The organism is Metabacillus litoralis (assembly GCF_007994985.1).
GTDB classification, from domain to species: Bacteria; Bacillota; Bacilli; order Bacillales; family Bacillaceae; genus Metabacillus; species Metabacillus litoralis.
Genome location: NZ_VOQF01000022.1, coordinates 1 through 53,649 on the forward strand (window position 1 = coordinate 1; position 53,649 = coordinate 53,649).

Below are 53,649 nucleotides of genomic sequence, written 5' to 3' on the forward strand. Positions count from 1 at the left end.
CGTTTTTGTTAATCGAAATTAACGTTGGCACGCTTGGTTTTGTTTAGTTTTCAAAGATCATTTTCAGTTACTCGTTTAGAAGCAACTTAACTAATATAACACATTGAAAATAACAGGTCAACATGTTTTTAATTTTTTTCTTAATCATTTAAAAGTAAACAGCTCCTCTTAAATGACTTTTATTACTATAACAACAATTATATCTTAAGTCAAATAAATTTATAAACTTTTTAAATCGTCCTAAAAGAATTATTTCCACTTCCTTATAGAAGCATACTTAAAACATTCTAATAAAAAAAGAGATGCACATTTAAGTACACCTCTTCCTTCAACCTTTTAAGCTAAGAAGATAAAATATAGAACAAACACTACAAACAACCCATACATAATCGGGTGAATTTCTTTCGCTTTGCCCTTCATAGCCATTGTAATTGGATAGAAGATAAATCCGATCGCGATTCCTGTAGCAATACTATATGATAATGGCATTGCAATGATTGTTAAGAATGCTGGAACAGCAATTTCAAAACGATTCCAGTCGATTTTACCTAATGAAGAAACCATTAAGATTCCAACAATAATTAACGCAGGTGCCGTAACTGCTGGTGTAACAACTCCTAGTAACGGTGAGAAGAATAGTGCTAATAGGAATAATGCTGCTGTAACAACTGAAGCAAATCCAGATCTTGCACCTGCAGCAACTCCTGCAGATGATTCTATATAAGATGTTGTTGTTGATGTTCCTAGAATTGAACCAACAACAGTTGCTGCTGAGTCTGCAAATAATGCTTTTCCTGCTCTAGGTAATTTATTGTCCTTCATTAACCCTGCTTGGTTAGCAACTGCTACTAATGTACCAGCAGTATCAAAGAAATCAACAAACAAGAAAGTTAAAATGACAACTAAAATTTGAATTGTGAAGATTTGATCTAAATTGAATAATGCCTGTCCGAAAGTAGGCTCTAAGCTTGGTACAGCACCTACGATTGCGGTTGGTGCAGAAATTTGTCCGAAGATCATTCCTACTATTGCAGTAATAAGCATACCGAAGAAAATTCCACCTTTAACACCACGAACCATTAAGATAACTGTTACAAATACTCCAAAGATTGCAAGCAGTGTCTGTGGGTTTGATAAATCTCCTAAACTAACAAGTGTTGATTCATTACCAACGATGATTCCAGCATTTTGAAACCCTACAAAAGTGATAAATAAACCGATACCCGCTCCTACAGCAAACTTAAGCTCTGCCGGAATAGAATTTATAATTTTTTCACGTAAACCAGATAATGTTAGAGCAATAAAGATTAATCCTGAAACAAAAACTCCTGATAAAGCTGTTTGCCAAGGTACACCCATAGTTAGTATTACTGTAAATGAGAAAAATGCGTTTAAACCCATACCAGGGGCAAGTGCTATTGGGTATTTAGCGATAAGACCCATTAATAATGACCCGACTGCAGCAGCAATTGCTGTAGCTGTGAAGATTGCACCTGAATCCATTCTCATTTCAGCAGGTAAATCAGGTATTGCCTCCATAGATAATATGCTTGGGTTAACAAATAAAATGTAGGCCATTGATAAAAATGTTGTTAATCCCCCAATAAACTCACGACGATAGTTAGTACCTAATTCATCGAATTGAAAAAACTTCTTCATAATAGGTGTTCCTCCTAGGTTAGTTAAACGTCGCATAATGAAGGGAACCTAAATAATAGATTATAAGTTCGATAATAATAAAAGCGCTCATAGCAGACCATGAGCGCTTGACACTTAGAAAATATTAATACTAGGTTAATGAAATAAAACCTATATACTAATACTTCGTAGTCAAGCAATTTACGGTAGCTTGGTAGAAACTTTTGGGCCATATCCCCAACATTATACGACGTATTTCGACTTATTTTGTTATAAATTTATTTTATCAGTTCATTGTTATTCCGTCAATAAAAAAACGAACATTATTTTAAATAATGTTCGTTTCGTTCGTGTTTCACTCCCACTCAATTGTTGCAGGTGGTTTACTTGTAATATCATATACAACACGATTTATGTGGTTTACTTCATTAACGATTCTAGTTGAAATAACTTCTAGTACATCCCATGGAATTCTTGCCCAATCTGATGTCATTCCGTCAATAGAGGTTACTGCACGAATACCAATTGTGTAATCATATGTTCTTGCATCACCCATAACTCCTACACTTCTTATATCAGGAAGAACTGTGAAGTATTGCCAAATATCACGATCAAGACCAGCCTTTTTAATTTCATCACGTAAGATATGGTCAGATTCACGAACAATTTCAAGCTTTTCTTCACTAATTTCACCAAGTACTCGGATACCAAGTCCTGGTCCTGGGAATGGCTGTCTCCAAACGATTTCATCCGGAATTCCTAACTCTGAACCTAAAGCACGAACTTCATCTTTAAATAATGTGTTTAGTGGCTCAATCAGTTGGAATTGCATATCTTCTGGAAGACCACCAACATTATGATGAGATTTGATCGTTTGAGCTGTAGCAGTACCACTCTCAATAATATCCGTATACAACGTACCTTGTGCTAAGAATTCAATTCCTTCAAGCTTAGCTGATTCATCGTCAAATACATAAATAAATTCATTACCGATGATTTTACGCTTTTTCTCAGGATCTGATACACCTTTTAATTTATTTAAGAAACGATCCTTCGCATCCACTTTGATAACATTCATATTGAAGCCTTCTGTGAATGTCTTCATAACACTTTCCGCTTCATTTTTACGTAATAATCCATGATCAACAAAAATACATGTTAACTGATCACCGATTGCTTTATGAATTAATACAGCAACAACTGATGAATCAACTCCACCACTTAATGCACATAGAACTTTTTTATTTCCTACTTTTGCTTTAAGCTTATCAGTTTCCATCTCAATGAAATTTTCCATTGACCAGTTACCAGCACATTCACAAATACCGAAAACAAAGTTTTTCAATAAATCATTTCCATATTCAGAGTGTCGTACCTCTGGATGAAATTGAACACCGTAGAATTTGCGATCTTCGTTACTCATTGCAGCATATGGACATGATGTGCTTGTAGCATCTACAGTAAAGCCTTTAGGAATTTCTCTAACAAGATCTCCATGACTCATCCATACTACTTGTTGCTCTGGTAAATCAGCAAATAAACTTGGTTTGCCATTAATATCAATTGTTGCTTTACCATATTCACGATGACTTGCTGATTCAACTTTTCCACCAAGCTTATGTGTCATAAGCTGCATACCGTAGCAAATCCCTAAAACAGGAATGCCTAAATCAAAAATCGCTTCATCACAGTCAAATGCATTTTCTCCGTAAACACTGTTAGGTCCACCAGATAAAATAACACCTTTAGGATTTAATTTCTTAATTTCTTCTGCTGTTAGTGTGTGAGGATGTAGCTCACTATACACACCAAACTCACGGATACGTCTTGTAATTAATTGATTGTACTGGCTACCAAAGTCTAGTACTACTACCATTTCATGAATGTTTGCCAAAATCGTCACCTCATTGTTTTTTAACTACTATTCTCTATTATACTAAAACAAACTTTGCATACTCATAAAAAAGTGAAGATTAAACTAGCAAAAATTCTGGAGAGACCTATTCGCTTCCCTATGTTTGGTTTATCTTCCTTACAAAGTCTTCATAACCCAGGAAATATCATATAATGCAAAAAAACTAGACTTCTGTCCTTCTATATAAAAAAGAAGGCAGAATTCTAGTTACAGTAACGAACTTTATTCTGCCTTCATAGTCAGGTTATTTACGGTTACCCGGTAGAGACTCTCGATCCATATCATCGAGGATATATGAAGGTACAATATAATTTTTTCTATTCTATCAGTCTATCGTATAAAAGGTCAAGATGATGTTCTTTTAATTAAATTTTCCCACAATTCATTTGACTTCTGCCACTCTTCATTAGAGCTATCACGACGATATAATGCTCTTTCATAACTTTTTGTTAATGCGGTCATCTCCACGATTTGAAAATACCGGTCAATATAATGAGCAAAATCGCGCAATGTTTGATCAGGCTTCTTCTTTAAGCCTATTCTTTCAAACTGCTTTAGCAATGATTCATAAGCTTGAAAAAACACATCGTCATCTTTTCTATCCCTATATTTCAACAGCAACAATCTTCCTAACCATTTTGTTCTTGTTTTGAACATAATGAAGCCTGTAATGACAATCACTAACAATGTTCCATATAATCCATAGCTACCTAAGCGTATATCGAATAGTGTGAATGTATCATTAGAAGTTGATGAGCTTGTATCTTGCTCCTCTTTTTCAGGCTTTTCAGGCGTTTCTTCAGGTTCTTCTTCTTTTTCAACTGGCGTTTCTTGTTGATCTGCCTCTTCATTTTCTTCAGCATTTTTATAATCAGCTGTTAATTCATAAGGATTTACAAAGCCCTGTGTTGGTTCAAATGGTACCCAACCAACACCATCAAAGTAAATTTCCACCCATGAGTGGGCATTGTTATTCGTGATTCTGTACTCCTTTTCTACGTTTGAAAGAGCCCGAACAAAATCACCTTCTGTATAGCCTTTTACCCATCTAGCTGGAATATCAATTGACCGTAGCAATACAATCATTGATGTTGAAAAGTTATCGCAATATCCCGTGAAGGTTTCGAATAAAAATTGATCAACATAATCTTGATTTCCTTCTGGAATCGCAATATCTTCTCTATCATAAGAAAAGGATACCGATCCCAAATATTCTTCAATCGCTTTAGCTCGATCGTATTGATTTCCTTCTTCTTCGGTAATATTCACCGCTAAGTCTCTAACCCGCTGTGGAAGTGTGTCAGGCAATTGAGTATATCTTTCTATAAAGCCTTCTGGCATATTTTCAAACGTTTGTTCCTTTTTCATTTCATTTATAGGATATAACGGGATGTTATAACTAATATCATAATCTAAGAACTCTTCTCTTTCTCCTTCATCATCAGGAAATGGAGAAAGCTGCTCTATATTTTTGTTCACATACAGAGGAAGATTACTTTCTGTCTCAAAAGATGTTAAGCCTAAAGGATAAATCACATGCAAAAATTTATAGTCTTCATTGATTGCAATAGACGAGGTGAGTTGTTTTGTTTCTACTCTCTCATCTACCCAGTTAAACTCATTTTGGATATTTGTTACCTCTTCTTTTACAGCATCAGGATCAGATGCCTGCCATCCTTTACCTGTATAAAAATCCTTTGTTTCAACACGCCAATAATGTCTATCAGAAGAGACATGAGTCAAGACCTCCGTATCATCCTCAACAAACCCTCCACCTAGCTGATCATCATTTTGACTATAACCAATTTTCTTTGTGCTGCTTCCTTCATCGTCTTCACGACCAACAGCTGTGATGTATGGAACAGGATCTGGCCACTGAGGTGAAGCCTTTGGTGCTAAAATAGCTAAAATCATTGAAACCACAATAAACGCAAAAAGTGGTAAAATCCAGCGAAGAGAAGCAATTTTCTTCACCTGTAAGTTCTCGAGCTTTTTCAGTCGATCAAAATAAAGCAAACCAAGCATAAAAAAGCCTATTAACACTGTTCGAACAATAGCAAATGTTGCATCATATGCTGTAAAAGTATCCAATATCGTAATATACAGAAGTGTTAAAACAAAGAAAAACAAAATTCTTCGTTGAAACAAGATCCAATAATGAATCAAATAAACTAGCAGCCATAAAAGGGTGAAGAATAAAAGTGACCTAAAGGAAGACGTCATATTTAACCAATCTGCATTAGGAATTAGTCCAAAATTGTAGGCAATATCTCTCCCTAAATCCTTTAGCCATAAAAAGCTAAAAAACACTCCTTCAAAGTACAAGCCATGTAACATAAAAGCAATAATAAAAAGCTTTATTGGATATGTGAAATACCAGCGCACCTTGAAAAAAATGAGTATAAAACTAACACCAATAAAAAAACTAAAGATAAATGTGTTTGCTGTATCTGTATAATCTTCAAGTGGCCTTAGCCATTCCCATAATAAAATAAACGCAAAGATATAGTAGATAAAAGCAATTGTTTTACTGTCATTTTCCCTTTGAAGTTTCACGAATTGCCCACCTCTTTGAATCCATTTTCAACATCACGATTCTGCAAAATCCTCACACTAATATGACGCTTTTTTAGCCTCTCGATTAGGACACTATCTTCTTTTGATAGCTTGTCATAGTAGCTCTTAACCATATACACCATATATGTTTGCTGATGCCCTACAAGTCCTTCGAGCTTGCGAACTAAATCAAGATTCAAGTTACTTGTAAAGATAATATTTGTCACTTGCTTCATATCTGCTTTTAATCTCGGATTCTCTAAAGATGCTGAAAATGGTTTATGACTATCACAATCTACTTTTGCAAGATGATAAAAAATACTTCGTACATGTTGTTCATCTGATTGTAGTCCAAACACATGCTGATCAGACCCCATTGATATAAGACTTACTCTTGCACCACTTTTCACAATTGCTTTTATATATGATGCTGTATGTGTAATAAGCGATTCAAATAAAGCAGATTTTGTCCGATCTAAAAAGACGACAACATCACGACTCTGTAGTTGTTCAAATTCCTTTGTCATAATTGAATCTCTTCTTGCTGTTGCTTTCCAATCAATCCAAGCAAATTTATCACCAGGCTGATATTCTCTAACTCCAACTGCTATCGTTGAATCCTGCCAATATTTCGTTTGTGTTGAAGCAGATCCTTGTTCAAATTGTTTTTCATTAGGACGATAATCAACATCGATTAATGTTGGATAAACCAAAAAGTAATTTTCAACTACAAACGTTATTTCCTTCTCAATTAATCCAAATAAGTCTCCAGTGCGAACTCGAACAGAGCCAAATTGATGTTCACCTCTTGGCATATTTAACAACGCATAACTATACGTAACTGATCTTTTGAACCAAGGAAAAAACAACTTCTTAGGTTCTTCCAGCTTTTTGATTCCTTTTATTCGATCAGTGAGTTCATCCTCAACTAAAAGGTAAAATAACGGAAAGGGAAATTTCCGCCTCACAGTAACTGTAGCAATTAACCTCTGACCAGCAGTAAACTGTTCTTGATTAACTTTTCTTGTTACCTGAAATGACCGAATGGGATATAACATTAACAGTATAGAATAAATCGCAAAAGGTAAAAAACTATAAAACAAAAACCAACTTACAAATCCACCTTGAAACATCGCATAGCTAAATGCCGCAGTAGTAAGAAATAGGAGAGAAAACAGCTTCCAACCAACGGAAAACCTTTTAAAAAGCGCAATCATTTACTACTTAACGACCTTTGAACTGGCACAGAAGTTCGGCTAATAATCTCTCCAATAATATCCTCTGATGATTTCCCCTCAAATTTCGCCTCAGATCTTAATATAATTCGATGTGCCAAAGTGTAAACAGCTAAATATTGAATATCATCAGGAATAATATAATCTCTTCCTAAAATAAATGCATAAGCTTGAGCAGCTTTCATTAATGCAATAGAAGCACGTGGACTTGCTCCTAAATAAACAGAAGGATGCTTTCTCGTTTTACTAGTGATATCGATAATATAGTTTTTTATCGTTTCATCAACATAAACAGTTTGGATCTCATCTTGTAGCTCAGCTAATTCTTCTTTTGATATTACACTTTCAATCTTATGGATCGGTCTTTCCTTTTCCGCTAAAGTTAACACTTCAAATTCTTCAGACTTTGTTGGATACCCCATTCTTAGCTTAAATAAAAATCGATCAAGCTGTGCTTCAGGTAAAGGGTACGTTCCTTCATAATCAACAGGATTTTGTGTGGCCATTACAAAGAAGGGCTTCGCAAGGATTCTTGTGTTCCCATCAACGGTCACACTTCCTTCCTCCATCCCCTCTAATAAGGCAGATTGGGTCTTAGGAGAAGTTCGGTTAATTTCATCAGCTAAAACAATATTTCCAAAAAGCGGACCTTCACGAAATTCAAATCTTAATTCTTTAGGATTATATATGGAAACACCTGTCACATCAGACGGAAGTAAATCAGGCGTGAACTGAATTCGCTTAAACTCTGCACCAACAGATTTAGCAAGCGCCTTAACCATCATCGTCTTCCCAACACCTGGAACATCCTCAAGTAAAACATGCCCATTTGCAAGAATCGCAACAAGACTTAATAAACTAACATCTCTTTTTCCAACCATAACACTTTCAATATTTTTAATAACTCGACCGAGTTTTGGATGCATTGCTTCGTATTGAGACATGATATTCCTCCTGAGATGAATTCTATCTTTCTTCTTCATTATAGTATTCTGATTAACTTAACAAAATCCTTTTGATTTTAGTAATATATTGAAATTTTAACAATATAAAAAGAAAGGGATACATCAAGTTTTCCCGAATAGGTATATTAGAGGAATGAAAGGAGAGAAAAGTATGGGCTTTCTAGATGGACTTTTAGGCAATGCTTCAACAATCTCAAACGAAGAAGTAACAAAAGAATTAGAACAACTTTTAGCTCACGGTGAGGAAATTGATGTGGCATTCAAGTTAATTAGAGATTTAATTGTATTCACAAACAAACGTCTCTTAGTGGTAGACAAACAAGGACTAACAGGCAAAAAGGTTGAATACCACTCCATTCCCTATAAAAGCATTTCCCACTTCAGTATCGAAACAGCTGGTCACTTTGATCTTGATGCCGAACTAAAAATATGGATTTCTGGCGCACAAACACCCGCTATCGCAAAACAATTCAAAAAAGATAGTAGCATTTATGATATTCAAAAGGTTTTAGCGACAATTTGTGGGTAAACATGATATATTCTTGAAAAATGAGGCTAGCTTTTGCTAGTCTTTTTGTAGTTTTGATATGAGATTAGATGATGAAAGCGTTGTTATGTGGAGGAGTATCCTCACAACGCAGCTATGCGCGAAAGGTACTTGATTTTATCTTCGATTTTGGTGATTTATCTTCGATTTCTCCGATTTATCTTCGATTATTGAAATTTATCTTCGATTTTCCAGATTTATCTTCGATTAGACAATTTCCGACAAAAACCTATCTCCCTCTAGAATAATCTCAGCATAACAAAAGGGCCTCCAGAGGTTCAAAGAAATGAACTCCGGTAGGCCCTACTATGAGGCTAGCTTTTGCTAGTCTTTTTCTAGTTTTGATATGAGATTAGATGTTGAAAACGTTGTCATGTGGAGGAGTGCCCTCACAACGCAGCTATGCGCGAAGGGTACTTGATTTTATCTTCGATTTCTCCGATTTATCTTCGATTCGGCTAGGCCCCCTTATATCGGACACGTACTTTTGTTTTCTTTTATTTCCATAGTTTTTCATTTTGGTGTAAGTAGTTAGAGGAAATTGTTCCCACTTTTCTCATTTTCTCGCATGAGGGGACATGTTCCTCTTGCACATTGTGTGCCTTACTTACCTTGTTTATAAACTTATTTCTTGAATCGGGATTTCACCTGCCAATGAAAGTTGACTGAATGTCTCTGGTGAACGATTCTTTATGCTTCCATGTGGTCGAACGGTATTATAAAAATCTATATATCTATCAATATAGTGATACGCTTCTTCATAGAAATGGAAATGATGTCGATCAAAACACTCACGCTGAATTTGACTGTGGAATGATTCAATATATGCGTTCATATTTGGCGTTTTATTCGGTATTCTCTCATGATGTATTTTTTGATACTGACAGAAGTCACCGAATAAATGACTCACAAATTGTGGTCCATTATCCGTTCTTACAATTAACTTTTCTTCAAATTCTCCTGGCTTAAAATGAATCTTGCGCCTAATTAATGCTTTGGTAAGCATGGTTGTGATATCTTTTGCACGACAGGTAGATCCTCTATAAATACCTACAATTTGCCGATCATACACGTCAATGGCACAACACATAAACACAAAATAGGAGGTGCCTGTGATACTACCGTATTTAATATCTAGCTGCCATAATTGGTTTGGAGCTGTAATGATACGATTTCTAGCTATACTTCTAGGATGCTTTGTCTGTTTCTTTCTACATTCTTTTAAGATGTCTAGTTTTTTACATAAACGATACACTTTCTTTTTGCTAATAATTAAGCCATGATCATCATTCAATAATGATCTCCACTTTTTGTATCCTAATCCTCCCATTTCATCATCCAGGTCATATTCCATAAGGTATTCTTCGATTTGTTCATCGGAAATCATATGACCATTTTTATGCAAGGAGTAACCTGGAGCTGGTCTACCTCTTTTAGGATGGACCTTTATTTTTTTCTCAGACTTTCGATCATAGTATGTGGAGCGATTTAGTTCCAAAATGCCTATAATCCGTTTAACAAAGAATCCTTTTGAAATCCACCAGTCCGCTATTGATAATAACTCATCTAGAGATGGTCGTTTTTTTTTAATGCATCTTTTAGTACAGCTACTTCAAGCTCTTTTTCTCCTAGTAATTTCATAGCTAGCTCATATTTCTTTCTATATTCTTTTTCAGTTGTCACAGTAGGCATAATGCTTTTTCCTTCTGCCTCGATCTGATCTAATATCTCGATCTCATACTCTTTTATCCATTTTCTTAATGTGTCAGGATGAATCCCAGCTGACCTTGCCGTTGTAGCTATTTTATTTGTTTCTAACGCCATTCTTACATGGTGTTTCTTTACATCCTCAAAAAGTTCGATCTTCTTCTTTGCCATTCCCTCACCACCTTTATCGATCATCTTCGGTTAAAAAGATTGTACTCTTTATCAATTTTCGTGTCCAAGTGATTAAGGGGGCTTAAAAGGATTATTGAAATTTATCTTCGATTTTTCGGATTTATCTTCGATTAGACAATTTCCGACAAAAACCGATCTCCCTCCAGAATAATTTCAGCATAACAAAAGGGCCTCCAGAGGTTCAAAGAAATGAACTCCGGTAGGCCCAACTATATATTAAGTATCATCTTATGGAAATTTCCGCAAATATCTATTACAAAAAATGCTTCTCAAGATAATCCGAAACACCGTCTTCATCACAAGTAAAATCTGTTACATCATCAACTAATTCTTTTATATGATCCGGGGCATTTTTCATCGCAACCGAATGTCCAACAAACTTAAGCATTGGTATGTCATTATCACTATCACCGATCCCAACAATATCGTTTGCTGTTAAGTTATGCTTATTTAATATGTACTCAATACCTGTTGCCTTGTTTACGTTCGCGACCATAATCTCAACATTATGCTCTGATGAAATAGACATGGTAAAATCTATTTCCTTCTTCAATTCCTCAAGCTCCTTTTTCCACGTATTGATATGTTCTTTAGAGCGGCTAAAACAGTAGAATTTAGAAAACTTATCTCCCTCAATAACATCTTTCCATTCGATCTCACTCTTGATCGCTTCTTTACGTGACATCCATTCATTTATGCCGACAGTTTCAGTTCTTGGATCACGTATTTCATTTTCAAGAAAGTGACGATCTTCTTTTAGAGTAAATCTAGATCCCTTATTTGGGAAAAGCTCATAGTAAACCTTATGCTTTCTTGCTTTTTCGATTACTTTTTCAACTAAATCAAGTGGTAACGAATGCTCCATAACTGCAACTCCGTCAACATGTGCAGCCATTCCGTTGGAGCTAATAAAGCCATCAACCTGAAAACCTTCAGGTACTAAAGCCTCAATTTCATCAAATGATCTTCCAGTTGCAATAAACACGAGAATTCCTTTACTGCGTAACTGATCAATAACTTCCTTTGTTTTTACAGTTACTTGATTTTGGTGAGTTAAAATCGTACCATCCATATCTAAAAAAATTGCCTTAGGTTTTATCATGTTAGTCCTCCTAAAAAATCGGTGAATATAGAATGTATCTCTTAATTGAAGAAATTACCACTCTACATAACTCAAATCATTTATAAACAATATAGTCTACTGTTTCGTTGTTGCTTTTTAAAAGTACCATTCCAAGTTTTTTCACTATCTTATTGGTGGCTGTAATTCCTTTAACACCTTCCTGCTGAAATGCCCACTCCATTAATTTCTGAGCCATTTCACTTGCATAGCCCATTCCTTGAAATTGTGAGGTAATGCCGTATCCAATTTCGATTAATCCTTTTTCATTTGGTGGGTTTTTATAACCCATCATTCCAACAACTGTTTCACTGTTTTTTTCAACAACAAAACCGTACCACTTAGATAGCTCAGGATCTTTTCTAAGCTTATCCAATCTAATAGGAAAAACACGTTCATTATGTACCGGTTCAATAAACCCTTTTATTATTTTCAAGCCAAGAAAGTGCTGCAGTTTCTCTTCTCCATATATAGCAGCCTCTAGAGCTTCAAATGTCATAGGAAGAAATCCTAGTCTTGGAGTTTCTATAGAATACATCAGTAGTTTCTCAACTTATCATTGAGATTATCGAACTTGTGCATGATTTTTCATCAAAATAATAAGTACCACACACCACATATTTCCTGCAAGTAATGTATAGTACTTAATTATTTATTTTATCGAAACTCACTCCCGCCACCCCAAATCGCTCTTCCACCAGTATGAGCTGTATTGGCGTGTGCTTCTTCATCAACTAACTGTATGTGTCCAGGCTCCTCATTATGATGCCATGTGTAACCTTCTGGTGTTTGACCGTTAGCTAATGCCCCTACATCAGATTGTGTGAAGCGTAATTCATTAGCAAGATTTGAATTTTCTACGATCGCTTGATATAACGTATCATTTGCTACTCCAAAATGAATATCATCACTTTCTAAATACAATTCTTCAGCAATCATCACATTAAAGGTTTCATCAAATACTGGAAATGTTCCTTCAACTACTTGTCCATTCGGCAAATCTACTGTTTTTTCTACAAAAGGTACTCCTGTTTCCGGATGTTCGAATCCGTTTAAATGATCATTTCTAGTTTCGAGTTCCTCTGCCGTTACAGTATCCGCACCATCTACTAAATCTACTACACCAATAGCAAGACCTGATACAGCTACTACTTTTCCGATATTCTTCAACCCTTTTATCGCCAGTTCTTTATCTCCACTTGAAAATCCTTTATAAGAAGTACCAGCGTTATGGACTGTATATTTTAGGGCAGAACCAATTCCTTTAACTGTTCTTCCTGTAGAATCCTTTAAATCATCTAAGCCTTTTTGTTTATAATAATCATCTTTTTTTATCGCACCATAAGTCCCTTGTACAGCTCCATCAACAAACTGCCCTGCATTATCTAAAGCTATTTTTGATGCAGAATGAACTTGATCCCCGACATCTTCAATCCATTCTCCAGTACCCTTCCACTTACTACCTACAGCTTTCCCCGTTACTTTTACAGCACCACCGATAAGCCCTCCACCAACAGTACCAACACCTTTACCAATCGTGCGAAAAACACCCATTCAATTGTTCCCCCTTCGATATACAACTATCTATTTTTCCGTTCAACATATATATTTGAAGCCGTAACCTTCTAACATAATAGTATTTTACTAGTTTTCCATTTAGAAACATATCACTTTATGTCGAAAACCCTGTTCTTATAAAAGCCAATACTATGAAGTGACATCCATTCTCTCTCAATCAGAATAGCCTTTTTTAGACAAAGCTATTTCTTCACTACTCCTCATTTTATGTTTTACAAAATAAATCTTAAGACTATTCGTGAATTTGATTTTTTTACATAACATTTTATTTCTCACTTTGACAATTCCCACTTCTAAAGCAAAAACTAAAAGGAGGTTTTATCTCGAGTATTGCCTCCTTCTTGAGACTATGAGTTTTTTATAAATTCGTTACTTTAATGACAAAATACAAATTGTGTTAAAATAAAAGGATCCGTTAAATGGAGATTCATTAAAGAAGAATGTTACCTTAAACTTTGTAATATCTTCCATCAGCATTTATTATCTAGTGAATTCAAATCATCGTGGTTTAGGAGAGGTTTTACGTGAACAAAAAAGATATAGCCCAAATTCGAAAGCAATTTAAAATAGATAATGATTTACTCAAAATCTCCAACATATTTAATGTATATATCATGAAAGAAACAAGTGAAATTTATCATCACCAAAGTCAGCCTTTTGAAATGCTTGATCAAGATCAACAAGAGCTTTTTATGAATAACTTTAAGAAACTACTTGCAGGCCATTTAGATGAAAAACTATTCGAGCTTAAATTTCAACGTGATGCTGAAAATAGCAGTCAGCTTATTTTGCATCAAGGATTACTTAGTCATGATGTGGATGGTTGGAAGGAGCAAATGCTCCAAATAGTAGAGAAAATGCTAAAAAACAGGCAATATGAGATGGATATTGTGATCACCTTTATTCGTGGAGAGTACTTAAAACCAACAAAGCGTCGAAGTGAAGAATCTGAGGAAAGTGACAGAGATACTGTATATTCTCATCCCTTTATTTTATGTAGTATAAATAATACACAAGAGCCCAAAAAGGAATTGCTTTTTGATTATGTTGAGAGGGAATTTAAGTATAGCTTTGTGGTTGATCCAATTATTAATCTTAATACTCCAATTGCAGGGTTCCTTTTCCCTTGTTTTACTGATCATGCAGCAGATGTGAATCACATTCTCTATTCAGCAGGAAAAGTGCATGAACCTGATCATCAATTCATTGAGGAAGTACTTAATGGCGAAGAAACAATGACGGCAAAGGATGATAAAATCGTCTTTGAGGAAATTATTAAAGATGTTACAGGAGATCAATTAAATACATCCACTCTCTCCAATGTTTATGAAGAAATCAATTTGATGATTCAAGAAAATGAAGAGGAAGAGCAACCAAAATTAGATTCCACTGACGTTCAACGTGTTTTAAAAATGAGTGGCTTAGAAGATATAAGCACAGAAAAGGTAGAATCTGCATTCAAAAAAATAATTGATGATGATAAATACGAACTAAAAGCAAGCAGCATACTGCCAAAGTTCACATCAAAATCCATTAAAATCAACACAAAAATCGCGAACATTTCAATCAGTCCACAAGATTTAAGATATGTAAAACAAGTCAACTTAAACAACAAACGTTACCTGATGATTGAAGTGGAAGAAGATACTGTGATTGAAGGATTTACGATGATTCCAGAGGCATTTGGTGTGGAGTCAGGAGAGTAACTTGTAGCGTACCAAAATCAATATCCTTTGGAGTTAAAAATAATAATTGACAGAATACCAATTGTAACTTAGTATTATCCTAACAGTTGAATATTACCTCCTAAGGGGAGTAGCTTTTACAATAAAGTCGTCATTTCGGAGCAATTGCTCTCGGCTTTATCGGCAACTTACGTTGTTAGCAAGACCTTACCTATTTACGGTACAGGTCTATTTTTATGTTTATTAGCCTTTACCATCTTTGGTAGAGGTTTTTTTATGCAATAAGCAGTCTATAAAAGTTATTACTAATTTTTATTTGGAGGTGAGAAGGTTGATACTACGATAATAACTACTTTATTCAACAGAAGTAAATTCATTAAAATTTCCGATTGGTATCCTAGTTCTTATAATGAGATATCACATCGTTTTCATACATGGATTTCAGTTTAATAGAGAATTGAGAGTAAGGGAAAAAATTCAGAAATAATAGATTAACAATTAATATTAAGGGGGCTGTTACAGAGTGGAATTCTCGATCTTATTAGAATACGGATGGGTATTATTATTATTAATAGCAATTGAAGGACTATTGGCAGCAGACAACGCACTTGTTTTAGCAATTATGGTTAAACATCTTCCAGAAGAGCAAAGAAAAAGAGCATTATTCTACGGGCTTGCGGGTGCCTTTATTTTCCGCTTCGCTTCACTGTTTGCAATATCATTCCTTGTTGATGTATGGCAGGTTCAAGCAATAGGTGCACTTTATCTCTTATTCATAGCATTAAATCACATCTTTAGAAAGTTATTGATTAAAAAAGAAGAGAAAAAAGCTGGGCTTGATAAAGAAAAGAAAAAGTCTGGCTTTTGGATGACTGTATTTAAAGTCGAGTTAGCTGATATTGCTTTCGCAGTTGATTCAATTCTTGCAGCAGTAGCGCTAGCTGTCACATTACCAAACACGAACCTACCAAATATCGGTGGACTAGATGGTGGGAAATTCCTTGTTATTTTTATCGGTGGATTAATGGGATTAATTATTATGAGATTTGCTGCAAATTACTTTGTCACATTACTTCACAAAAGACCAGGATTGGAAATTGCCGCATTCGCTATTGTAGGATGGGTTGGGGTTAAACTAGCTGTATTTACATTATCTCATCCGGATCTTGCCATTTTACCTGTTGGTTTTGCGAAAACACCTGAATGGAAGATTACGTTCTATGTTGTTCTTGTTCTAATCGCTGTAGCTGGTTGGTTTTTATCAAAAGAGAAAAAAGAAGAAAACACACCTACAGAGGGACATTAATATCTTTATAAATTGATATTTCACTAGAGAATTAAATGTGTGTAAACATTAGCTTTACCCTCTATAAATAACTAGGAGCAATGCCGTAAATAATGGCGTTGCTCCTTTTTCGGTAATCTAAGAAGCTTTCAAATGTACGAAAATAAAATGGTACAATCTCCCAACAAATCAATCCCCCTGGCATTTCTACCACGCTGGGTATTTAATGAAATAAATGAGACAACGGCATTGATGTTATGCAACGTGTCTCTCCACCTAATTTTTCACTCTGTTACTTCAACCTCGATATTTTCTCTTATACAATTTAAGATTTTTATAGATATATAATTTCTCAGACGCACACGCACAGGCAATGTCTTGAGTGGAAAAATTCAGGACCTGTCTTGACGCTCTAGAACATGTCCCTAGTTTGGATTGTTCACTTTCATAACCAAAAAGATTATGTAAAGCACTCACAGTGGTTCCGCCCAAGAAAATATGCTAAGGCACATTTATGTATTGGACTTTAAACAAAAAAACACTTAGATTTTTATCCAAGTGTCTTCTGAGGCAGATCTATCATTTATTTTTATCATCACACGATTCACTACCTTCCATTTTCCGCTCTTCTTTTTCTTCATGAATCCACTCGGAACTTGAGGTGAAACATAGTCAAAAGGTGTGTATAAGTTATCTGGCACAGTTCTATTTTTTATCATGTTATAAGTAACAAACACAATTATGAAAACAATTGAAATAGCAAATACCGAAACTAATAATAATAAAATCTTCATTTACTTAAATCTGTTTGTTTATTTATCCCTTAGATATGTGTTTGACAACACCTTTTTCAATCAGAACTGTCCTGTCTGCTAATGCAGCTGCATCTGCTTGATCATGAGTAACAAAAATTGATGTACTATTTGTTCGTTTTAGGATTTCCTTTAGTTCATCTCTAATTTTAATTTGAAGACTTGCATCTAGATTACTGAAGGGTTCGTCAAAAAGTAATAGAGAGGGTGCTGGAGCTAAAGCTCGTGCAAGTGCTACTCTTTGCTGTTGTCCTCCACTTAGTTCGTAAGGATAACGCTTTTTATAATCTAAAAGGTCCACTAGTTCCAGCATTTCGTCTAATCGATTCTGCTTTTGCTTTTTCGTCATATGACGGAGACCAAATTTAATATTATCTTCTACCGTCATATGTGGAAAAAGAGCATAGTCTTGAAAAACCATACCTATTCCCCTTTTTTCTGGTGGAATGAAAGTATGGTCATCAACAATTTTTTTACCATTGATTACAATTCTACCAGACTTGGGTGTTTCTAATCCTGTAAGCAGTCTTAATATTGTACTTTTCCCACTACCACTTTCACCTAGAATTGCAATGATTTCACCTTGATTTAATTGCAGAGAGAAGTTCTTGATAACCGGCTGACTGGCACCTCTATATTGATAGACAAGATTTTCAATTTGTACGAACATTTAATTATGCTCCCCCCAATCAAGTACTTTATGGAAAATAAAGATACAAATCCCACTAATTATAATGATTAACAATGATGCAGATGCAGCTTCACTGATCATCTCATCATTTGCATAACGAAAAGCTCTTGTAGCTAGTGTCTGAAAATTAAAGGGTTGTAGTAACATCGTTAATGGTAATTCTTTTAAAATATCAACAAAAACAAGAATAAATCCACCGATGATAGCCCCTTTAACCATAGGAATGTCTACCCTTAAAAAAGTTCGGAATGTAGATAAACCAAGCGTTCTTGAAGCTTCAGTAAAAGTAGTACCGACTTTTTCAAAACCGGCTTCAATTGAGTTATATCCCACAGCTAAAAAACGAATCACATAAGCTGATATAAGCATTACGATACTCGTTCTTAACACAAATGTAGTATCAACATTGAGTAACTTATATAGATCCCCCAGGTTACGATCTATTATTAGAAAAATAGTAATAACACCAATTGCTATAACTGCACCAGGGACTGAATATCCTAAAACTGTCACCCTTGAAAATAGTTTAGGCAACACCCCCCGATTAATACGTGAGTAATTAGCTATGATTAACCCCACGATAACAACGATTATTGAAGCTACTGAAGCAGCAAAGAAGGAGTTTTTGACTAATGTATAAAATTCTGTTGTCCAGATTCTTTCATATGTCATTAACATCCAATAGAATAATTGTACAAATGGGATAAGAAATGCAAGGCTAAAAATAGTAAAACAATAACTAAAAGCAATCCAGGCTTTTACTCCTCTTAATTGCTTAGGCTGAATAGGTCTAATTTTTGTTGTGGAATAGCTAAATTGCTTTCGACCACGTATGACTCTTTCAATCATTAATATGAAAATGACAACGACCATCAATGTTCCTGCCAGTTTAAAGGCAGATTCTTTATCTCCCATGGCAAACCAAGTTTGAAAGATAGATGTGATAAATGTTTGGATGCCGTAATATTTTACAACCCCATAATCATTAATTACTTCTAACATAACAATAGTAGCACTACCAACGATCGCTGTTTTGGAAATGGGCAGGACCACTCTAACAAATGTTTCAAAAGAATTTGCTCCTAGCAGTCGAGCATTTTCAATAATGGAGGAAGATTGATTTTCAATAAAACTTTTTGTAATAACAAAAACGTATGGAAAGAGAAACATTGTAAAAATAAAAATTGTGCCTTCCATTGACATCATACTGAGATACTTTTGATTTGCTTGAATGTCAAATGTATTGCGCAGGGTTGTTTGAATAAATCCTGTATAATTAACCATTCCTTGATAAGTGTATGCACCAATAAAAGGTGGTATTGCTAAAGGCAAGATTAAACCCCATCTAAAAAAGTTTCGTAGAGGAAACTTATAAACCGTAATTATCCATGCTAAACTGGTGCCAATAATGATAGTTGTAATTCCAGTAAAAACCAATAAAATGGAGGTATTATAAAAAATATCTAGTAGTAAATATTCTTTTATATGAAACCAATTCTCATTTGGCTCTTCAAAAAAATGAATTGCGATAAGAATATTCGGTAATAGAATAATCAAAATAAAAATGAAACTTAATATGGCCCACATATTAAGTTGTGTTTTTACTTGTTGAACGAATTTCATGACCACACATCCCTACATTAATACAAAACCATTTCCATTAAACTTTTACCAAATATCAGTATATCGAAAGTTTAAGTGAACGAAAATTCACTCTCAAAAGGTAAAAGCAGTACTATAGAAAATATATAGTACTGCTCTTCCTTTTAAATAAATTATTTCCATCCTACTTCATTAAATAATTGAATTGCACGAGTATTGTTATCTCCAAGAATTGTTAAGTTAATATCCTGCTCCTTAAACTCTCCCCAAGAAGTTAAAGTTTCAGATATTTTTGCATCTGGATTTACTGGATATTCATTATTTCCTTCAGCAAATAATTCTTGCGCTTCTAAACTTGTTAGGAATTCGATAAATTTAACTGCATTATCAACATTCTTTGCATGTTTAACTACTGTTGCACCACTAATGTTAATGTGTGTTCCATTTGTATCTTGATTCGGGAAGAATACTCCCACTTGCTCTCCAACTTTCACTTCTTCTGGATCTGTTGAGTTTAATAGTCTTCCAACATAGTAAGTATTGGAAATTGCTACATCACCCTCACCAGCAACAACAGCTTTAATTTGGTCTGTATCTCCACCCTCTGGAGTTCTTGCCATATTAGTTACAATTCCAGCTGCCCAATTTTTAGCCTCTTCTTCACCATTTAGTTCAATGAATGAAGCTAGTAGAGATTGGTTATAAATGTTTTCAGAAGAACGAATTAGTACACGCTCTTTCCAAGTATCTTCAGTTAATGCTTCATACGTTGAAAGCTCGGATGGATCAACACGATCCTTTGAATAAACAATTACACGAGCTCGTTTTGTTAAACCAAACCAATGATTTTCATCATCCCGAAGCTTTTCCGGAATATTAGTTGTTAATACTTCACTTTCAACCGCTTGTGTTAACCCATCAGATTTTAAACGAGCTAGATTACCAGCATCTGCAGTAATAAATACATCAGCTTCTGTAGCTTCTCCTTCATCTTTTAAGCGCTGAACAAGATCATCTTTACCTGAGATTACGTTTACCTCAATTCCAGACTGTTCAGTAAATTTTTTGTAAAGCTCTTCATCTGTATCATAGTGTCTTGTTGTATATAAATTTACAACACCAGCTTCTTCAACTTCATTTGTTGCTTGTTCTGTTGTTTCCTCTGTTTTCGTTTCTTTTGCTGGCTCCTCATCTGTTTGGTTACAACCTACTAATCCAAGAACTAAGACAGTTAGAAGTAGTGAAAATAATACTACCTTTATTTGTTTCATTATGTCTTTCCCCCTAAAAATTTATGTATTTTACTATATTGATAATAAATATCATTATCAATATACATGAATAATTACAATCATAATGATATTGAGAATCGTTGTCAACTGTTATTAAGGAAATATAAATCCTTTATTCTTGATATAATCAGATCTGTTTAAACATTCCATACCCCAATTTATTGGAATTCTAATTAAAAAAGCTAACACTATACATCGTAAACGTTTGTGTAGCATTTTAATAAGTCATAGACAAAATAATCCATCCATATGTTATTAAACAAAATGTCTTTCTACGCATCCACAATATAAAAAGAAGCTTCTCAAAAGTTCAAAAGAACATGAGAAGCCTCTTTTTATTTACCTCATTGTTAGAAAAGGTTAAGCATTTCACTCTCACCTTACTTAAAAACCATATCATATCAGGGTTTTTGGGGCGTGATTACTCTAACTTACTATTCCTCGATAATTGACCTTGCACACCTACCTATGTATAAGGCATAAGATACGTTGACAGTTATGCAGGAGGAGGACAATCATGTATTCAAATCATAATTTCTATACTTATGGTCTTTATTATAATGACTTTTATCGTACAACAAATAACACTCAACTTGTAAATGATATACAGAAAGCAATTAATGCAGAGTATAGTGCTGTTGCTTGTTATGAAAAGTTAGCCAAACTAGCACCAACACAGGATGAAAGGAACAAAATACTTGAGATACAAAAAGATGAAAGGCGTCATCTTGAAGAATTCAGTAAAATTTATACAAATCTAACAGGTAGGCAGCCAACTTATAAAATCAGTGAGGAATGTCCAGCTAAGTACAGAGCAGGAATTGAATTTGCCTTTAACGATGAACAAGAAGCCGTTGATTTTTATTTAGATATCGCAGATAAGGCACAGGATGCTACTATTAAAAATAGATTTCGTCGTGCAGCAGCAGATGAACAAAATCACGCTGTATGGTTTTTGTTTTTTTTAAAATCAAAGGTAACACACACTAATCGGCAAGTTGAAAATTACGGTGCTATCGGAGCATTAAGTGCTTCCACATTGTCCGTACCTCAAATGCTGACTTATGCCCTTCAAGACGAATACTTGGCACAAGCAAGATATGATAATATCCTAGGAACTTTTGGATATATTCGAACATTTTCACAAATAAAAGAAGCCGAAATGAGACATATAAATGCGTTGTTACCTCTTTTTGAACGTTATCAAGTACCTTTACCTGTAGATATATCGCAGTCATTCGTTTCAACTCCAGAAAATATTAAGGCAGCATATGCTGCTGGCGTTCAAGGAGAAATAGACAATATTTCTATGTATGAAAGATTTTTATCACTTGATATCCCAAACGATATGAGAACGGTCTTTTCACAACTTCGTAACGCCTCTATGAATCATCTTGCAGCATTTGAAAGAGGTCTTGCAAGAACTTTTTAAATGAAGGTGTAATTATGTCAATTTACATCATTATTTTTACACCTTACCAACCAGCTAGACAGTCACCCATTCTCTCCTTCTTTAATATTGTATTGTTGTAAATCTAAAAGAGGAGGGAGCAAAAATTGGAAGTACTTTCAGATAAAGAATGGTTAGACGAACAACTAGAAACACTTCCTTTGTGGCAACAAGAAGCTTATCGGTCCTTTTCTTCGATCATTGCCGATGATGACAATACGTATCCTTGTATTCCTGGAAGACAAGGCTTTTTATCCAATAATCTTCGCTTCAGTTTTATCGGTGATCCACGTGAAGTGAGTTCATCAAAGAAGCTTGCAGATGCATTAAAAGAATACGGTACGATTTCACGTGATACTGGTAAATATGCGTCTTTAGCTGTGTTTGTTGAAACACCTAAAGATATCCTGGATAGCTATAATGTAGAGGACTATCGGGAATTGTTTTGGACGATATTAAATCATGTCACATCATTTGATCAAAAAGAATGGCCAGAGGAGATTCCAACAGATCCTTCTGACCCTAAATGGGAATTTTGTTATGATGGAGAACCTTATTTCGCCTTTTGCGCAACACCTGCACATGAAGTTCGCCGCAGCCGTCACTTTCCATGTCTGTTGCTAGCGTTTCAACCACGCTGGGTGTTTAATGAAATTAATGACTCAACTGTATTTGGTCGTAAAATGAAAAAACTAATTCGTAAACGACTAGTAGAGTACGACGGAATTCCGGGTCATAGTGATTTGAAATGGTATGGTCAAGAAGATAATCATGAATGGAAACAGTATTTTCTAAGTGATGATGATAGCAGTCCTTCGAAATGTCCTTTTACTCGAATGAAGAATAAATTTTCCGACTTTTTGAAGTAAACTCCATTTAGGAATTTAGGAATTGTGCTATTAGTTATCTGTAACCATGCTAAGTGATGCAATACCTATCAACTAAGAATAGCAGGCTCATCTAAAATCGAGTCTGCTTGATTTTTCCTTCAAATGACAAAACTGTATATAAAATTGCCACCATAGTAGTACCCACCTATGATGGGAATTCTCCTCAATACATCGAATAGGTATAAAAAGGCTTAAATCACTGTAATAAAGGGGCTTAGTCTTAATCTCGGCTTATTTTACTTGCAACTTTGTTATTCACTTCCTACCGAGACATTAATTACTTTACGGCTTTACGTTTTAACGGCAATGTCATACAACGTATACCTCCACCTGATTTTTCTAATTCTGTTACTTCAACCTCGATGATTTTTTTCTTTTGCAATTTAGGATGATTTTTAATCATTTGCTTATGTGCCTGCTTACTAATTAACAGTGTTTCAGGATTAATATTAAGGAAATTAATATCAGGAATTGTTTCATATTCCTTTATCCAATACACTTCAAATCCATGTCGCTTTAAAAATTGCTCTGGCATTTCATACCTAGATTCATTTTCAGTTATAACATTTACTGGAAAATATCGCATATAGCTTTTGGAAATAATAAGGTCCTCATTTGCAACGTTACAATTCATATCTAAGTGAAGTGTATCAGAACGGCGAGGTAAGTCTATAATTCCAATTTCAGAAAATCCAGCTTGAAACAACTTGTCCTTTATCCTCTCAACGCTTGTTATACTAGTCCTCATTCCTACATTTATAAACACAGCATCACTGTTTAAAACAAGAACATCCCCAAATTCCAGTGCCTTTACATCATTATTTTCATTGAGCAAAAACTGCTCTGGAAACCACTTCTTAAATAATAAATGTGATTGAACATACTCCGGTTTTCTCATTGAAATACCTGGCTCTCCAGGAATGATTATATCCCCAAACACACATGCAAGATCTCGAACGAAGAAGCGATTAATAAGTTGTTTACTTAACATGTTATCTTCTTCTGTTAACTCTTTAGAATAATCTATTACTTTTGTGCCGGCTTCTTCGAGGGCAGACTTAAGCTCAGCAAAATTTTCATGTGATTTGGATTGATTAACAGGTGCACTCCATTGAACATCTTCTGCTGTTTTTAAATCTGGAATATCTAAACTAGATGGAGAGCAAAGCATAACAACTTCAAGTTCCCCATGCTCTGACAAGCAACTTGGTTTAAATGGTAACATGTTTCATCTCCTTCCTTCCCAATTAAAATCTCCCTTTATCGTTACCTTTTATCATAAATTTATGTATGTTGAACCTATAACAATGTTTTAACTAGGAAATTCACTTGTAACAAATATTTTTTAAAAAAACACATGCTCACCATACATGAAAGTACGTGAAGAGGAGATTATAGTGATGATTGTTATATCTAATTAGGAGGGAATTACATGCAAAATCAAAATATGAATCAAACTGGGCAACAAATACCACCAAATATGCAACAAAATGCTACAATTTCGAAAAATCATGGTGGTCATGAAATATTTGATGCTCACGAAGTACTTGCTGGAATCATTAATATGTTAGATCAGTATCAAATGTACGAACAGCATATTCAGGATTCTGAGCTTAAAAACATTGCTCAGCGCCAAGCTTCTTTTGTAACACAAACGTATAACACAATAGTAGAGGCTTTCTCTACAGGACAAGATCCAACTGTCCCTACTCAACAATATAAAATGACTCAAAATAATGATGTTGTTTATGGTGTAAAGCCGGGGCAGCCAAAAAAACCAAATAGCTCTATCAACCAGCTTTCAGATCAAGGTCTTTCTGCATATATGCTTGGTAACACTAAATCACTATCAACACTTTTAGCAATGACAGCTCTAGAAATGACAAATCCGGTCATTCGACGTGTTATTGCCGATAGTGTTCCAAATTTCATTGAATTAAGCTATGAAATTTTCCTATATCAAAACAAACACGGTTACTACCAAGTACCTCAATTAATGCAACAAGACATGAATCAAATGCTAAACGGTTATACAACGGTTCCACAACAAGGAAATACAACTCATTAAACCTGACAGGACCAGAAGAGATTCTGGTCCTGCTTTATTATGATAAAATAGCTAGTTACTTCATAAGCGTATACTCAGAAAATTCGCCTCATACAGTAGGAAGGTTATCCAAGCTAACAAAATATAGAATCATTTTTAATCATGTTCATAACATACATAGAAGCTCTAGATTTGCTGTATTTTTATATAAGCCTGTCCATTGAAGAAAACTGCATTATAAAGTTTAGTGACAGTTTTCTTCTTTTAATACTACCTATTGGCATTAAAAAAATTAACATACATTTTCTCCACAAACCCTGTCTTTAAATTGCAATAAGGGATAGAATTTAAAATAAAGTTCTTATGAAGGAGGATTTTACATGCTTAACAACTCATATCAAATAAAATCTCTTAATATTGGAAAACCCCAAAAAATAGAAACACAAAATAATGTATTCATATCTAGCGTAGGAAGAAATAAAGTATCAAAAGCTTTTTTAACCACTCGAGGCTTTGAAGATGATTCCGTAGAATATAAATTTCACGGCGGACCTGAAAGAGCTGTATTATTTTATTGTTTTGAGCATTATGAAAAATGGGAGAATGAGTATAATAAAAAATTTAAGATACCAGGATTTGGTGAGAATATCACCGTTTCAAACTTATCAGAAGCGAATGTTAAAATAGGAGATATTTACGAAATTGGAGAAGCAATTGTTCAAATTACACAACCGCGTATTCCTTGCGATAACTTATCTAAATATAATGAGGAAAAAACACTTCTTAAACGACTAGTCGACACAGGTTTTACAGGCTTTCTCGCTAGTGTTATAAAAGAAGGCTGGATTGAGGACAATTCAACCATTACCCTCAAAGAAAGCCCAAAAGAATCTAACACTGTATTAGAAGCAAATGATATCTTTTTTCATGATAAACATAATAAAGAACGTATTGAATACCTCCTTCAAATTCCAGCGTTAGCTGAAGAATGGAGGGAATATTTGATTAAAAGGTTAGAAAAGTTAGCAAAGTGATGTAATATACATTAAAAAGTTAATCGAGAAGACAAATTTTTTTGAACCAAAAATTCTTCATATCAATTCATTCCCTAAAATTAAAAGACAAGCTAGCCCTTAATAATTTAAAAAGAAAAAGGAATTTCAGCTAGTTTCACCTGAAATGAGATAATCTCAGTGAAAAATCATTGTGGATGGAACGTAATAAACACTTTAAAAGAATGGCTATGTTAAAGCTTAATGGTAATTCATAACACTCTGATGAATTGTAGTGAAGGGCATGAATGAGAATCCTGCTTAGAAAAGCGTGTCAGAGGGAGTCTCCACTCCTAGGAAAAAAGGGTCTTATTTTTTCCTAGGAGGAAAGGTTTTTATTTTTTACCAGGAAAGCGAATGCCATAGCAGAAATCAACAACAAAGTTTTAAGAGTCAAAAGAATAAAAACAATACCAAAATCAAGTCGAATGGTTAAAATGAAGATATATTTTCTCAAAACTCTTTTGATTTTGGACTGGTATTGGCCACAATAGAGCCAACCGGATTTTCATACGTTAGCAAAATGTAATCAATATACTCAAACGCTATTTATATCTGCTTATTTAAATTTTTCTTCAGTTTTAAGATTTTCGGAAAATATTAAATGCTCATCAAGTTGAAAACTAGGTTTATATGTTCAATTTGCTCATTGTTAATTTACATATAATAGAAAATTACAAAAAATAAGGAAGAGGATATACTTCATTCATTAAATCATCCACCACTTCTATATGTATTTCCCACAAACTAAATACTTTTATAACGCTAGCCCTTTCTAAGGTTAATTCTTAAAAACATCCTCTATATCAACTCGAAAACCTTCAAACAATCTAGATGTCACTTTACCTTTGCTTTTTTGCATATCATGTTGTTCATACATATTTTCGTCATTGAGGGCATATACCGTTACTGCGTTCAACATTGGATTAACAATCCAATACTCTTTGACACCATAATTCATATAGAGATTTAACTTTGTTATGAGGCCATGTGACTGATTGGAGGGGCTTAATATTTCAACAATTAGGCTTGGAACACCAACATATCTATCATCTGTAAAACCACTTTTATCACATATGATGCTGATATCTGGGATGACAATCTTGGTTCCCTTCACTTTTTCATCCTTTAATTCAATATCATATGGCGCATGAAATAACTCACACGAGTACCCTTCAATAAAATCCTCAAGTTTGTTCTCAAGCTTTATGGATATACGTTGATGTTTTGTCGAAGGTGATGGTGACATATAAACAAATCCATCTATATATTCTAGTAACGCATCAGAGTTTTCACGGATTTGAAAATATTCATCAATTGACATGGACTCAGTACGGTATTGATTCATTTCACCTATCCCCTTTCCTCTAATATTACTAATTTTATTTTACCAGATTTTGTTTACTGCTATTTACTTTTAAACGACTAGCACTCCATAAATGTAAAATTTAGGATTTACTTATTTAAAATTAGCTTAATTGTTCGATATATTAAGAGGAAAAGTTACTCCCAAGGGACAGAGGGTACGAACTAAAAGCAAGCAGCATCTTGCCAAATTCCACCTCAAAATCGATTAAAATCAACACAAAGTTTTCCAATATTTCAATCAGTTCATAAAATTTAAGGTATGTAAAACAAGTCAACTTAAACAACAAACGTTACTTTGATGGTCGAAGTGGAAGAAGGTACTGTTATTAAAGGATTTACAATGATTCCAGAGGTATTTGGTGTGGAGTCAGGGGAGTGACTTTACGAAAGGATGGTTAGGACTTGACGTGATTACTACTCGATATTATCTGCCAAAAGAATAGCTTAAGGCTTCTACAGGTTTTTCAACCTACAACAAGAAGCCTTTTTTGTTATTGATCTCTTATGTGGACAAGCTGCTATTAGAATTCAAGTATTAATCACCAGTTGAATAGGGTAAATCTAAATATTTCTAATAACTATATCAAGTAGAGAACCGTCCACTGCTTATTTTCGATATAAAAGTGTACGCATACTGGGTCCACCAGAGCAATAAAGTTGCCAATATTAGATAAACGATTGTATACACCCAAAAAGGGACCTCAATCACTAGAACACCTATATAATATAATGGCAAATCAATTCCGAAAACCAAAACAGGTGCAAGTAAACGCCAACGAAGCTTCTGGAAAAACATAATGCTTACACTAAATATTAAACCTTTCATCATACCCATTAATGCTGAAATGAAAATATTATCACGATAAATATTTTCAAAAAAACCATATTCATAATAACGAATACCAACAACGGAAAGTATGTACATCACAGTACCCGCACCTCCCCATCCTTGCATCCACAATGATAGAAACCTTATCCACCTATTACCTAACTCAAGAGCTCGTATCCAGAACTTACTTAATAAGAGGAAAATCATAACGGAAATGAACGTATATTCTCTTCTCCACCAGTTTGTATAATAAATATCGAGCCATTCAAATAACTCTCCTACTCCCATCAAAATCAACGCAAAAAGGACAAGCCAGCGTATTCGGAGCTGATAAACCGCGACTACCACTCCTAAGACAGGAATGACGAATAAATTTGAGACAATTGCACCAAGTGCGTTATCGTAATATCTTACTTCGAGAACATCAGGAACATAAAAATAGCAGTTTCCTATAACAAATACAATAAACTCTCCTACATATACTATTCCCGAAAAACTTAGAAATAGGACAGTTAGACCAAATTGACGTTTGTGAATAATGATCATAATTAATATGGTTATGCTTACTACAGCAAGGATTAAATAAGGGACATAATTAGGCACTCTCTAGACTTCCTTTTTTACTATTATCATATCCAAAGGACCATCAATGGTATTCACGTATACTAAGTTGCTGTCTTTCATTTAGGCTCTTTTCTGAAAGATTGTTGCTAATTGACCTAATTCTCTGTTAGAAACACTGTATTCATCGCATAAAAGGTACTATTCTAGAAGAAAAGATGCCACTAGACTTTATATAGTGCTGTTTCCATCAAGTATTAAAAAGCAACAAAGTTTACGAAAACAGCCTTCATTTAAAAGATAAAAGAGCTAGATGAACAGCTTGTTTTCTAACACTGACTAAGAAAAAGAACATTGATGTCAGTTCAATGCTCTTTTTCTACAGTAAATTGATTCAACTCATAATCAGTGTCGGTGTTAATATCATTATAGGTATAGCTTTCTGGATTACCACTCTCGTCAACAGAAAAATCAGAAGCTCCAATCGTATGACGAATAAAACTCATATTTATTCCTTCATCTGTAAATAAATTCTTCATTAGAGTATCCCGCTGGTCATTATCCATTTTATGATTAATGAGGTAAGCAGATGAGCCTGTAATTGCAGCCCCAAACCCTTCCATCGTTTGAAAGTGAACAGTTGGATCTACTTGGATGATTGGTAGGTTTGAACCGTTGTTATCCTCAAATACGACAGAACCTTGCTTTGTTAATAAATGTTGTTGATCAGCTGTTGTTAACCATATATCGATTGTCTCTCTTTCTCTTTCTCCTTCACTTTCTCCTTCAGAATCAAGAAACATTAATAATGCAGCAATCACCTCTAATATCGTAATGGGTATGAAAATTTTAACTATACGAATAGTAACCTCTCCCTTCAATTTCCACCGGTATTATTATTCAGGTTAATACTACTAGCTATAAATTCACATATACTCGTTGCGCAAAAAAGTTGGGGCAAAAGAGCGCCCCAACCTTCCTACAAAACTTATCCTCTTATTTGATACGAACACTACTTTCATAACGAATGTCGTCAGAAGAACTTCCAACATAGATTGGAACTTCTCCAGTTGGTGTTACCCACTCGTCCTTTTCTTCATCCCAGTAAGAGAACACTTTAGGATCTAGCTCTATATTGACACGTTCTTGCTTCCCAGGTTTCAATTCTACTTTGGCAAATCCCGCTAGCTGTTTAGCAGGAGTAACAATGTTTGTTGGTAACTCCCCTACATAAACTTGAACAACTTCTGAACCAGTTTCATCACCAGTATTTCTTAAATTTAGAGAAACACTGATTTCATTGGTCTTGTCTTTTCCTTTGGTTTTAGCCTTCGCCTTTATATTCTTATAATCAAACGATGTGTAAGATAAACCATGTCCAAATGCATATGCTGGTTTAATTCCTTTATTTTCATATCCTACGAAAATGCCTTCTGAATAGTCAGATTCACCGTTTATACCAGGAAACTGTGCAGCCTGTGAAACTGGAGTACTATTTTCATCAACAGGGAACGTCATTGGTAGTTTACCAGATGGATTCACTTCACCAAATAATATATTTGCAATGGCATTTCCTTGTTCTTGACCCGCAAACCAAGCTTGAACAATAGCCGGTACATCCTCCTGCCATCCGTCCATTTGAACGGCTCTACCACTCATTTGAACGACAACTGTATTTGGATTTACTTTCGCAACTTCCTTGATTAGTTGTTCTTGGTTATTAGGTAAATCAAGATCTGAACGATCGACATACCCTTCACTATCATAAGTGCGTGTAACAATGACTGCCACTTCCGACTCTTTTGCTAGATTGATAGCCTCCTGCATCTTAGAATCGATTGCATCAGATGGCGGCTCCCATCCGAAACGAATCATCGCACCGAAGTCTTGAGCATCTCCTGCTTCACCTGTACTGTATTCAATACGTACCTTATGCTTTTCACCCTTCAACTAGAGAAACTTGCTTTTTCACCGTTTCTAATTCATCACTAGTATTTTCCATTTTAACTTATCATCGAGATATAGTTTACCTGTTCCAAGACTAGTAAGGGAAAGTACATAGTTACCAGTTTTCGGAGCTGCAATATCCCCAGTCCAACGCGCTGACATCTCTTTATTAAAATCGCCAGGAGTATTTGGAAGTTTTGGTGATTGTGCATTGAACCCTTCATAGTTATAGAATCCTAGATTTAAGTTTACTTGTTGATCGGTACGTACTAGAGATGGTTCCCCTTCAAGATTTATGTTTGTCCAGTATTCTGCAGTTAAACCATTATCAGCCTTGTCTGTGTCCTCAGGACTTAAAAGGGATGATGGAACTGCGGATGGACCCGTTAGAATGTCACCAGCACTGATTGGATCACTACCAGCGGCATATGAAACTTCTACATTTTTACCTACGTGATTTTTGATACCTTCTAACGGACTAACAGTGTAAGTTGGATTAACTAAAGAGCTTCCTCCACCTGCAGCAGAAGCATTATCAGCATCTGGCCCAATTACTGCAATAGACTTTAATTCTTTTTTGTGTAACGGCAATGCATTTTTTTCATTTTTCAAAAGTACCATACTCTGTTCAGCTAAATCACGGGCAACTTCTCCATGTTTTGCTGCTAGGATTAGGTTATTTTGAACAGCCTGGTCAAATAATCCTTTATCAAACATTTGTAATAAAATTCGGTGTGCCATATCGGTAACACGGTCTTCACTTACTTTTCCATCTTTAACTGCAGCCAATAGTTTTTCTTCCCATTTCCCAATTGGAGTTCCTGGTGTTTCCAAATCTAAACCCGCATTAGCTGACTCAACAGTACTTAAGTTAGCACCGTAGTCACTCATAACAAAACCTTTAAAATCCATTTGGTCTTTTAGTAATGAGTTAAGCAATGTTTCATTTTCACATGCGCTTATCCCATTCACTTGATCTGACATCACCAACAAGATAATTCTATATAACGCAAAAGAAAAAGAGCTGAAACAAAGTGTTTCAACCCTTTAAACTAACTACTGCATATTTGCTTCAACTGTTTCCTGCGCTTTCTTTAAAGCTTCTTCAGGAGATTCAGATTTCTGTCTTAGTACATTATTTAATGTATTGGTATTTAATTCCGTTAGAACATCTGGATATTGTTCTGTAACGTTAATTCCACTAATTTCGTCTTTGACCTCTAGTAATGTATCAAAGATATCTGTACCGAAGTATTGATAGAATTTGTTATCCTCTTGAACTGCAGGATCTTCCCAAACATCCCAGCGAGGTGGGTCAAACCCTAGAACTGTCCATAGTTTAATATTTGCTTCCTTAGAAAGTTTTGCAAATGCTAGGAACTCCTTTGCAAGCTCAGCATGCTCTGTTTGATTTGTAACAACTGTACCTGTTCCTCCAATACCTACTGAGCGGTCCCCGCCTTCTTCCCAAGCAGGCATTGGTCGAATCACCATTTTTCCTTTTAAGTCAGGCATATAATCAGTGAAACGTCCCATATACCACATCGGCATGGAGATAGAAGCTGCTTTTCCTTCATTCATAAATGCATAGAATTCTTCAGCATGTGGTTCACCACCAGGTGTTAACTCAGCAATTTCATGTGTTGTAAGCATATCATTTAGCAAAGATAGTGTTTTGATGTTTTCAGGGCTATCTATTGTTAAATTACCCTCATCATCAAATAAGTCAGAACCTTGTTGACTGATCATTTGTTGGAAAGTAGTTGCATCACCAGTATGAACTGTTGTCATAACAGCATCAGTGCTTTCAACAACTTTTTTACCCGCTTCTATATAGTCATCCCAAGTTTTGATTGAATCAATATCAACACCGGCTTGATCCATAATTTCTTTGTTATAATACATGACAGTAGCACCAACATGTGTAGGCATACCGTAGTAATTTCCATCTTTAGCATATATGTCAAATCTTGATTGAATGAAATTATCCATCTCAGGTTCTACATATTCATTCATAGGTAAAAGCTGTGGTTCGCCTTGTAAAAAATTCGGAAAACGGCCTACTTCAATATCAGAAATATCAGGCGCACCTTTACCAGCTTGTAGCGCTAATAATAAGTTGTTGTGCATTTGATCGTAAGGGAATGTTTCAGCAACAAGCTTAATTGGTTTATCTGGGTGAAGTTCATTCCATCGTGGAACTGCGTCCTTAAAGAAATCCATGTGCAATTCAACAAATGTCCAATACTTTAATTCAGTTGCATTTTCAACATCTCCACCTATAACTTCCTTTTCAGTTGCCTCACCAGATGCTGAGTCTCCTCCATTACATGCTGCTAATATAAAACACATAAGTAACCCTAAAAGTACTGATAATGACCTTTTCAATTTTCTTCCCCCTTGGTTATCATTTTTAAAAGCGTAGAGTTCTTTCATAATGAGTTGAATTCGATAGATTCACCTCCCTTAAGTCTGCTAACTATAGGATAAGCGCTTACAAATTAACAATTATGCATACTCATAGCTGAATTTATTTTCACTTCAGGTAGTAAATAATAGGAACTACAACATTTTACAGCGACTTCACCTTTAGTCCCTGATCCATTTTATGAAAAACCCGTAAGGTAACCCACATCACTCCTATTCCTAAGGTACTAATCGTGAAAAACGGAATAATCCCTGGATAGCTTAAAGATAGATACAATATTGAATAAATCGCCAAGCCGCACATGAAGGTATAATGGATTTTTGATAAACCTACAATAATAGCATTCTTAATATGTTGTTTCCATGTAGCCTTATAATGAACGAGCATTGGAAAAGCCCAAATTAATAGAATCATATAGAAGAAAACCATTAAGTAAAAGGCGAAAGGAGTTACAATAGAGAATGCACTAACTGAGTTCTTCATTAATTGATAATTAAAGTACAGAATAACCCCGGTCATCGTTAAAATCCATCCTAATATATTGGCTGTAGCAAATTCTTGACGATATGTTTTCTTAAACGTGTGGAATATTTTAATCTCATGTTCACCCAGAATCCACTTTCGAGCTACACTTAACATAGCGACAGTAGATGGAAAGATACCTGCCACAAATAATCCAAGAACTGAAAAGAAAATCCATACTACATTTAGTACGACAAGGCGGTAAATCCATTGAAGAATAAAATCTAGCTTTGAAACAATTTCTTTACCATTCATATCAATATTCCACCTCTTTTTATCGCAATAGATTTACCCCTTGACTCCACCAACTGTAAGTCCTGCAACAAAGTAACGTTGGAAAAAGATAAAAAGAATAATGATTGGGATAATTGTCATAACAGAACCTGCAATGAGTACATCATAATTATTCCCGTAAGGTGTTAATAACGTTGCTAATCCGATCGGTAATGTAAACATATCGTTCGATCTTAAAACAATTAATGGCCACAAGAAATTGTTCCAACTTCCTAATCCTTGAAGAATTGCCATCGCTGCCATCGATGGTCCCATAAGCGGTAGCATAATTTTAAAGAAAATTCCATACTCTGTAGCTCCGTCAATCCTTGCAGCATCCATTAATTCTTTAGGAAGACCAATGGCATATTGTCTGAAGAAGAATACTGCTACAGGTGCAACTACAGCAGGTAGAATAACAGCTGTGTATGTATTGATTAAATTTAAACTAATCATTAATTGAAATAGTGGGAGCATAAGAATTTCAAAAGGAACCATTAAAATAAATAACACAAACCCAAAAATTACATTTCTTCCTTTAAAGTCATATAACGCAAGTGCATACCCGACCATTGAAGAAAAAAATAACGATAAAATAATCGTAATCGCTGAAATGGTCAAACTGTTCATGTACCAGCCCCAATAATTACTAGCTTGTGTAAAGATATACGAGTAGTTATTAAAACTTAATGTACTAGGATCAAAAACCAAACTAATTCCATTTCTCATTAATTCGGAAGAAGGTCTAAGTGATGAAATTAACAAATTTAAAATAGGGAACAGCGCAATAAATGAAATGATGCAAAAGCCTATGTTAATTAACCAAACGACTAGTGTATTTTTTTTCTTTTTCATTTACTCATCCCCTTTCTTAAATGCTCCAGTTAAAATAAGTTGGATGAAGCTAACCGCAAAGATAATTAACATTAAAACAACCCCGATTGCTGCACCAAATCCCATATCATTTTGCTGAATTCCTTGCTGATATAAATAACCAACAACAGTTAATCCGATATTTCCTGGGGAACCTGCTTCCCAGAAAACAAAGCTTTCTTCAAACATTCTAAAACCATTAATAACCGAAATGGTTGTTACAAAGATTGTCACTGGCTTTAAAAATGGTAATGTGACATAAAAGAACTTCTTAACCGTTGATGCACCATCCATTTCTGCTGCTTCGTATAATTCTCTAGGAACATTTTGAAGAGCAGCTAAGAAATAAAGAATGTTCACACCCATCCAACGCCAACTACAGAGAAGAACCATTAGAAACATACCCGACCAAGCGTTATATCTCCAATCAACAGACTCTAGACCTATCCAATTTAAGATTTGGTTAGCCACAGCTGTATCCGTTTCACCAAACATGAGTCTAAATACCATACCAGCTACAATCGTTGAAGCTAATGCAGGTAAAAACAAAGATGCACGGAATAATGTTTTAAATTTAACAAGCTTAGAATCTAGCAATACAGCTAGAATAATTGGTGTGATGACTAAGATGAGAACGGTTAGTATAACGTAGATTGATGTATTTGAGAGTGCCTTATAAAAGGTTGGATTAAGAACCCTCGAATAATTAGACATTCCTATATATGTTGTTTGTCCTGGAAGTACTCGCTGAAAGCTCATGATGATTGCTTGTATAGAAGGATATAAAGATAAAACCAAAAAAGAAAGAATAAAAGGAGAGACAAAAATATACGGTACTACTTTTTTAGAATTAAGAAATTTCAACACTTTATTTGTTCTATTTGCTGTTACAGTCATTTCAGGTGATGTATTCTTCGAAGTAGGTAACATGTTAAAAACCTCCCTTTGATACATAGTAGCTTAAAACATCTTAAGTGCATGCCCAAAAACTCACAATACATACTTTGATATCTTGGATCTAAGACAGTTTAAAGCGAGATCGAAATGAGTACTAGAATAGAAATTTGAATGTCATGCTAGTTATAATATCTGTATTAGATTTAACCACCCCTTCGCGACATATTTATTGGTAACGCTTACACAACCCATTTAAGAAACATTTCATACGTACCAATATCACCACAAGTTATTTTGTACGAACAAATATAAAACTCATTTGCTAATAACTCATACGCATGTGTTGTTGTATTTTCATTATAAATAACTGAATATTGAATTTCAAGCATTTTCTAAATATTTGTAAATTGTGAAAAAATTGTCTAATTTTGTTGCATATCAATATTAATAACTCTTTATAATTAACTTTAACAAAAACCAGTATTTTACTATTCATCATGACAACTCGATTTATCATTCCTCTAACTTGTAAGTACATTTTAACTAGAGCATATACCTACCAAGAAGCTTTCGTTTACAGTCATTGTTAATATCGAACATTTCTACCTAGTTCAAAAAATTATCCTATAAAAACATAAGTTAAGTTAATACATTTGGTATTGAATGTAGAATAATCTGTACAGTGTCGAATACTCGTAAAAAAAGCTTCCCACAAGTTTGGATATGGTTCTCCGTAACGCTATAAAGATAGCTAAATAGTTTTTATCGCTACAGCCATTGAATTTAGCATGTGTTAAAGATTAAGTTAAAGGATGAACTAACAAAAAGGACTGTTGTTCCGTATAAGGAAAAGTATCGTCAATCAACAAAGGAATAGATTGATCTGTGATTTCGCATGGTAATGATTAACACGGATACAAAATAAAAAAGAAACCAAATCATTTGAGATTTGGTTTTCTAATAAGTTTGATATTTTGATATATTTTTCTACCTAAACGATTACGCTATTCTTTTTCTTATAAAGAGGAAGAACATGCCACTTAAGAAGAGTAAAAACCCTGCTAATAAGTACTGATAGTGCGTAGTAGCAGTTTCCGGTAGTTTTTGTCCGTCATCCGTTACAGACTGTTGCATTAAGTCAACACTGGTTTGTTTCTTTGGAGCTTCTGAGTCCTCGGGATCTTTTGGGTCGACAGAGCTTTCTCGATCTTCAGAATCCTCCGGGTTAACAGGTTTTTCGGGATCTTCTGGATCGATTGGGCTTTCGGGATCAACAGGATTTTCCGGTTTGACAGGGCTTTCGGGATCTTCTGGATTTGGTGAAACTGGATCAGAAGTACCGATTGCTTTAATATGTGCAACAACACTATTATTGTTATAAGTGACTGATACCTCGTAATCATCTGCAGTTACATTATCGAATTTACCTTCCACCTTGTCAGCAGTCATTAAAGTAATATCCGTAGCCTTGTCTATTTCATAATTAGAAAGATCTAAATTCAGATCCCCACCATCAAGGTATACTAGTCCATCTACACTTAGTTGAGTTTGGTCATTATCCATTGCAATATCTAGGCTTCCAGCTTCCATTGTTAAGTTACCATTTAAATTCAGAGGTTCTTCTACATTAACTAAAACTGTACCATTCTCTACATAAAGATCGTCTTCACCAAAAGCAGTTGCAGAAGTAGCTTCTAACGTTCCTCCTTGCAGTAATGTTCCCCCTGAATAACTATTACTTCCTGTCAATGTAAGTGTACCTGTCCCTTGCTTGGTAAGCATACCACTGCCAGTTATATCATTTCTCCACCAATCATGGGCATTAAATCTTCCTTTTGAAGCATCCATGTTCACTGTTACATTGCTTAAAAACGCACCATATCCATCAGATGCTGTTACTAAATCAATTCTTCCCCAACCATTTGATTCATCTATTACAGGGTAGCCTGATTCAATTTCTGTCGTATACAATACTTCTCTACGTTGTTTATCAGTTAAATAAGGCTGACGAGTTTCCAATAAAACTTCAGCCCCTTTAGGTACTACAGGGTCTAAACCTTTTATGCCTGTTTGAGGTAATCCGTATGTAAGTTTTTCTCGATAGAATGCTTTATTTACCTCATGATCTTCCCATTTTTGTTCATCGTATGCACTTTCAAACGTATAATCCTCTGTTACTGTATGTGCATATTCGTACAAGCTCATTCCTTTTGATGCAGCCAATTCACCGAATACTTCTCCAGCATTTTTATAAGCCTTATCCAATACCTCTTGGTTTTCTGTAAGGTTGTATGCGTAGGCAGTCATTGCAGTTGATTGTATTCTTGCTCCTATAACATCAAGTGGCGAGTGCATACCAGACACTATTCTATTTTCTCCCATTTGAGCTGCTCTAGTTAAAAATTCAGCAAATCTTTCAGGTGTTGCGTATGCAAATCCGAATGTTGACAAATAAGCTGCACTTGTATGTCCACTTGGAAAAGCTCCGTCTTTACCTCTCCCGTCTTCCGCTTTTCTTTTTACATATTCTAATGCAGGAATGACTTTTACATTCGTTTCGTATTGTTGGTAATGTCTTTCTCCCGTTTCTTTTTTGCCGCCTGAAGGTAATTCTTCTACTTTACTTTCACCACTACCAATTGTCGCCCATACAGGTAAACCATTCTCATCAACAACTTCTTTCACTTCTCCATCTGAATTTATTCTGTAAGGTCTTGGAGATGAGAAAAAGTACTTCGAAGGATTTGAGGAAGAAGGATTTCTAAATCTAATTAAATGAACTAAATCCAACGCATCTGATAGTTTAGTCCCTTCCCATTTCCCCATTCCTTGACTCTGATCCTCAACAGTCGCTTCTTCCAATACTACATTCATGTCCTCTTTTGATCTGACAACACTTGTAATCGGTTTAACGATATCTACATAGGTGTTCGCTAAAGGTCCATAAGCTTCCATCATACTGTATATCTTATCTCTTTGATCATCATAATAGGCCGCTAAAGCCTCTTCATCCGTTCTGTTTTTAGTAATGTCTTCTACATATTTAATATTAGCTCTCCAAGTCTTTGAATCTCTAATTTCTTCGTTAGCATATGTTTTCTTATCTGCTACTACCTTTGTCTTATCATTTTTATATCCATCAAAATAAACGGTAGGTCCGTCACCGTATTTAGCAACCTTACCATTTGCACCTGGTACAGTTAACGCTGTTCCGTCTCTCCAATCTGGTTGATTCAAAGACCAGACTTGATCAAAACCATCTAAAATACTAATAAAAGGATTAGTCGCAGCTATATTCTTTAAGTGCGAATCATTAGCATTTTCGCCATTATCCACTGCTGAAAATAGTTGCTCAGCTTCAGAAGGATTTGTATTTATTTCTCCAGTAGTCCCTTGTGGCTTTGAAGGCTTTGAATGCTCCTGACCAGAATCTTGACTAGCAGCCAAAACTGAAAGCTCAAAAGAATTCATAGTTAGTACTGCAAGTAGTACTAGTATCGATATTTTCTTTATGAATTTCATACCTGTCATTTCTCCTTTTCTATTATAATTTCAAACTGCAAATTCCACTTTAAGGTATGTTTGTTAAATTAATGTAGGAAAACTGTTGAAATTTAGTGAAATTTATGTAAAGAGGAAGAGAATTATTACGAAAATTAGCAAAATTTTTGATTTCGATATGTTATCACTGAATGCTATAAATTATGGTTCTTATCACTTAAGCACAAGAAAAAGACTTCTCAAAAGTTATAAAACTAAATGAGAAGTCTCAGATTTAAACATTATGTTAGCTTTTTGTTAGCAAAATCCTTTAATTTCCTTATATCGAGGGTTTGAGGGCATGATTACATCATGCCACCTGTAAGCTGCGAGAGTGTAATATTGTTAATATTAAGTGAAAATAGTTGGTAAATCAACGTTTCAGATGATTTTGAACACCGCTTTGCTATTCATATCCCTCAAGACTAATTATTATTTAAGACATCTTTGTTTTCCATTACCCAAATTTCAATAATACTTTTTAAATCTTCAGTCTTAATCATACATGAAGTAGGTCCATCTTCTAGAACATAATCATTTATCACTTTTGTATATTCTTTATTTATTTCAAGGGTACAAATGTTACCACCTGTTGATTCGGAAGTTGATTTTCCTAGTAACACATTTTCTATATTCTCTAGAAATATTGCTTCTCTAAAAGATTCCAGATCATTTAGAAGATACTCAATAACTGCTAGCTCATCTGGTAGCTTAATCTTCTTATATTCACTCTTAGGATCCTCAATGATTGAATATTTATATCTCAAATTATCGCACCTTTCTCCATCTGATCAATTCTCTCTATCACAACACTCAATTTTCCCACCAAGACCGACTCCAAATTCGTGTACCTTCCACTATTGCATGTTTGAACTATTTTGTGCAATTAAGTAGTTTTAAATGAAACTTTCATTAAATCCTTAACGATTTGGTATCAGAAGGTCGATCACAATAAAAAATTGTATCACTACTTCATCTCGAATGAAAAAAGAGGCCTCTCAAAAGTTCACAGAACTAAAGAAAAGCCTCTTTTAATATTATTATTAGGTTATCATTTTGTTAGCAAATCACTAGGAATTTAGCGGGCAGATTACATCATGCCGCCCATTCCACCCATTCCGCCCATGCCGCCCATATCAGGCATGCCGCCGCCGCCTTCTTCTGGCTTATCAGCGATTACAGCTTCAGTTGTTAAGAACATAGCTGCAACAGATGCTGCGTTTTGAAGTGCAGAACGAGTTACTTTTGTTGGGTCAACGATACCAGCTTCGAACATGTTTACCCATTGTCCGTTAGCTGCATTGAAACCAATGCCAACTTCTTCTTTTTTCAGGCGCTCAACGATAACAGATCCTTCAAGGCCTGCGTTGTGTGCGATTTGACGAACTGGCTCTTCAAGAGCACGCAAGATGATGTTGATACCTGTTTGAGTATCTCCTTCTTCTTGTAGTGCGCCTACTTTGTTATATACGTTTACTAGAGCAGTACCACCACCAGAAACGATACCTTCTTCTACAGCAGCACGTGTAGAGTTAAGTGCATCTTCGATACGTAGTTTGCGTTCTTTTAGTTCAGTTTCAGTTGCAGCACCAACTTTGATTACTGCTACTCCACCTGCTAATTTCGCTAAACGCTCTTGTAATTTTTCTTTATCGAACTCAGAAGTTGTTTCTTCTAATTGAGTACGGATTTGATTTACACGACCAGCGATTTGATCAGCTTGACCAGCACCTTCTACGATTGTTGTGTTTTCTTTTGTTACAACAATTTTAGAAGCGCGACCTAATTGATCTATGTTAGCTGATTTAAGATCTAAACCAAGCTCTTCAGTGATTACTTCACCACCAGTTAAGATAGCGATGTCTTCAAGCATTGCTTTACGACGGTCACCGAAACCAGGTGCTTTAACAGCTACTGCATTGAATGTTCCACGAAGTTTGTTTACAACTAATGTTGCTAACGCTTCGCCTTCAACATCTTCAGCAATTAATAATAGTGGCTTACCTTGTTGAACAACTTGCTCAAGTACTGGTAAGATTTCTTGAATGTTTGTGATTTTTTTGTCAGTGATTAATACATATGGATTTTCAAGAACTGCTTCCATTTTGTCAGAATCAGTTACCATATATGGAGATGCATAACCACGGTCAAATTGCATACCTTCTACTACTTCTAGCTCAGTAGAGAAACCTTTAGATTCTTCAATTGTGATAACACCGTCGTTACCAACGCGCTCCATTGCTTCAGCGATCAATTGACCTACTTCATCATCAGCTGCAGAAATCGCTGCAACTTGTGCAATAGATTCTTTGCCTTCGATTGGTTTTGAAATTGCTTGTAACTCTTCAAGTGCAACAGTTACCGCTTTTTCGATTCCTTTACGAAGAACCATTGGGTTAGCACCAGCTGTTACGTTCTTTAATCCTTCGCGGATCATTGCTTGAGCTAATACAGTTGCAGTTGTTGTTCCGTCACCAGCAACATCGTTTGTTTTGCTAGCTACTTCTGCAACAAGTTTAGCACCCATGTTTTCAAAAGCATCTTCTAATTCGATTTCTTTAGCAATTGTTACACCATCATTTGTAATAAGTGGAGAACCGTATTTCTTTTCAAGAACAACGTTACGTCCTTTTGGTCCTAATGTAACTTTTACAGCATCAGCTAATGCGTCAACACCACGAAGCATTGAACGACGAGCATCTTCACTAAATTTAATATCTTTAGCCATTTTTACAAAACCTCCTCAAAGTTTTTAAAAAAGTATTCTATGATATGTGTGCTGCAACCTTATCCGATAACAGCTAAAATGTCGTTTTCACGTAAAATTAAGTATTCAGTACCTTCATACTTTACTTCAGTACCAGCATATTTTGAGAAGATGATACGATCGCCTTCTACTACTTCAAGTGCTACTTTTTCACCACTGTCTAAAACTCGGCCTGTACCAACAGCTACTACCTTACCTTCTTGTGGCTTCTCTTTCGCACTATCAGGAAGGACGATACCACTAGCAGTTTTTTCTTCTGATTCAACTAACTCGATAATAACGCGATCACCTAATGGCTTTAACAAGTGAAACAACCTCCTCAAATTCTTTAAATAGATAATTTTTCCTTATTAGCACTCAACGTCATTGAGTGCTAACACAATTTATATATTATATAAGTTCTCTTTTAATTTCAAGTCTGAAGTTCAGTTTTTTAATATTTTTTTATATTTCTCACTTCGACTTTTTAGAGTATGTTACATCTTCTCTTTCTATTCTAGTTAAACATTTCATTTTTAAACTTGTTTTCTTTTTTAAATCTTTTAATTGGTTCTTTTATTGAAAAAGTATAGCCAATTATGTAGTCGAACAGTGATGTAATCTGGGAGAAAATCCAGTAACAAATTTTTGGAATCAACAAACTTTACTAAAACAGCCTTATCATACATAGAACTAATAATAGTTATGTTACAATAAAATTTGTTGTTCTTAGAATAACGTTTGATCACATATTATCGTTTCTTACTATAAAGGAGGCTTATATGAAAAAACATTATTGGCTGATTCTACTTACATATATGCTATTACAGCTCTCTGCTATTGTTGGAATTAGATTGTTTTCTTTACTCAATATAGGAGAAACAAATGTAGAAAGATTCGCTTATTGGACGATCTTAAGCTTTACACTAGCATTTCTTATTATTCTGTTTCTTTTAAGAAAAGAACGTGCCCTCGAAAGTGACTTTAGAGGAGAACCAGCTTCTGTTAGTGTTTCAGTTGTCTGGGCTATAATTGGTTTCTTTTTAGCTATTTTTGCTCAATCTCTTGCTGCTAATATCGAAATTAATCTTTTCGGTGTTGAGCCTGGCTCTGAAAATACCCAAATGATTATGCGAGTTATTGAAGTTTCACCACTAGTTATTCTCGTAACTTCGATAATTGGTCCAATATTAGAAGAAATCGTCTTTAGAAAAATCCTTTTCGGAGTATTATATAAGAAAACAAACTTCTTCATAGCAGCGATTATTAGTTCATTAATCTTCTCAATATTCCATGGTGAGCCACAGCATCTATTGTTATATGCATCAATGGGCTTTACATTTGCCTTTCTTTATGTAAAAACACAAAGAATCCTTGTACCTATTTTTGCTCATGTTGCAATGAATACAATGGTTGTTATTGTCCAAACGGTTTTTAGAGAAGATATTGAAGAAATGATGAAAATGTTAGAAGAAATGAGATTAGAGCAGCAACTGCAAGTGATTATTGGAGGATTATTATGATGAGAGCCAACCCAATTTCCATGGGGATTTTTTACTTAATCATGGGAATATTATTTACTTATTTAGCTATAAATAGTGCTGCAGAAGGACTTTTCACCTTCCCAACTATACTCCTTATGCTGATCGCTACTTTTGACATCGGTGTTGCCATAAGGATGTTTTCTTTATCAAAGAAATTAAAAAAGAAAAGCAACGACAAAAAATGAGACTATTTTCAGTCTCATTTTTTTGCATTTTCTTCTTTAAAACGAAGCTTCTGTGCATTTCTATATGATATTCGCGAAATCCATATGCTAATTTCATAAAGGATAAACAATGGAATGGACACCATAAGATGTGACGTTATCTCAGGTGGCGTAATCAGGGCTGCAATAACTAGTAAAACAAAGTAAGCATACTTTCTTACTTTTGTTAAAAACATCGGTGTTACAATCCCTAAACGCGTTAGAAACATGATAACGACCGGTAGTTGAAATAAAATTCCGAATGGCATCGTTAATTGTAATAAAAAGGTGAAATATTCGTTAATCCCTATTACTTGGTTAATATCAAGATCATTAGAGATTCTTTCCATAAATTCAACAACAAATGGAAAAAGAATAAAATAAGAGAAAGAAATACCCATCAAAAATAATAATAGAGAAATTGGTATATAGCTTAGCGTTACTTTTCTTTCTTTTTCATATAAGCCAGGGCTAACAAAAGACCAAAACTGATACAAAATAATTGGTGATGTAATAACAAATGCGATAATAAAAGCGAATTTCATATACACCATCAATGGATCTGTTAAATTAAAAGCATTTAATGTTAAAGATTTTGCTTCTTCTGTATGCTGTAAATAAATTATAATCGGCCTTGAAAGTAAAAAACCTGCAATAACAGCTAAGAAAAAGAAAACGACAACAATAACGAGTCGTTTTCTTAGCTCTGTTATATGATCAATGACCGACATTTCATTTTGTGTCATATCGGATTCATCCTATCTTACTTGACTTCTTCCCTTGTTTCTTTCTTTTTAGCATCTTGATCATCATCTTCATCATCTGCTAAACCTTTAGTTGCATTTTTAAATTCACGTAACGTATTTCCTGCAGCTTTACCTAACTCAGGTAATTTCTTTGGTCCAAAAATTAGTAATGCTACAAACACGATTAATAATAGACTACCGATTCCTACTGTTGGCATCGACATCCACCTCCTTATTTGGGCTTTAAAAGACGAAACTCTTCTATTTTAGTACTATTTATTTTTCTTCATTAGGATAATGCTTTAAAAAGTAAACTAATGACTGAAGCTCTACAGCTAAGTCAATGTGATGAATTCTAATTTCATCAGGAACATTTAATCTTGCTGGAGTAAAGTTCAATATACCTTTAATTCCTTTTGCTATAAGCCTGTCAGTAATAGACTGGGCAACTGGTGCCGGAACAGTTAATATAGCCACTGTTACATCATCAGCAAAGGTCTCCTCTAAATGATCTAAATCGAAAACCGGAACACCACCAATTTCTGTTCCAATTTTATCTTTATCAACATCATAGGCGATAGAAATAACCGTATTGTTATTTTTCGTAAAATTATAATGTAAAAAGGCTGTCCCTAAATTACCAACACCAATCAAGCAGACTTTTGTCACTTCGTCTTGATCTAATGTTTTTCTAAAAAAGGATAACAAATAATTCACATTATAACCATACCCTTTTTTTCCTAGTGCTCCAAAGTATGAGAAATCTCTACGAATTGTCGCGGAATCTACTTTTACAGCATCACTTAATTCAGCTGATGAAACACGTTGTTTGCCAGATGAATGTAGATTCTTTAAAAACCGATAATATAACGGTAATCTTTTAGCAGTTGCCTGCGGTATTTTTGATTGCTCAATATTCACTTTTATCCCTCACATTCATACAAAACGCAAAGTGAAAACTTAGAAGCTCTCACTTTTAAATAAGCGACGTCCTGTGCTTTAGAGATAGACATATAAAAAATGTCCAAGAACGGCGGACTTTTTATCTATAAGTTGTTTTTATTATTTTTAGCTTTCTTCTCTGTGAAAATCTCCACTTTTACCGCCTGTTTTTTCTACTAAGTATGTTGGACCAATAACCATTCCTTTATCAACAGCCTTACACATATCATAAACAGTAAGTGCAGCAATGCTTGCAGAGGTTAACGCTTCCATTTCAACACCTGTACTGCCTTTTGTTTTAACAGTTGCTGATATTAATAAAACGTATTTGTTTTCACCTATCTCCCAATCAAAGTCTATGTCTACACCTTTTATCGGAATAGGATGACACATTGGAATAACATTAGCCGTCTGTTTTGCAGCCATAATGCCGGCTACTTGAGCAACAGAGAGAACATCACCTTTACCAATTTCATGGTTGGTGATTTTATCATATACTTCTTTTGTTAATTCAACACTTGATTTAGCAAGTGCCGTTCTAACAGTTGTTTCCTTAGCAGAGATATCAACCATTTTCGCTCTGCCTTGATCATTAAAATGGGTAAATTCTGACATACACAAGTCCCCTTATATCTAGACTATACACTATTTTATACCATCTGTCTGTTTTGTTATTGTGACAATTATTTGAATAGCCGTAACTCGCTACTATTCAATGAAATCAAGTAAAAAATCATACAATCTACCATACAAAATTCACCATCTTAAATAGTGTCTTTGTTGCCCATAAGCAGTTATTAAGCTACACTTAAAGCATTAGTAGAGGTGAAATATATGATATTACTACAAATAAATCAACTTAGTAAATTTTTCGGTGCTGATCCTATTTTAACGAATATTAAGCTAGAAGTACAAACAAGAGATAAAATTGCCCTTGTTGGTCGTAATGGAGCAGGGAAATCTACCCTTTTAAAAATAATAGCAGGTCAGATCGCCTACGATTCTGGTGAAATGATTAAACCAAAGGATGCTACAATCGGCTACCTTGCACAAGACACTGGATTAGAATCAACACTTTCTATTTGGGAAGAAATGAATACAGTGTTCAAAGACTTAAAATCAATGGAAACAGAAATGAGAAATGCCGAGCAAAAAATGGCTACTGTTGATCCTGATAAAGACGCACAGAAATTTGAGCAGCTTTTAAAGGATTATGATCGATTACAGGTGAAATTTAAAGAAAAAGGTGGATATCAATATGAAGCAGATATCCGCTCGGTTCTCCACGGATTAGGTTTTAGTACTTTTGATCCGAGCACAAAAATCTCTTCCTTAAGTGGTGGCCAAAAAACGAGACTTGCTTTAGGGAAATTATTATTAACAAGTCCTCATCTTCTTATATTAGATGAACCAACAAACCATCTAGATATTGAAACTCTTACATGGCTTGAGCAATATTTACAAAACTATTCTGGAGCCATCTTAATCGTATCACATGACCGTTATTTCTTAGATAAGATTGTTTCACAGGTTTATGAAATTAGTCGACATACTAGTACGAAATTCACTGGTAATTATAGTAGTTACTTAAAGTATAAAGCTGAAAACTATGAAAAAGAAATGAAGTCATATGATAAGCAGCAGGAGGAAGTCGCCAAGCTAAAGGATTTTATTCAACGAAATTTAGCACGTGCATCAACAACTAAGCTTGCTCAAAGCAGGCGTAAGAAATTAGAGAAAATGGATTTAATGCACAAACCACTCGGAGATGAAAAATCAGCTAATATTCAATTTGATATTGAAAGACAAAGTGGAAATGATGTATTAAAAGCAGAAAATATCTCTGTATCGTATGACGGTGCCACACCAGTTATTTCTGATATCTCCTTCTCTATTTCTCGTGGTGATAGCATTGCTCTAGTTGGACCTAATGGTATTGGAAAATCTACTTTATTAAAATCTGTTGTATCAAAGCTAGATTCCTTAACAGGATCATTTGCTTTAGGATCTAATGTCCAAATTGGCTACTATGACCAGCAACAAGCAGATCTCACTTCTAATAAACGAGTTGTGGACGAGCTATGGGACGATTATCCTAACAAAACAGAAAAAGAAATCCGTACAATTCTTGGTAACTTTCTGTTTTCTGGAGACGATGTATTAAAGCCTGTTTCAACCTTAAGTGGAGGAGAAAAAGCTCGACTTGCTTTATCCAAATTAATGCTACAAAACGCAAATTTTCTTATACTTGACGAACCAACGAACCATTTGGATTTAGATAGTAAAGAAATTTTAGAAAATGCACTAATAGATTATCCTGGGACCATTCTTTTTGTTTCACATGATAGATATTTTATTAATAGAATTGCCACAAAGGTATTTGAGCTATCTAAGCATCAGCTAACAGAATATCTCGGTGATTATGATTATTATTTAACAAAACAAGAAGAACTGTTAGAGCATGAACGTTTAGAACAAGTAACTCGTGAAGGATCTTCTAATAAGAAAGCAGATGTTACCCAACCAGAAGGCAAATTAAATTATCAACAAGAAAAGGAATTAAAAAAGCTCGAACGACAAAAGCAACGTAGAATTGAAGAAATCGAAAATGAAATAAGTGAAATCGAAGAAAAAATCGAAAAAAATGAAGCTTTACTATGTGATCCTGAAATCTATCAAAATCACGAAGAAGTACAAAAATTAAATACCGAAACCGAGCTCCTGCAATCAAAATTAGAAGAATTAATGACAGAGTGGGAACAGCTACATTAAACAGTGAGAATTTCTCACTGTTTTTTTGTATCATTGGGGTCTGACCCCAAGGTTTAGCATATTTTTTCGACATATTTTTATTAACTCAATTTAAGAAGTGAAGTTTCCACAAAAACAGGTTTTTCAACAGTTCTTTATCCACACAAGAAATCCTTTATTTCCAACATATCAACAGACTTATACACATTGTCCACAGTTTTTAAGATTTTTTACCAACTTATACACAGGCTAAAATTTATTGATATGACAGCATTTTTTAAACTTTTACACATTTCTACAATTATCGTGTATATTCTGTGGATAAGTCTGTTAGCAATCTGGATAACCCTCATTTTCATAAATTTATTCTGAAAAAATTGTAGATAGTTGACCTTTTCCCCTGTTAGTAACATTGTTTTCATACTATAACTACCACGACTTTCTTCACAAAAAAAAGCCTTCGAAAAGTCGAAAGCTGTTAATAAGATGTTAATTCTAAGCCGGGATTTGCATTTAACGCTAAATCACTTCTGACACCCTTATCATATAAAACACTACCTGCAGCTGCAATCATTGCTGCATTATCTGTACAAAGAGATAGAGGTGGAATAATTAATTCTAATCCTTCTCTAGTGGCAAATTCCTTTTCTAATGCTGCTCGTAAACCTTTATTTGCTGCTACACCTCCAGCAACCAATAACTGCTTTACTTTATATTTATCCACAGCATATCCAGTTTTTGTGACTAACACATCAATAACACTTGCTTGAAAGCTAGCCGCAACATCTTTAGGATCAAGTTCAATATCCTTTTGTTTTGCATTATGCAACGTGTTAATAACGGCTGACTTTAGACCACTAAAACTAAAATCAAAAGAACCTTCTCCAAGCCAAGCTCGTGGTAAATCGATAGATGGATTTCCTTCATGTGCTAAACGATCGATATGAGGACCACCTGGATAAGGAAGACCTAGTGTCCTGGCAACCTTATCATAAGCTTCCCCTGCAGCATCATCTAATGTTTCACCTATTACTTCAAAGCTACCATGTTCTTTCATATAAACAAGCTCCGTATGACCACCAGATACGACTAATGCAAGCAGTGGAAATTCCAGCTCTTTTATCAAACGGTTTGCATATATATGACCTGCAATGTGATGCACTCCAACTAGCGGAATATTATGTGCAAAAGCTAATGCCTTTGCTGCATTCACACCCGTTAATAGTGCTCCAACTAGCCCTGGTCCTTCTGTAACAGCAATTGCTGATAAATCTTCAAACTTAAGCTCTGCGTTTTGCATAGCTTCTTCAAAAACAATAGTTAGTTGCTCTACATGATGTCTTGAAGCAATTTCAGGAACAACACCACCAAAGCGTTTATGGCTTTCTATCTGAGATGCAACAACATTTGCTACAATTTCCCGACCATTTTTTATAATAGCTGCAGCCGTTTCATCACAGCTTGTTTCAATACCCAATACATACTGATCTTTTTCACTCATTCTAAATTCACCCACATTATTAAAGCATCTTCTTGATTATCTGTATAATACCTTTTTCTTATACCACCAGTAACAAAGCCAACTTTTTTATAAAGAGACTGGGCAACATGATTTGATACACGAACTTCTAGAGTTATCCTTTTCGCCTTCATTTCTTTACTTAACTGTACCGCAAATTTAAGGAGAGATTCTCCAATATTTAGTCCCCGATAATCAGGATGAACCGCAATATTTGTAATTTGTGCATCCTCCATGATCACCCATAAACCACAATATCCAATAATCTTGCCCTCTGATTCAACGACTATATATTTGGCAAATAAATTTTGCTCTAATTCATAAAGCAAAGATTCCTTTGACCAAGGAGCCGAAAAAGATAGTAATTCGATTTGATACACTTGTTCAATATCTTCTTTTATCATTTTTCTTATTGAAAGTTTATGATCCACTTTAGCCACCATCTTACTTTTGCTGTTCTAGCCATTTTGCTTCAGCTTCTGCTAGACGAATATAATTTGGTACAAGGCTATGAACATCTGTTGCGTCTTTCATTAAACCAAGAAATGCTAACTCACTTGGTCGCGGATTATGTAATGGTACTTGTCCAAATACAGCCTTTTCTCCTAATTCAGTTGAAATTAAATCTTTATGAAGACTCACATCATTACCAACAAATAAAACATGCTCATTCTTTTCTTTAAGCATTTTAAGCCAATCTGTTAATAATAGATTTTGATCACTTTCTACACAAACAACTTCATTATTATGATATTGATATAAACCTGTATATACCTGTCCTCTTCTTGCATCAAACAGTGGTGAGATAAAACCATTAAAAAATCTACCGTTAGCAGCTAAAATCTCTAAACTAGAAACACCAATAATAGGTATATTCAGAGACCAAGCTAATGTTTTAGCAATTGATACACCTATACGAACACCAGTATATGATCCTGGACCAGTTGCTATAATAATTTTTTCTAATTGATTCGGTGCTATATCACAATCCTGTAATAATTTCTCGATAGCAGGCATAGCACGAACAGAATGATTTTTCTTTAAATTTGTTATATACTCACCAATAACTATATCTTCATCAACCAAAGCGATTCCAAGTACATTATTGGTTGTATCAATTGCCAATGCTTTCATTGCTTAACTCCTTACATATATCTACATAATGAGAACCATAAGGAGTCATAATAATTTTCCTTGTTGTTTCATCCTCATAATAGATTTTAATATCTAAACGTTCTATTGGTAACTGATCCTTTATTAAATGAGCCCATTCAACAACTGTTATACCATCTCCATGGAAATACTCATCAAAGCCAAGATCTTCATCCTCATCTTCAACACGATATACATCCATATGATATAATGGCAACCTTCCACCCTTATATTCTTTTATAATCGTGAAAGTAGGGCTATTAACATTACGCTGTATACCAAGTCCCTTAGCTAGTCCTTTTGTAAAAGTTGTTTTGCCAGCACCTAAATCACCTTCTAAGGTGATCACATCACCAGACATTACTTTGTTAGCCAAACTACTTGCTATTGCGGACGTTTCTTCAGCTGTCTTTGTTATTAATTCATATTGTTTCACTTTTATTCACCTTACTTATTGTTGAAATGGTTATACCCTGACTTTTTTAATTGTATCATTTGACCATTTCTATTTTTTAAAAGAACGTTATGATGTTGATTCGTTACAACCCCGATTTTGGTAATGGTTATATTTCTGTCCGTGCAAGCTTGCTTTAACTTATCCCATTCTCGTTCAGAGGTTGTGCCAACTAGTTCGAAATCTTCTCCACCATATAAAATCCACTTTTTGATATCATAAACATCTTGCATTGATCGTAGTTCCTTACTTACCGGTATATGTTCTTCGTTAATGATCATACCTAGCTTACTTGCTTCAACAAGTTCATTTAGCTCACTTGCTAAGCCATCACTAATATCATTTAGAGAAGCTCGCTCTAGTTCTGCAATGATTTGCCCTGCCTCAACTTGAGCAATTGGTCTTTTATGACGATTCACTAAATAGTTTTGAATAGTAGGGTGAATATTTTCTATTTCTTCTAATAAAATAGACAACCCTGCTGAAGAATCACCAATTGTTCCAGTCACAAAAACAATATCTCGATCTTCTGCTTTATTCCTTAGTGTTTGAACATGACTTTCAGCTTCACCAATCACAGTTACTGTAATAACCAATTTATCAGACGTAGAAACGGTATCACCACCGATTAAGTCCATTTTATATGTGCTAGAAAGCTCCTCCATTCCTTCATAGATCTGAATTAACTCATCCTCAGTCCATGTTGATGGAATTGCGATAGACACAAGATAATATAACGGTAATGCTCCCATTGCAGCAATATCACTTATATTTACAGCAAGAGCTTTATAACCAATATCTTGTGGTGAAGATAGATTCTTTAAAAAATGGACACCTTCTACCATTGTATCAACACAAACCACTTGGTTGTAAGAATTCGTTGGTTGGTAAACTGCAGCATCATCGCCAATACCAACCATCACCTGTTTGCTAAAATTTCGTGTAGGTTTTACCTTATTAATAAAATCAAATTCATCCATGTGTTTCTCCAATATAAATTTAATTTTGTCATGATGCTTTTTGTATTAAAGGTTCTTTAAGAATGCCACAAAGTTAATATAGTAACTAAACAATAATAGCGTTATTAAAAAACCTTAGGAATTTGTTTCCTAAGGGAATATCTCTATTCAGTTTAACCAATAATTATAGTTTATCCAAGTTTTATTCTTTCTATCGTATCATAGATGACTTTCTATAGGTAAAGATTGTTTCTATTATATACAGTTAAAATAAAAAAGAGCATAAAAAAAACGAAACATCAATGTTTCGAATTGTTTAATATGTATGGCGGTCCGGACGGGACTCGAACCCGCGACCTCCTGCGTGACAGGCAGGCATTCTAACCAACTGAACTACCGGACCAATTTTTTTCACGTAGTGAAAATAAACTTCCTTGCATTTTTCTTAAAGAGCTTAGTAAGAATATATAATTTACTTTAAGCATTCTTACACACAAGAAAATTTGGTTGCGGGGACAGGATTTGAACCTGCGACCTTCGGGTTATGAGCCCGACGAGCTACCAGACTGCTCCACCCCGCGATAATAAAAAATTATTAAATTAAGTGAAAACTTAATAATTACTTGGCGACGTCCTACTCTCACAGGGGGAAACCCCCAACTACCATCGGCGCTGAAGAGCTTAACTTCCGTGTTCGGCATGGGAACGGGTGTGACCTCTTCGCCATCATCACCAAATAATTGGTTTACGGCTTCCGATGAACTTCACATTTCTGCGTCATCGATTTTCGTAAACATCCTCACGTACTGAAGTACGCTCCGGTGTCTCCTCTATCGATTCCTTGAACTGCTCGTTCCTCGAAACCCTCTTACTCTTTACAGAGTCTTCAGGAATAATATATTCCTTCAAAACTAGATAACGATTATACAATACAATTCACTAACGTTCGCTTATTTGTCCAGCTCCAGAAGCCAAATCCTACGGTAATTTCACTCTCTCGGACGAAGTCAAAGGACGACTTCTTCTCGATCGCTCCAATTCCCTATGGATTTAACGGGCTTCTTACGCTTTTCTATTTAGGTTAAGTCCTCGATCGATTAGTATCTGTCAGCTCCACACGTCACCGCGCTTCCACC

48 protein-coding genes, 2 tRNA genes, 1 rRNA gene and 2 riboswitches are annotated in these 53,649 nt (G+C 34.9%); of the genes, 11 read left to right on the forward strand and 40 right to left on the reverse strand.

The genetic code is table 11. The features are described 5' to 3' along the window. Positions 1-336: 336 nt before the first annotated feature. The 5 genes from FS935_RS21325 to FS935_RS21345 all read right to left on the reverse strand — a co-directional run bounded on the left by FS935_RS21325 (position 337) and on the right by FS935_RS21345 (position 8,288). The gene (locus tag FS935_RS21325) at positions 337-1,659 is read right to left on the reverse strand and encodes an NCS2 family permease (RefSeq protein WP_158638680.1); all 1,323 of its coding nucleotides are present in this window, start codon (positions 1,657-1,659) and stop codon (positions 337-339) included. Positions 1,660-1,807: 148 nt separating this feature from the next. Continuing rightward, a riboswitch (purine riboswitch) is annotated at positions 1,808-1,909 on the reverse strand. Between the two features lie 84 nt (positions 1,910-1,993). Continuing rightward, complete coding sequence (gene guaA / locus FS935_RS21330; protein ID WP_439116690.1) at positions 1,994-3,514, reverse strand: glutamine-hydrolyzing GMP synthase; 1,521 nt, start codon at positions 3,512-3,514, stop codon at positions 1,994-1,996. Between the two features lie 255 nt (positions 3,515-3,769). Then, positions 3,770-3,871: riboswitch (purine riboswitch) on the reverse strand. 27 nt (positions 3,872-3,898) lie between these two features. Next, positions 3,899-6,109 carry a transglutaminase TgpA family protein gene (locus tag FS935_RS21335; protein ID WP_146950664.1) on the reverse strand — a complete coding sequence of 737 codons (2,211 nt, stop codon included), beginning with the start codon at positions 6,107-6,109 and terminating at the stop codon, positions 3,899-3,901. Further along, positions 6,106-7,326: a DUF58 domain-containing protein gene (locus FS935_RS21340; protein ID WP_146950665.1), complete on the reverse strand. Its 1,221-nt coding sequence runs from the start codon at positions 7,324-7,326 to the stop codon at positions 6,106-6,108. The genes FS935_RS21335 and FS935_RS21340 overlap by 4 nt, the downstream gene beginning before the upstream one ends. Next, positions 7,323-8,288, reverse strand: a complete 966-nt coding sequence (locus FS935_RS21345; protein ID WP_146950666.1) for an AAA family ATPase — start codon at positions 8,286-8,288, stop codon at positions 7,323-7,325. The genes FS935_RS21340 and FS935_RS21345 overlap by 4 nt, the downstream gene beginning before the upstream one ends. Positions 8,289-8,460: 172 nt before the next feature. Here FS935_RS21345 and FS935_RS21350 point away from each other — a divergent pair, with 172 nt between their 5' ends. Beyond that, a complete protein-coding gene (locus FS935_RS21350) occupies positions 8,461-8,838 on the forward strand; it encodes a PH domain-containing protein (RefSeq protein ID WP_146950667.1) in 378 nt (125 codons plus the stop codon). 71 nt (positions 8,839-8,909) lie between these two features. Beyond that, complete coding sequence (locus FS935_RS21355) at positions 8,910-9,104, forward strand: hypothetical protein (RefSeq protein ID WP_146950668.1); 195 nt, start codon at positions 8,910-8,912, stop codon at positions 9,102-9,104. A 368-nt stretch (positions 9,105-9,472) separates the two neighbouring features. Here the strand turns inward: FS935_RS21355 and FS935_RS21360 are convergent, their stop codons facing one another. The 5 genes from FS935_RS21360 to FS935_RS21380 all read right to left on the reverse strand — a co-directional run bounded on the left by FS935_RS21360 (position 9,473) and on the right by FS935_RS21380 (position 13,429). Next, on the reverse strand, positions 9,473-10,447 hold the full coding sequence (locus FS935_RS21360; RefSeq protein WP_146950669.1) for an IS3 family transposase: 975 nt from the start codon (positions 10,445-10,447) through the stop codon (positions 9,473-9,475). Further along, the gene (locus FS935_RS23745; RefSeq protein WP_193559385.1) at positions 10,423-10,734 is read right to left on the reverse strand and encodes a transposase; all 312 of its coding nucleotides are present in this window, start codon (positions 10,732-10,734) and stop codon (positions 10,423-10,425) included. The genes FS935_RS21360 and FS935_RS23745 overlap by 25 nt, the downstream gene beginning before the upstream one ends. A gap of 274 nt (positions 10,735-11,008) precedes the next feature. After that, positions 11,009-11,857, reverse strand: coding sequence for a Cof-type HAD-IIB family hydrolase (locus tag FS935_RS21370; RefSeq protein WP_240050987.1), 849 nt, complete (start codon positions 11,855-11,857; stop codon positions 11,009-11,011). 76 nt (positions 11,858-11,933) lie between these two features. Continuing rightward, positions 11,934-12,413, reverse strand: coding sequence for a GNAT family N-acetyltransferase (locus tag FS935_RS21375; protein WP_146950670.1), 480 nt, complete (start codon positions 12,411-12,413; stop codon positions 11,934-11,936). Positions 12,414-12,532: 119 nt separating this feature from the next. After that, the gene (locus FS935_RS21380; protein ID WP_146950671.1) at positions 12,533-13,429 is read right to left on the reverse strand and encodes an HNH endonuclease; all 897 of its coding nucleotides are present in this window, start codon (positions 13,427-13,429) and stop codon (positions 12,533-12,535) included. Between the two features lie 548 nt (positions 13,430-13,977). Here FS935_RS21380 and FS935_RS21385 point away from each other — a divergent pair. Then, the gene (locus FS935_RS21385) at positions 13,978-15,159 is read left to right on the forward strand and encodes a DUF4317 domain-containing protein (RefSeq protein WP_146950672.1); all 1,182 of its coding nucleotides are present in this window, start codon (positions 13,978-13,980) and stop codon (positions 15,157-15,159) included. A gap of 502 nt (positions 15,160-15,661) precedes the next feature. Further along, positions 15,662-16,444, forward strand: a complete 783-nt coding sequence (locus tag FS935_RS21390; RefSeq protein ID WP_146950673.1) for a TerC family protein — start codon at positions 15,662-15,664, stop codon at positions 16,442-16,444. Between the two features lie 521 nt (positions 16,445-16,965). Here the strand turns inward: FS935_RS21390 and FS935_RS21395 are convergent. The 4 genes from FS935_RS21395 to FS935_RS21410 all read right to left on the reverse strand — a co-directional run bounded on the left by FS935_RS21395 (position 16,966) and on the right by FS935_RS21410 (position 20,799). Continuing rightward, a complete protein-coding gene (locus FS935_RS21395; RefSeq protein WP_146950674.1) occupies positions 16,966-17,217 on the reverse strand; it encodes a DUF3951 domain-containing protein in 252 nt (83 codons plus the stop codon). A 22-nt stretch (positions 17,218-17,239) separates the two neighbouring features. Further along, the gene (locus tag FS935_RS21400) at positions 17,240-17,905 is read right to left on the reverse strand and encodes an ABC transporter ATP-binding protein (RefSeq protein ID WP_146950675.1); all 666 of its coding nucleotides are present in this window, start codon (positions 17,903-17,905) and stop codon (positions 17,240-17,242) included. Beyond that, positions 17,906-19,549, reverse strand: a complete 1,644-nt coding sequence (locus FS935_RS21405; protein WP_146950676.1) for an ABC transporter permease — start codon at positions 19,547-19,549, stop codon at positions 17,906-17,908. 152 nt (positions 19,550-19,701) lie between these two features. Continuing rightward, entirely contained in the window at positions 19,702-20,799 is a 1,098-nt protein-coding gene (locus tag FS935_RS21410) for a Fe(3+) ABC transporter substrate-binding protein (protein WP_146950677.1), read from the reverse strand. Between the two features lie 538 nt (positions 20,800-21,337). Between FS935_RS21410 and FS935_RS21415 the strand changes: the two genes are divergently transcribed. Together FS935_RS21415 and FS935_RS21420 are read left to right on the forward strand one after the other, a co-directional pair. Continuing rightward, entirely contained in the window at positions 21,338-22,252 is a 915-nt protein-coding gene (locus FS935_RS21415) for a ferritin family protein (protein ID WP_146950678.1), read from the forward strand. 125 nt (positions 22,253-22,377) lie between these two features. Next, entirely contained in the window at positions 22,378-23,139 is a 762-nt protein-coding gene (locus FS935_RS21420) for a YqcI/YcgG family protein (RefSeq protein ID WP_146950679.1), read from the forward strand. A gap of 298 nt (positions 23,140-23,437) precedes the next feature. Here the strand turns inward: FS935_RS21420 and FS935_RS21425 are convergent, their stop codons facing one another. After that, positions 23,438-24,385: an arginine deiminase family protein gene (locus tag FS935_RS21425; protein ID WP_146950680.1), complete on the reverse strand. Its 948-nt coding sequence runs from the start codon at positions 24,383-24,385 to the stop codon at positions 23,438-23,440. A 207-nt stretch (positions 24,386-24,592) separates the two neighbouring features. Here FS935_RS21425 and FS935_RS21430 point away from each other — a divergent pair, with 207 nt between their 5' ends. Beyond that, entirely contained in the window at positions 24,593-25,228 is a 636-nt protein-coding gene (locus FS935_RS21430; RefSeq protein WP_146950681.1) for a spore coat protein, read from the forward strand. Positions 25,229-25,587: 359 nt separating this feature from the next. Continuing rightward, complete coding sequence (locus FS935_RS21435) at positions 25,588-26,241, forward strand: MOSC domain-containing protein (protein ID WP_146950682.1); 654 nt, start codon at positions 25,588-25,590, stop codon at positions 26,239-26,241. Between the two features lie 799 nt (positions 26,242-27,040). On the opposite strand, the gene FS935_RS21440 is transcribed toward FS935_RS21435, so the two are convergent. The 13 genes from FS935_RS21440 to groES form a co-directional block, all read right to left on the reverse strand. Next, the gene (locus tag FS935_RS21440) at positions 27,041-27,607 is read right to left on the reverse strand and encodes a Uma2 family endonuclease (RefSeq protein WP_146950683.1); all 567 of its coding nucleotides are present in this window, start codon (positions 27,605-27,607) and stop codon (positions 27,041-27,043) included. A gap of 603 nt (positions 27,608-28,210) precedes the next feature. Beyond that, positions 28,211-29,059, reverse strand: coding sequence for a hypothetical protein (locus tag FS935_RS21450; protein WP_146950684.1), 849 nt, complete (start codon positions 29,057-29,059; stop codon positions 28,211-28,213). A gap of 323 nt (positions 29,060-29,382) precedes the next feature. Further along, a complete protein-coding gene (locus tag FS935_RS21455) occupies positions 29,383-29,898 on the reverse strand; it encodes a glycoside hydrolase (protein ID WP_146950685.1) in 516 nt (171 codons plus the stop codon). Positions 29,899-30,013: 115 nt separating this feature from the next. Then, positions 30,014-30,967 (reverse strand): glycoside hydrolase family 3 C-terminal domain-containing protein, encoded by a 954-nt coding sequence (locus FS935_RS24060; RefSeq protein WP_240050988.1) that lies wholly within the window; start codon positions 30,965-30,967, stop codon positions 30,014-30,016. A 27-nt stretch (positions 30,968-30,994) separates the two neighbouring features. Then, on the reverse strand, positions 30,995-31,936 hold the full coding sequence (locus tag FS935_RS24065; protein ID WP_240050989.1) for a glycoside hydrolase family 3 C-terminal domain-containing protein: 942 nt from the start codon (positions 31,934-31,936) through the stop codon (positions 30,995-30,997). 84 nt (positions 31,937-32,020) lie between these two features. Beyond that, a complete protein-coding gene (locus FS935_RS21465; RefSeq protein ID WP_439116689.1) occupies positions 32,021-33,352 on the reverse strand; it encodes an ABC transporter substrate-binding protein in 1,332 nt (443 codons plus the stop codon). A gap of 184 nt (positions 33,353-33,536) precedes the next feature. Next, complete coding sequence (locus FS935_RS21470) at positions 33,537-34,169, reverse strand: YesL family protein (RefSeq protein WP_146950686.1); 633 nt, start codon at positions 34,167-34,169, stop codon at positions 33,537-33,539. 33 nt (positions 34,170-34,202) lie between these two features. Continuing rightward, positions 34,203-35,042, reverse strand: a complete 840-nt coding sequence (locus tag FS935_RS21475; protein ID WP_146950687.1) for a carbohydrate ABC transporter permease — start codon at positions 35,040-35,042, stop codon at positions 34,203-34,205. Further along, on the reverse strand, positions 35,043-35,990 hold the full coding sequence (locus FS935_RS21480; RefSeq protein WP_146950688.1) for a carbohydrate ABC transporter permease: 948 nt from the start codon (positions 35,988-35,990) through the stop codon (positions 35,043-35,045). A gap of 966 nt (positions 35,991-36,956) precedes the next feature. Further along, positions 36,957-39,479, reverse strand: a complete 2,523-nt coding sequence (locus tag FS935_RS24315) for a phosphatase PAP2 family protein (protein WP_275669638.1) — start codon at positions 39,477-39,479, stop codon at positions 36,957-36,959. Positions 39,480-39,922: 443 nt separating this feature from the next. Beyond that, the gene (locus tag FS935_RS21490) at positions 39,923-40,264 is read right to left on the reverse strand and encodes a hypothetical protein (protein WP_146950690.1); all 342 of its coding nucleotides are present in this window, start codon (positions 40,262-40,264) and stop codon (positions 39,923-39,925) included. 323 nt (positions 40,265-40,587) lie between these two features. Further along, the gene (gene groL / locus FS935_RS21495; RefSeq protein WP_146950691.1) at positions 40,588-42,225 is read right to left on the reverse strand and encodes a chaperonin GroEL; all 1,638 of its coding nucleotides are present in this window, start codon (positions 42,223-42,225) and stop codon (positions 40,588-40,590) included. A gap of 59 nt (positions 42,226-42,284) precedes the next feature. Further along, the gene (gene groES, locus FS935_RS21500; protein WP_146950692.1) at positions 42,285-42,569 is read right to left on the reverse strand and encodes a co-chaperone GroES; all 285 of its coding nucleotides are present in this window, start codon (positions 42,567-42,569) and stop codon (positions 42,285-42,287) included. A 456-nt stretch (positions 42,570-43,025) separates the two neighbouring features. On the opposite strand from groES, the gene FS935_RS21505 reads away from it, so the two are divergent. Together FS935_RS21505 and FS935_RS21510 are read left to right on the forward strand one after the other, a co-directional pair. Beyond that, positions 43,026-43,766, forward strand: a complete 741-nt coding sequence (locus tag FS935_RS21505; protein ID WP_146950693.1) for a CPBP family intramembrane glutamic endopeptidase — start codon at positions 43,026-43,028, stop codon at positions 43,764-43,766. After that, entirely contained in the window at positions 43,766-43,972 is a 207-nt protein-coding gene (locus FS935_RS21510; RefSeq protein ID WP_146950694.1) for a YdiK family protein, read from the forward strand. The genes FS935_RS21505 and FS935_RS21510 overlap by 1 nt, the downstream gene beginning before the upstream one ends. A 14-nt stretch (positions 43,973-43,986) precedes the next feature. On the opposite strand, the gene tatC is transcribed toward FS935_RS21510, so the two are convergent. The 4 genes from tatC to moaC form a co-directional block, all read right to left on the reverse strand. Further along, positions 43,987-44,736, reverse strand: a complete 750-nt coding sequence (gene tatC / locus FS935_RS21515; RefSeq protein ID WP_146950695.1) for a twin-arginine translocase subunit TatC — start codon at positions 44,734-44,736, stop codon at positions 43,987-43,989. A 17-nt stretch (positions 44,737-44,753) separates the two neighbouring features. Next, positions 44,754-44,954: a twin-arginine translocase TatA/TatE family subunit gene (locus FS935_RS21520; protein ID WP_146950696.1), complete on the reverse strand. Its 201-nt coding sequence runs from the start codon at positions 44,952-44,954 to the stop codon at positions 44,754-44,756. Between the two features lie 58 nt (positions 44,955-45,012). Continuing rightward, a complete protein-coding gene (locus FS935_RS21525; RefSeq protein ID WP_146950697.1) occupies positions 45,013-45,657 on the reverse strand; it encodes a redox-sensing transcriptional repressor Rex in 645 nt (214 codons plus the stop codon). A gap of 147 nt (positions 45,658-45,804) precedes the next feature. Continuing rightward, complete coding sequence (gene moaC / locus FS935_RS21530; protein ID WP_146950698.1) at positions 45,805-46,293, reverse strand: cyclic pyranopterin monophosphate synthase MoaC; 489 nt, start codon at positions 46,291-46,293, stop codon at positions 45,805-45,807. Between the two features lie 219 nt (positions 46,294-46,512). Here moaC and FS935_RS21535 point away from each other — a divergent pair, with 219 nt between their 5' ends. Further along, the gene (locus FS935_RS21535) at positions 46,513-48,450 is read left to right on the forward strand and encodes an ABC-F family ATP-binding cassette domain-containing protein (protein ID WP_146950699.1); all 1,938 of its coding nucleotides are present in this window, start codon (positions 46,513-46,515) and stop codon (positions 48,448-48,450) included. Positions 48,451-48,907: 457 nt separating this feature from the next. Here FS935_RS21535 and tsaD read toward each other — a convergent pair whose 3' ends face one another. The 8 genes from tsaD to rrf all read right to left on the reverse strand — a co-directional run bounded on the left by tsaD (position 48,908) and on the right by rrf (position 53,250). Next, a complete protein-coding gene (gene tsaD, locus FS935_RS21540) occupies positions 48,908-49,930 on the reverse strand; it encodes a tRNA (adenosine(37)-N6)-threonylcarbamoyltransferase complex transferase subunit TsaD (protein ID WP_146950700.1) in 1,023 nt (340 codons plus the stop codon). After that, positions 49,927-50,379, reverse strand: coding sequence for a ribosomal protein S18-alanine N-acetyltransferase (gene rimI, locus FS935_RS21545; RefSeq protein ID WP_146950707.1), 453 nt, complete (start codon positions 50,377-50,379; stop codon positions 49,927-49,929). The genes tsaD and rimI overlap by 4 nt, the downstream gene beginning before the upstream one ends. A 13-nt stretch (positions 50,380-50,392) precedes the next feature. Next, positions 50,393-51,082, reverse strand: a complete 690-nt coding sequence (gene tsaB, locus FS935_RS21550) for a tRNA (adenosine(37)-N6)-threonylcarbamoyltransferase complex dimerization subunit type 1 TsaB (RefSeq protein ID WP_146950701.1) — start codon at positions 51,080-51,082, stop codon at positions 50,393-50,395. Further along, on the reverse strand, positions 51,063-51,536 hold the full coding sequence (gene tsaE / locus FS935_RS21555) for a tRNA (adenosine(37)-N6)-threonylcarbamoyltransferase complex ATPase subunit type 1 TsaE (RefSeq protein WP_146950702.1): 474 nt from the start codon (positions 51,534-51,536) through the stop codon (positions 51,063-51,065). The genes tsaB and tsaE overlap by 20 nt, the downstream gene beginning before the upstream one ends. A gap of 11 nt (positions 51,537-51,547) precedes the next feature. After that, positions 51,548-52,534: a thiamine-phosphate kinase gene (thiL, locus tag FS935_RS21560; RefSeq protein ID WP_146950703.1), complete on the reverse strand. Its 987-nt coding sequence runs from the start codon at positions 52,532-52,534 to the stop codon at positions 51,548-51,550. A 305-nt stretch (positions 52,535-52,839) separates the two neighbouring features. Then, positions 52,840-52,916: transfer RNA gene (locus tag FS935_RS21565), tRNA-Asp, on the reverse strand. Between the two features lie 101 nt (positions 52,917-53,017). Continuing rightward, positions 53,018-53,094: transfer RNA gene (locus FS935_RS21570), tRNA-Met, on the reverse strand. Positions 53,095-53,134: 40 nt separating this feature from the next. Next, positions 53,135-53,250, reverse strand: a 5S ribosomal RNA gene (gene rrf, locus FS935_RS21575). Positions 53,251-53,649 lie beyond the last annotated feature (399 nt).

What these genes read in the sequence shown, in the direction of transcription:
- FS935_RS21440 (WP_146950683.1), bottom strand. Translation starts at nt 27,607, where the DNA reads ATGAATCAATACCGTACTGAGTCCATGTCAATTGATGAATATTTTCAA.
- FS935_RS21350 (WP_146950667.1), top strand. Translation starts at nt 8,461, where the DNA reads ATGGGCTTTCTAGATGGACTTTTAGGCAATGCTTCAACAATCTCAAAC.
- tsaD (WP_146950700.1), bottom strand. Translation starts at nt 49,930, where the DNA reads ATGAGTGAAAAAGATCAGTATGTATTGGGTATTGAAACAAGCTGTGAT.
- FS935_RS21505 (WP_146950693.1), top strand. Translation starts at nt 43,026, where the DNA reads ATGAAAAAACATTATTGGCTGATTCTACTTACATATATGCTATTACAG.
- FS935_RS21475 (WP_146950687.1), bottom strand. Translation starts at nt 35,042, where the DNA reads ATGAAAAAGAAAAAAAATACACTAGTCGTTTGGTTAATTAACATAGGC.
- tsaB (WP_146950701.1), bottom strand. Translation starts at nt 51,082, where the DNA reads ATGAAAGCATTGGCAATTGATACAACCAATAATGTACTTGGAATCGCT.
- FS935_RS21480 (WP_146950688.1), bottom strand. Translation starts at nt 35,990, where the DNA reads ATGTTACCTACTTCGAAGAATACATCACCTGAAATGACTGTAACAGCA.
- guaA (WP_439116690.1), bottom strand. Translation starts at nt 3,514, where the DNA reads ATGGTAGTAGTACTAGACTTTGGTAGCCAGTACAATCAATTAATTACA.
- FS935_RS21340 (WP_146950665.1), bottom strand. Translation starts at nt 7,326, where the DNA reads ATGATTGCGCTTTTTAAAAGGTTTTCCGTTGGTTGGAAGCTGTTTTCT.
- FS935_RS21435 (WP_146950682.1), top strand. Translation starts at nt 25,588, where the DNA reads ATGCTTAACAACTCATATCAAATAAAATCTCTTAATATTGGAAAACCC.
- tatC (WP_146950695.1), bottom strand. Translation starts at nt 44,736, where the DNA reads ATGACACAAAATGAAATGTCGGTCATTGATCATATAACAGAGCTAAGA.
- FS935_RS21520 (WP_146950696.1), bottom strand. Translation starts at nt 44,954, where the DNA reads ATGCCAACAGTAGGAATCGGTAGTCTATTATTAATCGTGTTTGTAGCA.
- moaC (WP_146950698.1), bottom strand. Translation starts at nt 46,293, where the DNA reads ATGTCAGAATTTACCCATTTTAATGATCAAGGCAGAGCGAAAATGGTT.
- FS935_RS21430 (WP_146950681.1), top strand. Translation starts at nt 24,593, where the DNA reads ATGCAAAATCAAAATATGAATCAAACTGGGCAACAAATACCACCAAAT.
- FS935_RS21425 (WP_146950680.1), bottom strand. Translation starts at nt 24,385, where the DNA reads ATGTTACCATTTAAACCAAGTTGCTTGTCAGAGCATGGGGAACTTGAA.
- FS935_RS21400 (WP_146950675.1), bottom strand. Translation starts at nt 17,905, where the DNA reads ATGTTCGTACAAATTGAAAATCTTGTCTATCAATATAGAGGTGCCAGT.
- thiL (WP_146950703.1), bottom strand. Translation starts at nt 52,534, where the DNA reads ATGGATGAATTTGATTTTATTAATAAGGTAAAACCTACACGAAATTTT.
- FS935_RS23745 (WP_193559385.1), bottom strand. Translation starts at nt 10,734, where the DNA reads ATGGCAAAGAAGAAGATCGAACTTTTTGAGGATGTAAAGAAACACCAT.
- FS935_RS21380 (WP_146950671.1), bottom strand. Translation starts at nt 13,429, where the DNA reads ATGGGTGTTTTTCGCACGATTGGTAAAGGTGTTGGTACTGTTGGTGGA.
- FS935_RS21535 (WP_146950699.1), top strand. Translation starts at nt 46,513, where the DNA reads ATGATATTACTACAAATAAATCAACTTAGTAAATTTTTCGGTGCTGAT.
- FS935_RS24315 (WP_275669638.1), bottom strand. Translation starts at nt 39,479, where the DNA reads ATGAAATTCATAAAGAAAATATCGATACTAGTACTACTTGCAGTACTA.
- FS935_RS21355 (WP_146950668.1), top strand. Translation starts at nt 8,910, where the DNA reads ATGAAAGCGTTGTTATGTGGAGGAGTATCCTCACAACGCAGCTATGCG.
- FS935_RS21410 (WP_146950677.1), bottom strand. Translation starts at nt 20,799, where the DNA reads ATGAAACAAATAAAGGTAGTATTATTTTCACTACTTCTAACTGTCTTA.
- FS935_RS21370 (WP_240050987.1), bottom strand. Translation starts at nt 11,857, where the DNA reads ATGATAAAACCTAAGGCAATTTTTTTAGATATGGATGGTACGATTTTA.
- FS935_RS21375 (WP_146950670.1), bottom strand. Translation starts at nt 12,413, where the DNA reads ATGTATTCTATAGAAACTCCAAGACTAGGATTTCTTCCTATGACATTT.
- FS935_RS21415 (WP_146950678.1), top strand. Translation starts at nt 21,338, where the DNA reads ATGTATTCAAATCATAATTTCTATACTTATGGTCTTTATTATAATGAC.
- FS935_RS21470 (WP_146950686.1), bottom strand. Translation starts at nt 34,169, where the DNA reads ATGAATGGTAAAGAAATTGTTTCAAAGCTAGATTTTATTCTTCAATGG.
- FS935_RS21345 (WP_146950666.1), bottom strand. Translation starts at nt 8,288, where the DNA reads ATGTCTCAATACGAAGCAATGCATCCAAAACTCGGTCGAGTTATTAAA.
- FS935_RS21405 (WP_146950676.1), bottom strand. Translation starts at nt 19,549, where the DNA reads ATGAAATTCGTTCAACAAGTAAAAACACAACTTAATATGTGGGCCATA.
- groL (WP_146950691.1), bottom strand. Translation starts at nt 42,225, where the DNA reads ATGGCTAAAGATATTAAATTTAGTGAAGATGCTCGTCGTTCAATGCTT.
- FS935_RS21510 (WP_146950694.1), top strand. Translation starts at nt 43,766, where the DNA reads ATGAGAGCCAACCCAATTTCCATGGGGATTTTTTACTTAATCATGGGA.
- FS935_RS21325 (WP_158638680.1), bottom strand. Translation starts at nt 1,659, where the DNA reads ATGAAGAAGTTTTTTCAATTCGATGAATTAGGTACTAACTATCGTCGT.
- FS935_RS21395 (WP_146950674.1), bottom strand. Translation starts at nt 17,217, where the DNA reads ATGAAGATTTTATTATTATTAGTTTCGGTATTTGCTATTTCAATTGTT.